Origin of the sequence: Campylobacter sp. IFREMER_LSEM_CL292 (assembly GCF_025771615.1) — a bacterium.
GTDB classification, from domain to species: domain Bacteria; phylum Campylobacterota; class Campylobacteria; order Campylobacterales; family Campylobacteraceae; genus Campylobacter_D; species Campylobacter_D lari_D.
Genome location: NZ_JAKMQP010000011.1, coordinates 1 through 44682, shown reverse-complemented (window position 1 = coordinate 44682; position 44682 = coordinate 1). Strand labels below are relative to the sequence as shown.

At 28.9% G+C, this 44682-nt stretch carries 44 protein-coding genes; 17 read left to right on the top strand and 27 right to left on the bottom strand.

What is annotated here, in order from left to right:
• Positions 1–109: 109 nt before the first annotated feature.
• From L8T82_RS06790 to L8T82_RS06765, 6 genes are all read right to left on the bottom strand, one after another.
• Complete coding sequence (locus tag L8T82_RS06790) at positions 110–2218, bottom strand: polyribonucleotide nucleotidyltransferase (protein WP_263726169.1); 2109 nt, start codon at positions 2216–2218, stop codon at positions 110–112.
• 135 nt (positions 2219–2353) lie between these two features.
• Positions 2354–3013, bottom strand: coding sequence for a phosphoribosyltransferase (locus L8T82_RS06785; RefSeq protein WP_263726168.1), 660 nt, complete (start codon positions 3011–3013; stop codon positions 2354–2356).
• On the bottom strand, positions 3010–5046 hold the full coding sequence (locus L8T82_RS06780) for an LPS-assembly protein LptD (protein WP_263726170.1): 2037 nt from the start codon (positions 5044–5046) through the stop codon (positions 3010–3012). The genes L8T82_RS06785 and L8T82_RS06780 overlap by 4 nt, the downstream gene beginning before the upstream one ends.
• Positions 5036–5494, bottom strand: coding sequence for an RDD family protein (locus L8T82_RS06775; RefSeq protein WP_133319881.1), 459 nt, complete (start codon positions 5492–5494; stop codon positions 5036–5038). The genes L8T82_RS06780 and L8T82_RS06775 overlap by 11 nt, the downstream gene beginning before the upstream one ends.
• On the bottom strand, positions 5491–6741 hold the full coding sequence (gene purD / locus L8T82_RS06770) for a phosphoribosylamine--glycine ligase (RefSeq protein WP_263659811.1): 1251 nt from the start codon (positions 6739–6741) through the stop codon (positions 5491–5493). The genes L8T82_RS06775 and purD overlap by 4 nt, the downstream gene beginning before the upstream one ends.
• 259 nt (positions 6742–7000) lie before the next feature.
• Entirely contained in the window at positions 7001–8440 is a 1440-nt protein-coding gene (locus tag L8T82_RS06765; RefSeq protein WP_263726167.1) for a hypothetical protein, read from the bottom strand.
• Between the two features lie 112 nt (positions 8441–8552).
• On the opposite strand from L8T82_RS06765, the gene L8T82_RS06760 reads away from it, so the two are divergent.
• Complete coding sequence (locus L8T82_RS06760) at positions 8553–9104, top strand: class I SAM-dependent methyltransferase (RefSeq protein ID WP_133319878.1); 552 nt, start codon at positions 8553–8555, stop codon at positions 9102–9104.
• Here L8T82_RS06760 and guaA read toward each other — a convergent pair whose 3' ends face one another.
• Both guaA and nhaD read right to left on the bottom strand, forming a co-directional pair.
• Positions 9105–10640: a glutamine-hydrolyzing GMP synthase gene (gene guaA / locus L8T82_RS06755; protein WP_263726166.1), complete on the bottom strand. Its 1536-nt coding sequence runs from the start codon at positions 10638–10640 to the stop codon at positions 9105–9107.
• A gap of 9 nt (positions 10641–10649) precedes the next feature.
• Positions 10650–12008, bottom strand: coding sequence for a sodium:proton antiporter NhaD (nhaD, locus tag L8T82_RS06750; RefSeq protein ID WP_263726165.1), 1359 nt, complete (start codon positions 12006–12008; stop codon positions 10650–10652).
• A gap of 134 nt (positions 12009–12142) precedes the next feature.
• Here nhaD and L8T82_RS06745 point away from each other — a divergent pair, with 134 nt between their 5' ends.
• Genes L8T82_RS06745 through L8T82_RS06735 form a run of 3 tightly spaced genes read left to right on the top strand, consistent with a single transcriptional unit; the run spans position 12143 to position 15427 of the window.
• On the top strand, positions 12143–12616 hold the full coding sequence (locus tag L8T82_RS06745) for a hypothetical protein (protein ID WP_263709768.1): 474 nt from the start codon (positions 12143–12145) through the stop codon (positions 12614–12616).
• Complete coding sequence (uvrC, locus tag L8T82_RS06740; protein ID WP_263673250.1) at positions 12609–14402, top strand: excinuclease ABC subunit UvrC; 1794 nt, start codon at positions 12609–12611, stop codon at positions 14400–14402. Before L8T82_RS06745 ends, uvrC begins: the two co-directional genes overlap by 8 nt.
• Positions 14399–15427 (top strand): hypothetical protein, encoded by a 1029-nt coding sequence (locus tag L8T82_RS06735; RefSeq protein ID WP_263726164.1) that lies wholly within the window; start codon positions 14399–14401, stop codon positions 15425–15427. The genes uvrC and L8T82_RS06735 overlap by 4 nt, the downstream gene beginning before the upstream one ends.
• On the opposite strand, the gene recR is transcribed toward L8T82_RS06735, so the two are convergent.
• The 3 genes from recR to L8T82_RS06720 are packed head-to-tail and all read right to left on the bottom strand — an operon-like array spanning position 15414 to position 17888.
• Positions 15414–15986, bottom strand: coding sequence for a recombination mediator RecR (gene recR / locus L8T82_RS06730; protein WP_263671696.1), 573 nt, complete (start codon positions 15984–15986; stop codon positions 15414–15416). The two genes, L8T82_RS06735 and recR, sit on opposite strands and share 14 nt — an antisense overlap.
• A gap of 1 nt (position 15987) precedes the next feature.
• Positions 15988–17220: an ArsS family sensor histidine kinase gene (locus L8T82_RS06725; RefSeq protein WP_220567174.1), complete on the bottom strand. Its 1233-nt coding sequence runs from the start codon at positions 17218–17220 to the stop codon at positions 15988–15990.
• The gene (locus L8T82_RS06720) at positions 17217–17888 is read right to left on the bottom strand and encodes a response regulator transcription factor (RefSeq protein ID WP_066006696.1); all 672 of its coding nucleotides are present in this window, start codon (positions 17886–17888) and stop codon (positions 17217–17219) included. The genes L8T82_RS06725 and L8T82_RS06720 overlap by 4 nt, the downstream gene beginning before the upstream one ends.
• 115 nt (positions 17889–18003) lie before the next feature.
• Between L8T82_RS06720 and dnaJ the strand changes: the two genes are divergently transcribed.
• A complete protein-coding gene (dnaJ, locus tag L8T82_RS06715) occupies positions 18004–19125 on the top strand; it encodes a molecular chaperone DnaJ (protein WP_263726163.1) in 1122 nt (373 codons plus the stop codon).
• Here dnaJ and L8T82_RS06710 read toward each other — a convergent pair.
• Genes L8T82_RS06710 through gatC form a run of 8 tightly spaced genes read right to left on the bottom strand, consistent with a single transcriptional unit; the run spans position 19122 to position 25347 of the window.
• Positions 19122–19904 (bottom strand): shikimate dehydrogenase, encoded by a 783-nt coding sequence (locus tag L8T82_RS06710; RefSeq protein ID WP_263726162.1) that lies wholly within the window; start codon positions 19902–19904, stop codon positions 19122–19124. The genes dnaJ and L8T82_RS06710 overlap by 4 nt on opposite strands.
• Positions 19901–20707, bottom strand: a complete 807-nt coding sequence (locus L8T82_RS06705) for an SPOR domain-containing protein (protein WP_263673258.1) — start codon at positions 20705–20707, stop codon at positions 19901–19903. Before L8T82_RS06705 ends, L8T82_RS06710 begins: the two co-directional genes overlap by 4 nt.
• 18 nt (positions 20708–20725) lie before the next feature.
• Positions 20726–21271, bottom strand: a complete 546-nt coding sequence (locus L8T82_RS06700) for a DUF1882 domain-containing protein (protein ID WP_133319866.1) — start codon at positions 21269–21271, stop codon at positions 20726–20728.
• Complete coding sequence (locus L8T82_RS06695) at positions 21268–22509, bottom strand: serine hydroxymethyltransferase (RefSeq protein WP_263673260.1); 1242 nt, start codon at positions 22507–22509, stop codon at positions 21268–21270. Before L8T82_RS06695 ends, L8T82_RS06700 begins: the two co-directional genes overlap by 4 nt.
• A complete protein-coding gene (gene lysS, locus L8T82_RS06690; protein WP_263726161.1) occupies positions 22510–24012 on the bottom strand; it encodes a lysine--tRNA ligase in 1503 nt (500 codons plus the stop codon). It lies immediately after the preceding gene.
• 11 nt (positions 24013–24023) lie between these two features.
• Positions 24024–24479, bottom strand: coding sequence for a Fur family transcriptional regulator (locus L8T82_RS06685; RefSeq protein ID WP_043019516.1), 456 nt, complete (start codon positions 24477–24479; stop codon positions 24024–24026).
• Entirely contained in the window at positions 24469–25038 is a 570-nt protein-coding gene (locus tag L8T82_RS06680) for a CvpA family protein (RefSeq protein WP_263675348.1), read from the bottom strand. The genes L8T82_RS06685 and L8T82_RS06680 overlap by 11 nt, the downstream gene beginning before the upstream one ends.
• 21 nt (positions 25039–25059) lie before the next feature.
• On the bottom strand, positions 25060–25347 hold the full coding sequence (gene gatC, locus L8T82_RS06675) for an Asp-tRNA(Asn)/Glu-tRNA(Gln) amidotransferase subunit GatC (protein WP_263726160.1): 288 nt from the start codon (positions 25345–25347) through the stop codon (positions 25060–25062).
• Positions 25348–25497: 150 nt separating this feature from the next.
• On the opposite strand from gatC, the gene L8T82_RS06670 reads away from it, so the two are divergent.
• The 6 genes from L8T82_RS06670 to pyk all read left to right on the top strand — a co-directional run bounded on the left by L8T82_RS06670 (position 25498) and on the right by pyk (position 30900).
• A complete protein-coding gene (locus L8T82_RS06670; RefSeq protein WP_263726159.1) occupies positions 25498–26043 on the top strand; it encodes a hypothetical protein in 546 nt (181 codons plus the stop codon).
• Positions 26040–27035: a hypothetical protein gene (locus L8T82_RS06665; protein WP_263726158.1), complete on the top strand. Its 996-nt coding sequence runs from the start codon at positions 26040–26042 to the stop codon at positions 27033–27035. Before L8T82_RS06670 ends, L8T82_RS06665 begins: the two co-directional genes overlap by 4 nt.
• A 1-nt stretch (position 27036) precedes the next feature.
• Positions 27037–27369, top strand: coding sequence for a hypothetical protein (locus L8T82_RS06660; protein ID WP_263659799.1), 333 nt, complete (start codon positions 27037–27039; stop codon positions 27367–27369).
• Positions 27356–27979: a type III pantothenate kinase gene (locus L8T82_RS06655; protein WP_133319858.1), complete on the top strand. Its 624-nt coding sequence runs from the start codon at positions 27356–27358 to the stop codon at positions 27977–27979. Before L8T82_RS06660 ends, L8T82_RS06655 begins: the two co-directional genes overlap by 14 nt.
• A gap of 110 nt (positions 27980–28089) precedes the next feature.
• Entirely contained in the window at positions 28090–29436 is a 1347-nt protein-coding gene (locus L8T82_RS06650) for an FAD-dependent oxidoreductase (RefSeq protein ID WP_263726157.1), read from the top strand.
• 12 nt (positions 29437–29448) lie between these two features.
• Entirely contained in the window at positions 29449–30900 is a 1452-nt protein-coding gene (gene pyk, locus L8T82_RS06645) for a pyruvate kinase (protein ID WP_263726156.1), read from the top strand.
• Between the two features lie 7 nt (positions 30901–30907).
• Here the strand turns inward: pyk and gmhA are convergent, their stop codons facing one another.
• Genes gmhA through L8T82_RS06625 form a run of 4 tightly spaced genes read right to left on the bottom strand, consistent with a single transcriptional unit; the run spans position 30908 to position 34289 of the window.
• Entirely contained in the window at positions 30908–31468 is a 561-nt protein-coding gene (gene gmhA, locus L8T82_RS06640; RefSeq protein WP_263726155.1) for a D-sedoheptulose 7-phosphate isomerase, read from the bottom strand.
• Positions 31458–32831, bottom strand: coding sequence for a D-glycero-beta-D-manno-heptose-7-phosphate kinase (gene rfaE1, locus L8T82_RS06635; RefSeq protein WP_263726154.1), 1374 nt, complete (start codon positions 32829–32831; stop codon positions 31458–31460). Before rfaE1 ends, gmhA begins: the two co-directional genes overlap by 11 nt.
• Positions 32824–33777 carry an ADP-glyceromanno-heptose 6-epimerase gene (rfaD, locus tag L8T82_RS06630; RefSeq protein ID WP_263666816.1) on the bottom strand — a complete coding sequence of 318 codons (954 nt, stop codon included), beginning with the start codon at positions 33775–33777 and terminating at the stop codon, positions 32824–32826. The genes rfaE1 and rfaD overlap by 8 nt, the downstream gene beginning before the upstream one ends.
• Positions 33774–34289, bottom strand: coding sequence for a D-glycero-alpha-D-manno-heptose-1,7-bisphosphate 7-phosphatase (locus tag L8T82_RS06625; RefSeq protein WP_263726153.1), 516 nt, complete (start codon positions 34287–34289; stop codon positions 33774–33776). Before L8T82_RS06625 ends, rfaD begins: the two co-directional genes overlap by 4 nt.
• A 129-nt stretch (positions 34290–34418) precedes the next feature.
• Here L8T82_RS06625 and L8T82_RS06620 point away from each other — a divergent pair, with 129 nt between their 5' ends.
• Positions 34419–34724 (top strand): c-type cytochrome, encoded by a 306-nt coding sequence (locus tag L8T82_RS06620; protein WP_133319851.1) that lies wholly within the window; start codon positions 34419–34421, stop codon positions 34722–34724.
• Between the two features lie 11 nt (positions 34725–34735).
• On the opposite strand, the gene L8T82_RS06615 is transcribed toward L8T82_RS06620, so the two are convergent.
• A complete protein-coding gene (locus L8T82_RS06615; RefSeq protein WP_263665894.1) occupies positions 34736–34951 on the bottom strand; it encodes a cbb3-type cytochrome oxidase assembly protein in 216 nt (71 codons plus the stop codon).
• Positions 34948–37293: a heavy metal translocating P-type ATPase gene (locus L8T82_RS06610; RefSeq protein WP_263726152.1), complete on the bottom strand. Its 2346-nt coding sequence runs from the start codon at positions 37291–37293 to the stop codon at positions 34948–34950. Before L8T82_RS06610 ends, L8T82_RS06615 begins: the two co-directional genes overlap by 4 nt.
• A 181-nt stretch (positions 37294–37474) precedes the next feature.
• Between L8T82_RS06610 and rho the strand changes: the two genes are divergently transcribed.
• Together rho and L8T82_RS06600 are read left to right on the top strand one after the other, a co-directional pair.
• Complete coding sequence (rho, locus tag L8T82_RS06605; RefSeq protein WP_039617780.1) at positions 37475–38779, top strand: transcription termination factor Rho; 1305 nt, start codon at positions 37475–37477, stop codon at positions 38777–38779.
• A 2-nt stretch (positions 38780–38781) separates the two neighbouring features.
• Positions 38782–40317: a DNA polymerase III subunit gamma/tau gene (locus L8T82_RS06600; RefSeq protein WP_263665896.1), complete on the top strand. Its 1536-nt coding sequence runs from the start codon at positions 38782–38784 to the stop codon at positions 40315–40317.
• Here L8T82_RS06600 and L8T82_RS06595 read toward each other — a convergent pair.
• Complete coding sequence (locus tag L8T82_RS06595) at positions 40314–42404, bottom strand: TonB-dependent receptor domain-containing protein (RefSeq protein ID WP_263726151.1); 2091 nt, start codon at positions 42402–42404, stop codon at positions 40314–40316. The genes L8T82_RS06600 and L8T82_RS06595 overlap by 4 nt on opposite strands.
• A 158-nt stretch (positions 42405–42562) precedes the next feature.
• On the opposite strand from L8T82_RS06595, the gene exbB reads away from it, so the two are divergent.
• Genes exbB through L8T82_RS06580 form a run of 3 tightly spaced genes read left to right on the top strand, consistent with a single transcriptional unit; the run spans position 42563 to position 44026 of the window.
• Positions 42563–42994 carry a TonB-system energizer ExbB gene (gene exbB / locus L8T82_RS06590; protein ID WP_133319846.1) on the top strand — a complete coding sequence of 144 codons (432 nt, stop codon included), beginning with the start codon at positions 42563–42565 and terminating at the stop codon, positions 42992–42994.
• Positions 42987–43376 (top strand): TonB system transport protein ExbD, encoded by a 390-nt coding sequence (exbD, locus tag L8T82_RS06585; protein ID WP_220567154.1) that lies wholly within the window; start codon positions 42987–42989, stop codon positions 43374–43376. Before exbB ends, exbD begins: the two co-directional genes overlap by 8 nt.
• Positions 43373–44026, top strand: a complete 654-nt coding sequence (locus tag L8T82_RS06580) for an energy transducer TonB (RefSeq protein ID WP_263726150.1) — start codon at positions 43373–43375, stop codon at positions 44024–44026. The genes exbD and L8T82_RS06580 overlap by 4 nt, the downstream gene beginning before the upstream one ends.
• A gap of 10 nt (positions 44027–44036) precedes the next feature.
• On the opposite strand, the gene L8T82_RS06575 is transcribed toward L8T82_RS06580, so the two are convergent.
• Positions 44037–44489 (bottom strand): DUF411 domain-containing protein, encoded by a 453-nt coding sequence (locus tag L8T82_RS06575; protein ID WP_263726149.1) that lies wholly within the window; start codon positions 44487–44489, stop codon positions 44037–44039.
• Positions 44490–44682 lie beyond the last annotated feature (193 nt).

Here is a 44682-nt window from a genome sequence, read left to right as displayed (position 1 = left end):
TGAGCTAACGAGACAATCAAAAAATGAAATTATGCCAAAAGAATATTTTTTTGTCAAGATCTAAAATAAAAATTTAAGCATATTCTTAAATATGCTTAAATTTAAACAATTAAGCTAAGTCCAACGACACTTTTCCATTTTTAATTTCTGCCACCTTAACCTTAACCTCGTTACCAATTTCTAACTTTTCCTTGAATTTAGAATTATGTAATAAACCATCTACGCCATCTCTAAGTTCTACAAAAACTCCAAATTCTACAACTTTTTGAACTTTTCCTATAAATTCTTCTCCGATATCAAATTTAGGCACTTCTTTTCTATCGCGCTTTTTATTAGAACCTTTAGAATGAACTAAATTTAATATATATTCTTTGCTTTGAGAAATAAAATCATGATTAATTCCTGCTATTTTAACCTCACCTTTATCTCTATCTAAGTCAATATTAACTTCAAATTTTTCTATAATCTCTTTTATAGTTTTACCACCTTGGCCAATAATATCAGGGATTTTATTTGGATCTACATTAAAAATTTCAATCTTTGGTAAAATTGCTTCATTAACAACTATGTTTTGATTGGCCTCTTCCATTAATTGTAAAATGTGCTCCCTGGCTTCTTTTGCTTGATATAAAGCCTCTTTTAAAACTTGTTGCTCTATACCGCCAAGTTTTATATCCATCTGCAAAGCAGTGATTCCCTCGTAACTTCCTGCTACTTTAAAATCCATATCTCCATCATGATCCTCAAGACCCATAATATCTGTTAAAATAGCATATTTTTCATCTTCAAAAACAAGTCCCATTGCCACACCTGCCACTAGTTTTTCACTTTTTACCCCTGCGGCTCTTAAAGCCAAAGCACCACCACAAACAGTAGCCATAGAACTAGAACCATTGCTTTCTAAAATTTCAGACACTAAACGAATAGTATGAATATAATCCGTATCAATACTAGGATGTAAAGCTCTTTTTGCTAAATTTCCATGCCCTAACTCTCTTCTACCTGGAGCTTTTATAGGAGTAGCCTCACCTACGGAAAAACCTGGAAAATTATAATTTACCATAAATTTTTCGCATATTGGATTTTTTTCTGTTAGCAAATCTGACATTTGCGCATCATTATCACTTCCCAAGGTAGCTATAACTAAAGCTTGAGTTTGCCCTCTAGTAAAAAGACACGATCCATGTGCATTTGGCAGAATATTTGTCTCTATATCTATCTTTCTAACATCTTTCAAGCCTCTACCATCTGCCCTTTTATTTTCATTAAGAATTTGACTTCTAACAAGCTCTCTTTTGCACAAATATAAAGCTTTCTCAATATCTTCAATTTTCCATTCATTTTCAATAGCACTAGCTTCATTTTCAATCTCTTTTGCTATTTGTGAGATTTCACTTGCTCTTTCACTTTTCGCCATTTGGTTAATTGCAATTTTAAGCTTTGAGATATAAGAATTTTTAATAAAATCAACAATTTTACCACCATCTGTTTCTATTTTAAATTCAAGTTTGGAATTTTTTCTATAAGCAGCAAAAACTCTTTCATATTCATTAGAGCCACGCAAAATCGCATTGCCTGCAAATTCTAAAGCCTTTAAAACATCATCTTCATTAAGCTCATTCATACAATGTTGACCATTTTGTTTATTTGCTAAAGCTCTCATTTCTATCATTAAAAGCTCATCTTTAACACCCGCCACATAAAGGTCTAGGGTGCTATTTTTTAATTCACTATTGCTTGGATTTAAAACAAATTCATTATTCATACGACCTATTCTTACACCACAAACTGGCGCTTTTATAGGAATATCACTTAAATATAAAGCAATGCTTGCGGCATTTAAACTCATCACTTGCAGATCTACTTCAGGATCAGCAGAAAGAACCATTACTACAATTTGAGTTGGATAGGCATAGCCTTTTGGGAAAAGAGGTCTTAAACTTCTATCTATAATCCTTGCACTTAAAGTTTCATTATCACCTGGTTTAGTTTCTCTTTTTACATAACCACCTGGAATTCTTCCTGCTGCATAAGCTTTTTCTATATATTGTACCGTAAGAGGTAAAAAATCCTCTTCTACCATTTTTTCTTCTCTAGCAACAGTTGCCAAAACTACAGCATTTTTTTCTTGCATTAAAACTGCACCTGCTGCTTGTTTTGCAACCTTATTAGTCTCAAATATTTCAAGATGATTATTAATATTTATTTCATGTCGCATGATTTTTCCTTTAATATTTTCATCATAGGCAAAAACCAAATAAGCTTTTTAAATTTTAAAAATTAAAACTTAAAAAGCCTGTTTTTGTTTTGCCTATAAATTTATATCTAAACAACCTATTGTTTAGATATAAATTTATCTCTTTAATGGAAGATAATATTTACTTTCTTCTAAAATATCTAAAATTTCATGAGCTTGCAAAATCGTTTTATTTTTAAAATAAAACTCAATATTCACAAAATGATCAATTTTTTGCACACAATAAACCTCATCTACAAAAACACCGATATATTCATATACATCACTTGGCATTAAAGCAGTAGCATAAACAATACTATTTACTTCTTCTTTTAACAAACTTTTAATACATGAAGAAGCAGTAATTCCACTTTCGCAACCTTCATGCAATATTAAAATATTTCTTCCTTTTAAATCCTTTAAAAGATTTCCTTTTCTATAACGATACACATTTTTTAAAATTTTTTCTTCGTAGGTTCTATTGGCTTCACCATAAATATAATCTAAACTTATATCAAAAGCTTTAACTAAAGCCTCATTATAAACCAACTCCTTTGTTTCACTAATCATAGCTATTTGACATTCATCATTATTAGGAGCTTTAATTTGTTCTGTAAATAAAAAATCATATGGAATTTCTAATTTTTGTGCTAGTGCATCAACAAAAACTATCGATTTTAAAGAAGGTGTAATAATAATATAATCTTTTAGTTTGTTTAATGGTAATATATCATATAATTTCTCAAGTACATCTTTTTCATCTTCAAAAAATATCATATCGACCTTTCATTTTCCTCTAAAGAAAAATCATAAGATACCCCGCCTAATGGATAAAAATTAAACATAAAATATACACCACTTTGATCTTTAGCACTAATACCACCACTTGTAAGTTTAGGTGAAATATCTTTGCGATACATCAAAGAATAATTCCAACATTTTCTTTGATAAGTATAACCTATCTCCCATTTTTCAGGATCTTTGTTCAAATCAAACCACAATCCGCCAAAAATTTGATAATTAGTATTTATATCATATTGGGCTTTAGTTCCTATAAAATTATATTTTTCATTTTCATACATTCTATAAGCATGGTTTAAACTAATCTTCCATTTACCATAATCAAACAAAGCTTCACTAAAAACCTTATCAAAACGATTATCAGCTCCAGAATATTCAGCTTCATTTCTTAAACTTATATAATCATTGTAAAAATATTCTACAACATTATCAAAAGCACCAAAGCTACCTTCTTTAGTAAAGTATTTAACCTTCAAGTTATGATATAATTTTTTTTTGCCTAAAGTATTATAAAAATACTGATACATTGAAAAATTAAGTTGCTCAGGATCATTTTTTAACTCTACAAAATCTTCAGTGATTTCACCTGATTTAGCTCCAGGTAGAAAATAATTAACCCCTAAATATAGAGTATGATAAAAATTTTCATATGGCTTTGAAAGATCTGTATATAGAGAAAAATTATGAGAATTTCTAAATAAATGTTCTTGATTTTTAACATCTGTATTAGAATAATCTACAAAATTTGCATATATCCTTTCTGTGAAAGCAAAATTTAAAAAATCATCAAAAAAACTCGTATGATAAATTAAAGGTAAATCAAAATCTAAAGTTTTAGCATAAATACCCGTATGTCTATAATACCTATGAAAAGAAGCATCCAAGCTATATTGTATATAATTATCAAAAAATCCATTTAAATATCTATGATATTGAAAAGATGGATATTCTTGTAAAGTATCTTTATTGCTAATTTTAGAAGTGTCTATATAATACTTTGCATAAGCACCATAATAATTATCATCATCTGATAAAAAATAATTTATTTTAGAAGTAACTAAAGAAGCTTCGGTTTTTGCGCTAGAACTTAAATTCATATAATCAACATCATTTAAATAAGTAGCATCAACCCATAAACCCTCTTGAAATTCTTCACCTAAAAGACTTTTAAATAAAGATTCATTGGAATATTTAACCCCTAAACCATAGTGTTCTTTATTTTTTAAATTTTCTTCTCTTTTATAACTTGATTTTTCACCAAAAATACCACCGCTAATTTCACCTTGAGAATAAGGGGTATCAATAAATCTTAAAGTTGAGTATAAGCCATAACCTCTTTTTGTTCTAATCTGAGGTTCAAATTGAATGTCCGCATTATCATCAATAACATAATAAATTGGCTGATTATAATATAGCCCCTCACTTTGTTTTAAAACTACTTGGGGAATTAACAATCCGCTTTTTCTTTTAGTATCTACACTAAAACCAAAATAAGGTAAATACATTACCGGAACATTTTTTACATATAATCTTGCATTATAAAGATGTAAAAAATTACTCTCTTTGTTTAATTTGCCTTCATCAAAACGAATTTCCCAATCAGGATTTTCAACATTACAACTAGATACAACAGACTTTTTACTCATTACAAATTTGTCATCAATTTTAGCTTGATGACATTGTAGCCAAACCTCCAAATCATTATTTGAAAAAAATAAATTTTTAAAAGCTGTAGTGTTATCTTTTAAGTTAATCTTCGTATAAGTAGAATTAGTTCTTTCTTTTTGCCCCCTTAAGATATTAACATCTCCAAAAAGCTCCAAATCTTTTGTTGTTTCATTAAATTTAGCCTCGCTTGCAGTTATCAAATAAAAATCAGATACCACAACTACATTATTTTTTGCCTCTATAATATCATTTTTTTTGACAACATCCAAAGCATAAATATCTACTTTGGAAGCATATAAACTTCCTATGCAAGCCAAAGAAAGTAATATTTTACGCAAGATCTATCACCACTGTTTTGGCCGCATAATCATGCCAAGTTTTTAAAACGATATTGCTTAAAGCCCAAGCAAAACCCAAACCATACAACATATCACTAATTTGCCTTACACCTGCTCTTAAAGCACTTTGAATGAAATTTGGTTTATCTAATAAGTTTTGATCAATAACCATAATCTTCAAAAGCATTTTTCCTAAAGTTGCACCATATAAATATGTAAATAAACTATGATATGTAAATTGCAAAATTAAAGTTCCACCAGCAAAACGTATTAAAAGATTGTGAATTTCATCATAAGTTTGCATAGAACTAATCTTATCAAATAAAATAATACTTACAATAGCTAAAATCACAAAACTATCAACAATATAAGCTAAAAATCTTTTTTTAAAACTTGCTATTTTTAGCTCTTCTTTTTCTAGTTTGTCAAATAATTCTTGATTTGCACTCATTTAAGAACCTGAAAAGCAATATCTTTTCTATGTTGTTTTCCTTTAAAATGAACATTATCACAAAGCATATAAGCGTTTTTTTGCGCTTCTTCAATACTTTTTCCAGTTCCTACACAAACTAATACACGACCACCACTAGCATATAGTTTGTTATTTTCTAAAATTACTCCAGCATAAGAAATATGAGAATTTTGCGGAATTTCTCCTATATCAATTAATGCTTTTGGAGAATCTTTATAAGGATAGTTTTTACTTGCACAAACCACACCTACTGCAAATTCATCTTTGATTTTTATACGAGTATTTGCAAGATTTTTATTCACACATGCTAAAAATAAGTCCAAAGGATTTTCTATCAAAGGCATCAAAACTTCGCACTCAGGATCACCAAAACGCACATTGTATTCTAAAACATAAGGTTTATTATTTACAACCATCAAACCTATAAACAACACTCCAACAAATTCAGCACCCTCTTCTTTCATACCTTTAAGAGTTGGTACTACTATATCTTTTTTTACTTGCTCTAATAAATTTTCACTTGCTAAAATACTTGGAGCATATGCACCCATTCCTCCTGTGTTTGGTCCCTTATCATTATCCAGTAATCTTTTATGATCTTGTGCAGCAGGTAACAATATAAAATCATCTCCATCACAAACTGCAAATACACTTAATTCAAATCCGTTGAGATATTCTTCTATAACAACAATCTTACCAGCTTCACCAAAACTCTCTCCGCTAAGCATATTTTTAGTAGCCTCTAAAGCTTCTTCATGGCTTTGAGCAATAATCACACCTTTGCCCGCACACAAACCATCTGCTTTTACCACTATAGGAGGAGTTAAACTCATAATAAATTTCTTAGCTTTCTCATAATCTGTTGTATTTAAAAATTTAGCTGTTTTAATTTTATATTTTTTTAAAAAACTCTTCATATAAGATTTTGAAGCTTCAAGCATAGCAGCAGCTTTAGTAGGACCAAAAATAGCAATATTATTTTCTTTAAAAAGATCTACTATACCCTCTGCTAGAAAATTTTCACTTCCAACTATACAAAGATCAATCTCAGATGCCTTTGCATAAGCTGTAATAACCTTAGGATCTTTCATATTAAGATTTGTTCCTATTTTAGCGGTAGCACCATTTCCTGGTGCAAAATAAAATTCCAAATTATCATTTGTTTTTTGAAGAGCCAAAGCGATAGAATATTCCCTAGCACCGCTTCCTAATATTAAAATTTTCATTATTTTCCTTAAGATATCAAAACCCAAATGGCCGGAGTATAAGTGTCTGACCCTCAAAAAGTCAAAGTATGCCATTAGGTGATTTTTAAAGGCTGCAGCTTCTCGCTTTTTTTCAAAACTCAAACGAAGTCACAGAACACGGTAAATCACACATCACAGCTTATAATTAATGTGTTGGATCCTCTTTAATACCATATCGAACCATTTAGGCATTCTAATTATAACTAAGAAAACTTAAAAATAGGGTTTAAAAGGATTTTTATAAAATTTTGAATTTAGTTTTGGAGTCCTTTTTTAAAAAATACTTTCCTTCTAAAATAACATCAGCAACAGATGCCCAAATAGTTTTTTCATCTACATAAACTATATCAAATTCAGTATTTTTCATCAATCCTTGATAATTTACTTTTTTAGGTGCATGCTTAACAACATAATAAGGATTCATTGCAAAAATTTGGATTTTCATATTAACATATAAATCAGGATTAGAAGTAACTATTAAAAAACTTTTTTCACATTCTTTTCTTACTTTTTTAACATAAGAAAGCAATAATTGATCATTTGGATTTAGTGCATGTTTATTTAATCTATTTAAATAAAGTTCAGCAAAAGAAAGAGTGCAGAAAGAAATTTCGCTTGCAGTTTTAAAATAAGAATTTTTTATACTTGTTGATTTTAAAGATTTTTTCCAAATTTCTATATCTAATTTTGTAGCACATATATTTAAACCTTGTTTAATTTTCTCAAAAAGTTTCTCTCTAGCCATATTAAAACTATTATTAAAAATAGTAAGATTTTTTTCATAGAAAGACTTTCTCATTGCCTCTAATTTTTCAATGCTTTTTGTAAAATAATCTACTTCATTTTTTATTTCAACAAGCTTTTGTTTTTTACTTTGTATCATTTCTTCAAATTCTTGTCGTTTTTTGCCACTTTCTATTTCTATTCTCGCTTGTTTTGATTTAATATCTGTAATCAAAGTACTCATTTGGCGATCAAGTGCTAATTTTCTATTTTTCCTATTGTCAATCGAAGCAAGAAGTGCTTGATAATGACATTGATGAGACAAAAAGACCTCATCATACAAACGCTCCATGTTGATATGTTTTTGCTTATCTTTCATATCTTTATAAGCCATTTCAAGATGTACTATAATATTTTTCATAGCAGAAAAGTCAGCTTGGTTAATGGTATTATCTGAAAAAAGCAAAGTATCCAAAGCTTTATGTAAAAAACGCTTCATAGCAAAAAAATCTATAATATATGGCACCTCATCTGTATTAATATCTTTCACAGCATTGATTGATAGTGTTTCATTATAAAAATACCTTTGAATGGCTTGTGGGATAGTCAAATTTAGAGTAATCTTATCAAGATTATCATAATCGGTTTCTCTATAAAGCTCTTGAACATAAGCATCACGCCTTGTTAGTCTTAAATCCTCCAATTCATCATCACTATCTGTTTTCCAAAAATCTCTTTCTTTGATAAAATCATTATCTCCAAATTCTTGAAATTTAGAAGGTCTTAAATCTGTAATATGCTTTCCATCGGATCTAAACTCAACAAACATACCAACCGTTGGCATGCTTCTTTTATCGTGCCAAGCATGTTTATTAAATTCAAAAAATGTTTTTGCAAGATTAATTACTGTTCCTCTTCCAGTACCATCCACATAAACCATTATTTTTCCATGCATATCCAAATCCTTGATCTAAAGAAAAATTAAATTCTTATTTTAACTTTGTTTTCATAAATTTACAATAATATTTTAAAATTTATTAAAAATAACTATCTTAGGTATTTAATCTATGTTTTTATATCAATACTTTAAAAATCCAAAGCAAACAGGAGCATTTTGTGCAAGCTCAAAAAAACTAAGCAAACTCATAACCTCTCATGTCCAACATGCAAAAAATATTATTGAAATAGGACCTGGAACAGGAAGTTTTACCAAATATATCCTTAAGCAAAAAAATCATGATGCAAGATTTTTTGCAGTTGAAATTAATCCACATATGGCAAAAAAACTACAACAAAATATAAAAAATATAGATTTAGAAATTAGATCAGCGGAATTTCTACCTGATATGTTAGAAAAAAGAGCAATCAACAACGCAGACTTAATTATTTCTGGAATTCCTTGGGCTTTATTAAATTCCAAAGAACAAGATTTATTATTAAAGTCCATTCATGAGGTTTTAGAGGAAAATGGTTGCTTTGCAACATTTGCATATATACTGCCCACGCCAAAAGGAAGAGCTTTTAAGAAAAAACTTTTTACTACTTTTAGCAAGGTAGAAATTTCACCTATCATTTGGCAAAATCTCCCTCCTGCTTTTGTTTATTTTTGCACTAAATAACTATTCCCATTCAATAGTCGCTGGCGGCTTACTAGAAATATCATACACCACACGATTAATTCCTTCTACTTCATTAATAATACGGCGTGAAATATTTTCTAGTAACTCATAAGGTAAATGAGAAAAAGTAGCTGTCATACCATCACTTGCATTCACCACACGCACACAAACTGCATTATCATAAGTCCTATTATCTCCCATTACGCCAACACTTTGCACATTTAAAAGCACGCAAAAAGCCTGCCATGTTTTATCATACCAACCACTGCTTTTTAATTCTTCAATCAAAATCACATCAGCTTTTCTCAAAAGCTCCAAACTAGGCTCATTTACTTCACCCATAATGCGTATAGCAAGCCCTGGTCCCGGAAAAGGATGACGATAAACTACATCTTTACTCAAGCCAAGTTCTATTCCTAAAGCTCTTACCTCATCTTTAAAAATTTCTTTTAGAGGTTCAATAAGTTTTAAATTCATCTTTTCAGGTAACCCACCCACATTATGATGAGATTTTATGGTTTTACTAGCTCCTACAACCGAACTTTCAATAATATCAGTATATAAAGTTCCTTGTGCTAAATATTTTACATCTTTATGTTTTTTAGCTTCTTCTTCAAAAACTTCTATAAAGGTATTTCCTATAATTTTTCTCTTTTGTTCAGGATCCCTAACACCTGCTAAGCGACTTAAGAAAATCTCCCTAGCATCAATACTAATTAGATCAATACCTAAAGTATGTCTAAACATATATTCAACTTGCTCTTTTTCACCGCTTCTTAAAAGACCATTATCAACAAATACTACTACCACTTGATCTTTTATCGCACTTGCTAGTAATGCAGCCACTACACTGCTATCAACCCCACCACTAACAGCACATAATACCTTATCATTACCCACTTCTTCTTTAATTTTTTGCGCTTGAGTTTTTGCAAAAGATCCCATATTCCATATACTATCACAATTACATGCATACTTAGCGAAATTTTTTAAGATACTTTTTCCAAACTCACTATGTTGAACTTCAGGGTGAAATTGTAAAGCAAAAAATTTACGCTTTTCATCTCCAAATACACAAAAAGGACTATTTTCGCTTGTTGCTAAAACTTCAAAACCTTGTGGTAAATTTTCTACCTTATCAGAATGACTCATCCATACCGTTTGTTTTTTAGGTAAATTTTTAAACAAGTCACTATCATTTTGAATATCTATAGTTGCTTTGCCATATTCTTTATGACCTGCTGGAGCTACATTTGCACCAAAATGATATGCCATAAGTTGCATACCATAACAAATTCCTAAAACTGGTATATTTAAATCAAAAACACCTTTATCACAAAAATAAGCATCATTTGCATATACACTAGCCGGTCCACCGCTTAAAATAATACCCTTAGGCTCTTTAATTTTAATTTCATCTAAACTTACATTAAAAGGTAAAATTTCTGCATATACGCCCTGCTCTCTTAATCTTCTTGCAATGAGCTGTGTATATTGCGAACCAAAGTCCAAAACCAAAATATCTGCTTTTTTCATCTAACTCCTTTATAAATTTAACAATTGAAATTGTACATACCAAACTATAATAGATACTATATATCCAACTAAAATCGTCCATACATATTTTAAATGAGAATTAAAAGTATAAATTCCCTTCATTTTTCCCATTACCCCCACACCAGCTGCTGAGCCAAAGCTTATTAATGATCCTCCAATTCCTGCTGTAAGAGTTACTAAAAGCCATTGAGTATCATCCATACTTGGATTAGCTTTTAATACCGCACTCATAACCGGAACATTATCTACAATAGCAGATAAAAATCCTACGCCTATATTAATACTAGTAGCTCCAAATTTTGTATAAAGATCGGAAGCATAAGCAAGCCATCCAACAAAATGTAAAGCGCCCACAGCAGATAAAATTCCAAAGAAAAATAATAAAGTATCCATTTCAATACGCGTCATATAATGAAAAATATTTAAATCTTTTTTACCTTGTTTTCTATTGAAAAAATACATATATAAGCTGAGCAAAGAAAGACCAAAAATCATACCCCACATTGCAGGCAAATCGCAAATACTATGGATAAAAACTGCTAAAGCGATAGTTAAAAAACCAAGCACAATAAATACTTTACCACCTGGCTTAATTTCAACTTTTTCTAAATTATCTTTATGAAAATTTGGCTCAATATCAGGCACATAACGCGATAGCAAATAAGCCGTAAGAAACCATCCAATAAAAGAAGCAGGAAAAAGAGCAAAAAATTCAAAAAAGGTAGCTTTTTTTGCCGTCCAAACCATCAAAGTAGTAATATCACCAAATGGCGACCAAGCTCCGCCAGCATTAGCTGCTACTACAATATTTATAGCGCCTGGGATTAAAAATTCTTTATTATGTTTATCTATAGTTAAAAGCACAGTAGATAAAATCAAAGCCGTTGTAAGATTATCTGCAATCGGAGAGATAAAAAAAGCCAAAATTCCTGTTAGCCAAAATAATTTTCTATAAGTATAACCCTTGCTTACAAGTTTGTATTTTAAAGTTTCAAAAACCGATCTTTCTATTAATGCTTCTATAAAAGTCATTGCTGCTATTAAGAAAAACACAATTTGTGCGATTTCCAAGATAAGATGATTAACACTTTCTTCAAGTATTTGCGTGTCTAAATCATTTACTAGCATATATATACCAATGACAATAAAAGAAAATGTTCCTATAAATAAAGCAGGTTTAGTTTTATTGATATGATATTTTTCTTCCGCTGCTATAAAATAATACCCCAATACAAAAATTATTAAAACACTTACACCTAAAACACTAAAAGCTAAATTTAATTCATGATTTTGATTTGCTAGTAAAAAACTAGCACCAAAACAAAGTAAAAAAAATATTCTGTTCATATTTCACTCTCCAAAGATTGAAATTTTTTTATTTCCTTTACGCTGCCATTATTATCTTTTATTTCATAAAATGGAGCAGCTTTATAACCACATGCACTTAAAAATATTAATAAAAAAAATGTTACAATAATTAAATGGAAGTTAAAAATGATATTAAAACAAGTCGTGATGTTATTGATATATTTGCTAATTCTGAAAAATATAAACATTATAGACCTTTAAAAGCACTTTTGCAATATAAAGAGTTTTTAAAACTGTTTAACCATAATCACCAACAAATGATTACTAAACTCTTTATAAAAAATAATACTTTGATTATTTTAGTTAAACACCACATTGCATATATGGAGCTTAATCACGATAATACCAAAAAAATGATTAAAAGTCTCATAAAAAACTATATTTTAGCTAAGCCAATGAGTAATTTTGCTAAAGTGGAAAATATAAAAATACTTAGCGACAAAAACTTTATATCCAAAAACAATACTTTTAACGCACATAAAAAAACTCATCTAGAACTTTCTAATGGAAATTTTAAAAACCATTTTGAAAATCCTATTTTATATAATAAATTTGAAGAACTACGAAAGCTTATAAAAAATGCTTGAAAATGAACTCAAAACCTTGCCTAATTTACCTGGCGTGTATCAGTATTTTGATATACAAGGTAAGCTTTTATATGTAGGTAAAGCCAAGAATTTAAAAAACCGCGTTAGAAGTTATTTTAATTTCACTCCAAATCTTTGCCCAAATCCTAGCAATAGTTTAAGAATTCAAAAGATGATTAGTCAGACCCATCATTTAGAATTTATTACCACAAAAAGCGAGGCCGATGCTTTAATACTAGAAAATTCTTTTATAAAACAATTACACCCAAAATACAATATATTATTAAGAGATGATAAAACCTACCCTTATATTTATATAGACTTAAATGAAGATTTTCCAAGATTTGAGATTACAAGAAAAATCATCAAAAAAAATAAAATAAAATATTTTGGTCCCTTTTTTAAAGGTGCAAAAGAGCTTTTAAATGCTTTATATTTATCTTTTGAGCTAAGACAAAAGAAATCTTGCAAAGAACTTTGTCTTTTTTATCAGATTAAGCGTTGCAAAGGTCCGTGCGAGCAAAAAATTTCTAAACAAGAATATGAAAAAATTATCCAAAAAGCCACGCAAGCTCTTTTAAATCCCTTATCTTTAACAAAAAATTTAGAAAATAAAATGCTTGAATACGCAAAGAGTGAAAACTACGAAGAAGCAGCTCTTATAAGGGATCAAATTAAAACAATTGAAGATTTAAGTGTAAAAATACAAATAGACCTTGCAAAATTAGAAGATTTTGATATTTATGCTATTTATTGCGAAGAAAACATACTCTCCATGGTGCGTTTTGTAATAAATAATGGTAAAATCATTAGTTCAAATCATAAAATACTAGCTCTTAATAATCAAAACGAATTTGACTTAAATGCAATTTATAAACAATATATTCTAGAAAATTACACACAAGAATCTCCAATAAAATCAACTCGTATTTATACACACAAAGATTTTGAAGACATGAAGCTACTGCAAGATCTACTCAGCGAGAGATTTTCTAGAAGATTTTACCTTAAATCGCCAAAACTTGGTGAAAAAAAATCCCTGTGTGAGCTTGCTCTAGAAAATGCAAAAATAAACATACAAAAGCATTTAAAAAATGAAAATTATTTATTTTTAAAAGAATTAAAAGATTTTTTCAATCTGCAAAATTATCCCAATCATATAGAAATTTTTGATAATTCTCATATGCAAGGTGATGCAATTGTAGGTGCTTTAGTAACCTTCAAAGATGGGAAATTTGATAAAAGCTCTTATAGACACTATCATTTATCTTATAAAAATGATTATGATCAAATGCTTCAAATCCTTAGTAAAAGAGCTTTATCCTTTGATAAAAATCCACCGCCTGATTTATGGCTGATTGATGGTGGGAATGCCTTATTGAAACTAGCAAATGATATTATTAAAAGTTCTGGAGCAAATGTGGATATTTTAGCTATATCTAAAGAAAAAATAGATGCTAAAGCTTATAGAGCAAAAGGAAGTGCAAAAGATAAAATTTATACTCAAGAAGGAAAAATTCAACTTTCTACCGATGATAAAAAATTGCAATTTTTACAAAAATTACGCGATGAGGCACATCGCTTCGCAATTAGTTTTCACCAAAAAACAAAAAGAAAACAGGACCTACAAAGCTCTAAGCTGATACAACTTGGAATCTCTCAAGGTTATATTAAAAAATTTTTAGATTATTATGGTAGTTTTGATAAAATCAGTAAAGCCGATTTTAATGAATTAAAATCACTTTCTAATATAAAAATAGCCAAAATAATTAAGGAAAATTTATGATATTTTTTATTAGTTCTTTAACTTTGATTTTATGTTTTTTCAATTATTATTTTTTATATCCAATTGATCAAAAATTATTCTATATTTATACCTCTATTAGTATTTTAATATTTATCGCTACATGTATTTATTTAATCATAAAAAATCAAAAACTTAAAAAAGATAATATCATTATTCAAGAAATAGAAAAATTTTTAAAAATATCAAGTTCAACCTCTTTAATAGATCTAAAAGAAAAATTAAAAACATCATTTGAGCTAACGCAAAAACAATTGCAAGATCAAAAAATACAAAACAAACTTTTACAAAAAAACTTGCAATATCTTATTCAAAGTTTTAACTATATGGGATTAGAAAATTCCATTGCACTAAAACCGATTTTAAAAAAATATCAAATAAATACAAAAACAAAAAATATTATTTTTAAGAATATCCACGCATGCATTGTAAATGATGATATGATTGAAAATTTTTTATTACAATGTATTTTATTAGATATAGGCATTAGTAGTGAAATTTTTGATGATTTTCAAAAAGTAGAGAAAAAATATTCCTTTATTATTTCAAAGAAGAAAATAAAAAATACGCTAAACTACACATTTGTAGATGTCAATGTCAAAGATCTTATCAATTTTTTAAGTACAAATTTTAAAGAAGAAAGTTATCAAATAGCAAATTTATACAATGTATTGATTTTTAAATCTTCTAGTTTTGAAAATAATCTAATTTTAAATATAACCAATCAATTTTGCTCAAATAATCAAATCGTAGATAGTCTAAGTGATTTTAAGAACGCTTTAAAATTAAATTTTAGATTAATTTTGGTTGATTATGAAGTCATAAAGTTCGATATTTTACATTTTAGTCAAATACTACATGAATATAAAATACAAAATTCACAAAATAAAATTTTACTTTTTACCAAAAATAGAGTTAAAAATTGCGATTTTGCCGATGAAATTATAAATGACATTAGCAAAAATGAATGGATAATTTTACTTAAAAAATATATCAATCAAGTTTAGTTCTATGATTAATAGCCTTATGTAAAGATATAAAATCGACATTTTCCAAACTAACACCGCTTGGAATACCTTGGGCTATTTGGGAAAAACTCAAATTTAAATCCTTTAATTTTTCCTCTATAAAAAAAACTACAGCATCTGAATTTAAGCCTTGAGTAAAAGCGAAAAAAATTTCTTTAGTATTTTTGTTTTCAATCATTACTCTTAATTTAGTAATATTTTCTTCGTTGGTATTTTCTAGTACAAAATAAAGCCCATCATAGCTTTTACTATCTTCTAAAATTAATACATCTTTAGGATCTTGCACTATACAAATAATATTATTATTTCTTTCTATATCAGAACAAACTTCACATAATTCATTTTCACTTAAAGCCCCGCATTGTATACATTTTTTAATTCCTCTAATGGATTCTTCAATACTATAAGCAAGTTTAGAACCTAACAAAGGATCTTTTATACAAACATGATAAGCAAGTCTTAATGCGGACTTTTTACCGATAGTAGGCAATGCAGAAAATGCATTTACTAATTCATTAAATTTTTCTAAATCTTTCAAGTCATTTTAACCTTGAAAAAACAATCTTAAAAATATGATAACCATCTTCATAACTATAAGTTAAATTATAACCATGAAGATTGCAAATATTATTGATAATATAAAGCCCCAATCCCATACCTTCAACTTGAGTATTTTGTTCTCTTACAAAAGGTTTCAAATAATAATCAAAAGTTTTTTTAAGTTGAACCCCTTTATTTCTAACAATTACATAGTCCCCTGAACATATAATCTCACAAGCTTTATCGTCAGAATATTTAATAGCATTATCAATCAAATTTTTAAGCATTAAGGAAAAAAGTTCTAAATCAGCAACAATCATAGTATCTTCTTTGTAAGAAATCTTAACTTTTTGATAAAAATCATCTCTCATGAGATAATCTTCAGCCTGCTCTAAAATTAGGCTCAAATGATAAGTTTGCAAATTTAGTTGGCAATTTCTAGATAAAACTTTTTCAATTTTACCAAATTCATCAATCAATAATTCAAGTCTTTCAAAAATCGCTACTAAGCGGTCTTTTTGTTTTTGATTGTCTAGCATCTCACAAACTATCCTACCTTTTCCAATAGGTGTTTTAAGTTCATGCATAATCATTCTTAAAAAAAATTGTCTTGATTTTACTAATTCTTGTATTTTATTAATAGCATGGTCAAATTCAAAAGAAATTTCTGAAATCTCATCATTAATTTGTGAATATTCGGATAAAGGTTCTATTTTTCCAGCACTAATATTTTTAATTTTCTTTTTTAAAATTTTTAAAGGCATTAAAGATCTTAAAACAGAAAAATATAAAAATATAATCAAAATCAAACTAAAAAAGAAACTTAGTAAAAACAAATACTCTAAACGCGTAGATGCATTTAGCTCATAAAGCTGCTTTAAATTAACTTGTTCAACATAAAAAAAAATTTGATTATGGTAAATAATAGAAGAAAAACTACCGTAAGCAGAATTAACCTTAAGCACCTTTTCACCTTTTGCAACTATATGTTTTGCACTGCGTTCATTTTCAACTATTTTAAAAGACTTAGAAAGAAGATAATCATGAATTGAAAAACCTTCTTTTCTTTCTAAATTATATATAATTTTTTCTACAATTTCTTTTTGTCTATTTTGCTCATTGGTTAAATAAGAATCAACCTGAACCTTACCCAAGAGCACAAACAAAGCACAAACAAACAAAAAAGCCGTTGCAAAAAGAACGGTAATCTTAAGATTAATAGTTACTTTCATCCTATTAATTTATATCCTATCCCTCTAACTGAAAAAATATGCTTTGGTGCCTTCGAACTATCGCCGATCTTAGTTCTAAGCCTACCAATAATTACATCTAAACTTTTAGAATCTTTATCTTTTAAGCTTTTGCAGTGATACACAAGCTGCTCTCTGCTAACTGAAAATCCATGTTGTCTTATCATATAACTTAAAATTTCATATTCAGCAGGAGTTAAAATTAAAACCTCTTCATTGTAACTAATCTCATGTCTTTTTTCATCAATTTTAAAAGCTGAATTGATTATTTTTTCAGGAGTTTCATTTACGCGTTTTGAACGACGGATTAAACTCATAATTCTTGCATGCATTTCTTTAGGATCGTAAGGCTTTGGTAGATAATCATCCGCACCTATTTGAAGTCCTACAATTTTATCACTTAAATCGCTTCTAGCTGAAGAAATAATAATAGGAATACTATATTTTTCTCTTATTTCGCGACAAACTTCAAGACCATCAAGTCCAGGTAAAGTTAAATCAAGAATTAAACAATCATAATTTTTTATACCAGCACTCATTCCCAAATACGGATCTTCATAATTAGTAACTTTGATATTAAATTGGGCCAAATATTCTGCTAAAAACTCTGCAAAATCTGGATCATCTTCGATCATTAAAACATTAATCATCTCTACCCCTTATTAGTGAAAATATGTTACAAACTTAATATTATAACACATAATTTAACTATTCATTTATTTTTTTGCTAAAATTATAATATTAATTTTTCAAGAGAGGAAAAAAGTGGAACTTAATTATTATGAAATATTAGAAATTTCTCAAACTTCAGATAAAGAAACTATAAAAAAAGCTTATAGAAAAATGGCATTAAAATATCATCCTGATAGAAATCAAGGAGATAAAGAAGCTGAAGAAAAATTTAAACTTGTCAATGAAGCTTATGAAGTACTTAGCAATGATGAAAAGCGAAGTATATATGATAGATACGGCAAAGAAGGATTAAAAGGACAAGCCGGTGGTTTTGGTGGTTTTGGAGATGTTGATTTAGGGGATATATTTTCAAGTTTTTTTGGAGATGGATTTGGTTTTGGAAACTCAACGCGTAAAAAAGAAAGAGGAGATAAATATCCACATGATTTAAAAATAGCGGTAAAGATTAGCTTCAAAGAGGCTGTTTTTGGCTGCAAAAAAGAAATTGATTTTACCTATAAAACATTTTGTAAAATATGCAATGGTAGTGGATCAGAAAATGGAAAAGAAGATATTTGTTCTCATTGTGGAGGAAAAGGACAAGTTGGTGTTAGACAAGGTTTTATGACTTTTGTACAAACTTGTGATCATTGTAAGGGCAGTGGGAAAATAATAAAAAATAAGTGTAAGACATGCCATGGAAATGGTTATGAAGAAATAAAAGATCATATAGAACTTGATATACCAGAAGGTATTGATAGTGGTATGAGTCTTAGAGTGCAAAACAAAGCAAATGAGCTTCCAAATTCTTCTCAAAGAGGCGATTTGTATATCAAAATCGTTGTAGAAGATGATAATAAATTTATTAGACATGATGATGATATATATACCATAGTACCTGTATTTTTTACCCAAGCTGCTCTTGGAAAGACAATTAAAATTTCCACCATAAGAGGAGAAGCTGATCTTAAACTTCCAGTGGGTGCAAAAGATAAACAAAAATTTGAATTAGCTAATGAAGGTGTTAAAAATATTCACAATGGAAAACTTGGTTCGCATATTGTACAAATTGAAATAAAATTTCCAAAAACACTTACTGATGAACAAAAAAATCTACTATTGCAACTTGAAAAAAGCTTTGGCTTAGAAAATGAGGAAGCTTTTATAGAACAAGAAAGCTTGTTTGACAAAATCAAATCTTGGTTTAGTCACTAAGGAAGTTTTAAAGCCATCTCCATGGCTTTATAAATTTCTTCTGTTTTTTGACACTCTAAAAATAGCTCAAAAGCAAAAACACCTTGCCATAAAAGCATTTGCGTGCCATCTTTTATTTTTAATCCATTTTCTCGTGCCAACTTTAAAAAAGATGTTTCTCTACTATAAATAACGTCAAAAGCATACTTAGTTTTTTGAAAAATATTTTTTAAAATCCTTTCTTCGCAAGGTAAACTTTCATCATGTAAACCTGCACTAGTCGTATTTATTATCAAATCAAATTGTGTATTTAAATCAAGTTGATCATATAAAAAACATGGATAATTATTTAAATTTTTAAATCTAACACTAGAGCGATTTGCTATTGCAACTTCAACATTTATAGATTTTAAAGCATAAGCTAAAGCTTTAGCGGTGCCACCAGCACCTAAAATCAAAGCATTTTTAATAGAAAAAAAATTTTCAATTGCTTTTAAAAATCCTAGATAATCTGTATTATAAGCATAAATTTTGTTATTTTTATTTAACAAAGTATTAGCAGAGCCTATATGCATAACACTTTCATCACAAAAATCTGCAATTTTATACGCTTCTTCTTTAAAAGGTATAGTAATATTTGCTCCATCAAATTTTTGAACAATTTCTTTTAATTTTGCTTTATTTTTTAAATGGTATCTTGTATATATTGCGTCTTTTTTAAGAACCTGTAAAGCATTATTGTGCATTCTTGGGGATTTAGAATGCACAATAGGATCACCTATAACTGTGAAAATTTTCATTTTACTCTAAAAGTAAAAGCACCTTTTGCGATTTTAGAACGCACCTTTTCCAATTCAGCCTTTAATTCACTTTCTTTATAAGGTCCAACTAAAACTTTTGTAAGTTCTTTGCCATTTACTATTGTTTTGTAAATTTTATAATCATATCCATTTTCTTTAAGTATATTTAATTCTTTTGATTTAGGATCTAAACTATTTAAAGAAAAAACTTGAATATAAGCACCTGCAGGAAGTTGTGTTTGAATACTTGGGGTTTTTATACTCTCAAACAATTCATTTGCATTGCTTTGCTCTGGGGTTTTTGGCTTTTCAACAACATTAGTTTTTGATTTTTCAGAAGGTTTTTGAATTGGTTTTTCTATAGATTTTTCTACAGGCTTAATCTCTTCTTGTTTTTCTTCCACCTTAGCTGGCTCTTCTTTTGGTTCTGTTGATGTAATTTGATCTAATACACTATTGCTTGGAATTTCCTGTTTTTCCTCTATGGTATTATTTGCATCAGCCAATGAACTTTCTTCTTTCAATTTTCTAGCTAAAGCTTCAAATTCATCCTCTTCTTTAGTATTATCCGTAATAGGCAAAGAATTAAAATTATTTTCATAAGAAGCTTGCTCTTGTGGCTCTGATGGCATTTGTAGTGATTTTTCCTCGCCTGGATCATTAATTAACTTCATTGCTATCATTACTACCAAAAACACAATAATTAAAATAATCGATCTGAGTAAAATTTTTTTAAGTTTTTCACTTTTATTGCTTTTTTGCAAGATAATATCATCAAATTCATTTTTGTTGTTTTCTTCCATTTTTCATCCTTTCAAAAATTACATATGTTTAGACCAAGAAGCGCCACGCTCTTTTTGATAAACCTCATAAGGTAAAGTTAAAATATTAAATTCCTTAGGTATATCCATACTAGGAAAAACTTTCCACTCTACAGGCATTTTTTGAGAAAAAAGCAAAGATAATTTTGATCCCAAAGAGCATGCTTCATTAAAAGTAGTATGTCCTTTATGGATATACAAATGCAAATGATTGTTAGTTCTTGTTTTATAGGCAGTAAAATTTATAAAACCTTCTTCCCTTAAAACAAGCTGTGCTCTATGCCAAAAACGCTCTGCGTTAAAACCATTGTAATCAAATACAATATTTTCAACCTTATCAAAACTATTAATCAAAGAGTGTGCTACAATAATTTTTTTTTCCATATGTTCCTGTATAACATTAGCTGTCAAAGGAGCATTTACTTTTTCGAATTTATCAAAAAAAATTCTACCTTTATGCTCATATTTGTTAATTATAGCATTACGCTTAATATAATAATGGCTTGTAACCATTTTAATTAAAGCCAAATCCATAGTTGTAATCAAAATAAAGCCCTTTCATAAATAATAAAATTACTTGCCAAATTTTTCAGTTTAACTTTAATCTCTTCTTGTAGTTTTGTATTTTGTATATCATCCAAAATATCAGCTATATAATTTGCAACAATAGTAATTTGCTCCTCTTTAAAACCTCTTGCTGTTAAAGCTGCTGTTCCAAGTCTTAAACCACTCGTTACAAATGGACTTCTAGTTTCCCCTGGAACCGTATTTTTATTTGCTGTAATACCTGCTCTTTCTAAAGCTAAATCCGCATCTTTACCACTAAAATCTTTATTTAAAAAGCTTAATAAAATTAAATGATTATCAGTACCACCGCTAACTAAATCATATTTTCTATCTATTAGAACTTGAGCCAGGGTAGCAGTATTTTTAATGATTTGCTTAGCATAAATTTTCCACTCATCACTTAAGTTATATTTAAATCCAACAGCTTTGGCGGCAATTACATGCATTAATGGACCACCTTGAATGCCCGGAAAAATTGCAGAATTGATTTTTTTGGCAATTTCTTCATCGTTACTCATAATAATCCCACCTCTTGGACCTCTTAAAGTTTTATGTGTTGTAGAGCTTACAACATGAGCATAGGGAAACGGGCTAGGATGCTCACCTGCTACAACCAATCCTGCAATATGCGCAACATCAGCAAATAAATATGCGCCAACCTCATCTGCTATTTCTCTAAATTTAGCAAAATCAATCACCCTAGGATAAGCACTAGCACCACAAACAATAAGTTTTGGCTTAACTTCTTTTGCTATCTCTCTAACTTTATCATAATTAATTCTCCCATCAAGCTCTACCCCATAAAAAAAACTTTCATAAACTTTTCCAGAAGAACTTACTTTAGAACCGTGAGTTAAATGTCCTCCGTGACTTAAATCCATACCCAAAATTCTATCACCAGGATTTAACAATGCCATGTATACACCTTGATTTGCTTGAGAACCTGAATTAGGCTGTACATTGGCAAAATTACAATTAAAAAGTTTTTTACATCTTTCTATAGCAATTGTCTCAATTTCATCAACAAATTCGCATCCACCATAATATCTTTTACCAGGATAGCCTTCTGCATATTTATTTGTTAAAATACTCCCCATTACTTCCATTACTTCTGGTATAGTGAAATTCTCACTCGCTATCATTTCAAGACCATCACATTGTCTTGCTAGCTCCTTTTGGGTTAAATCAAAAATTTCTTTATCAAAATTTTCCAACATTTACTCTCCTTTTACCTCATTTTTAAGTGGCCTCATAGCTGGGAAAAGCACTACATCACGAATTGATTTTTTATTAATTAAAAGCATAACTAGCCTATCTATTCCTATGCCTTGACCTGCAGTTGGTGCCATAGCATAGCCCAATGCATTAACAAAATCTTCATCCATTTCACATGCTTCCTCATCACCTGCATTTTTAGCTTCAATTTGCTTTAAGAATCTCTCATATTGATCTAGCGGATCATTAAGTTCATTAAATCCATTAGCAATCTCTCTACCCGCGATAAACAATTCAAATCTTTCAGCAATATCCTTATCCTTATCACTCCTTCTAGACAAAGGACTTATAGAAATAGGAAAATCTATTACAAAAGTGGGATTAATCAACTTATCTTCAACATAATTATCAAAAAGCTCAGCTTGCAAATGACCTAATTCTAATTTTTCATTGGCTTCAAAACCATCTTTTTTTAATTTTTCTAAGATTAATTCTTTATTATTAATAAGCTCATCATCTAAACCGCCATATTTTTTCAAAGCATCTTTATAAGTAATTCTTTCAAATGGTTTGGAAAAATCAATTATTTTTTCATCAAATTCGAGCTTTTTACCTAAATTTAATTTATCCAAAAGCATAGCAAAAAGCTCTTCTGTTAAATCCATTAAATCATGATAATTGTGATAAGCCCAATAAAACTCAATTGTAGTAAATTCAGGATTGTGCGTTAAATCCATTCCTTCATTTCTAAAACATCTATTAATCTCATAAACTGCCTCAAAACCACCTACAATCAAACGTTTTAGATATAATTCTGGAGCTATTCTTAAAAATCTTTCCACACCCAAAGCATTGTGATAAGTCACAAAAGGCTTTGCATTTGCTCCCCCTGCTATAGGATGCATCATTGGTGTTTCAACTTCCAAAAATCCTTTATTATCAAAAAAAGATCTAATATAAGAAACAATTTTAGAACGCAAAATAAAATCTTTTCTTACCTCACTATTCATGATCATATCAAGGTATCTTTTTCTATATCTTTGCTCAATATCTGTCAGTCCATGATATTTTTCCGGTAAAGGCACTATGGCTTTTGTAGCTATTTGAATTTGCTCCACATGAAGACTAAATTCTCCTGTTTTAGTCATAAAAGGAAAACCTTTAACCAAAACAATATCCCCTACTTCAAGATATTTTTTAAAAATAGCAAAGTATTCTTCCCCTAAAATATTTTGATTAAAATAAATTTGTAAATTATCTTGCTCATCTTCTATATTAGCAAATACTGATTTACCAGCTATCCTAAGAAGCTTTAATCTTCCTGCTAACACCCCATGAGCATTTTCATCGCGCTGATTTTCCATATCTTTAATGTAGGCAAATTTACTTTTATATTCATTTATACTCATTTCTTTTTTTAAAAAATGCGGATAAGGGTTGATTCCTAGTTCTTTTAATTCTTGTGCTTTTTGAATTTTTTGTTGTTCTAAAATATTATCAAACATTAAATATACCTTTATTTTTTACTACATTGCGGACACAAACCATAAAGTTGCATTAAATGCCCTGTTAATTTAAAATTATATTCTTTTGCTATTAACATTTGTTGTTGCTCAATAATAGAATTTTCAAATTCTACAATCTCTCCACAACTTTTACAAATTAAATGATCATGATGAGGCTTATTTGCAAGTTCAAATTTCTTTCCTGAGGCACCAAAAGATATAGAAGTAGCCATACCCGATTCTTCTAATAAATTTAAAGTTCTATAAACTGTTGCAATACCTACATTTAGCTCAGGATTTTTTTGCTTAATTTCCACATATAAGCTTTCTGGAGTATAATGCATATCGCTATTATATAAGGTTTTTAAAAGCACTTCTCTTTGTTTAGTATATTTTAGACCATTATCTTTAAGTGTTTTTTTAAAACGCTCAAGTAAAACATCGTATTCTATATTTTCAATTTGCATTATTTACCTCCGAATTTAGACTTAAATTAGAATCTATAATTTGTTCTTGTATTTTATCTAAACCATTTTGAGTAAAATCCGTATTCATTATAAAATCACCTGTTTGTCTAAGCAATTCTAATGTATAGCTATTTTTAGCATATTTTTCCAAGCTTGAATTTAAAAATTCTATATTATTAATACAAGCTACCAAAATAGCAAAAATCAAAAATATTTTAGCACTACCAAATAAAAATCCACCAATACGATCTATAAAACCAAGACCACTCATACTAAACATTTTTGATAGTATGTTTCCCAAAGCCATACAAGCTATCCATATCACGATCAATAAAACTAAAAATCCCGCAAAAATTGCAAGATTTTCATTTTCAATTGCATAAAAATTATTATTAATAATTTCTGCTACTTCTTTAGCATATCTTGAAGCAAGTAAAACCCCACCAACTATACCCAGCAAACCAAAAATTTCTTTAAATAAACCACTTACCAAGCCTTTTAAGCCCAAAATCACAGTTAAGCCCAAAACAAATACATCAAACCACGAAAAATTTTCCATCTACACTAAACTCCAAATATTTTATTCAATTATTTTAGGGACTATAAAAAATCCATCTTGAGAATTTGGAGCATGCTTGCTAATTACATCAAATACTTCAGATTTTCTACTTTCATCTAGTCTAAATGGCGTTCCACCTTTTGTGGTGCTTGTCATAGCATCCACATCATCAAGTTTTAATTCATCTAATTTTTCTACAAAATTAACAATTTGACTTAATTGTTCTTCTAATTCTTGTCTTTTCTCATCAGCAATTTTTAAAGCACTTAGCTTTTCAAGTTTAGTCAATAATTTATCATCAATTTGCATGATTTACCTTAATTTTAATTTATATCCAAGAAAACTCTTTTTTTAGATTAAAAATTATAACATAAAATCATTTATTTTTTCATTTTTATATGTTACAATTATAGACTTAAAACAATAAATAATGTTTATTCTTGCTAAAAAAGGGAAAATATGGCTTTAAAAGAAAACTTAAAAGCAGTCCAAGAAGAATTAAGCTCTCAAGAGCAAATGATGGAAAATTTTATTAAATCTGAGCGCTTTATAAAAAAATACAAATACTACTTCATTGCGATTATCGTGCTTTTAATTGCATATTTTGGTGGAAGTTATTTTTATAATCTAAAACAAGAAAGTAATATTCAAGAAAGTAATATAATTTTTAATAATTTATTAAAAAATCCTTCAGATCAAAAATTACTTGAAGAATTAAGGCAAAAAAATGCAAATTTATATACCATATTCATGATGAATCAAAACAATCAAGATCTTAATCAAACTTTAAGTCTTAATATAGATCCTTTGTTGAAACAAATAGTACTTGCTCAAAATAATCAAAAGTCAGAATTTTTAAAAGATTATAATACCTTACTAGCAGGTTTTGAATTTCTAAAGCAAAATGATTTTAAAAATGCAGATATAGAATTTAATAAAATACCTATAAATTCTCCTTTATGGCAGATTATTACAAGCTTAAAACATTACCAAGGAATAAAATGAAACACTTTTATTTATTTATTATAACTTTAATATTTTTTAGCGCTTGTGGCACGAAAAGGGAGTATTATCAACCAACACAAACAGAACAACTTCCTTATAGCTCACATAATATTAATGGTAAGATTATCAATTTCAATAACAATATAGCACAATTAAATAGCAATTCCTTTATAGATTCCACGGGGAATATTATTAATTTTAAACTAGATAAAAATTATCATATTTTAAATATGCAACAAGAAGAAGTTCTTATTGGCGATGATAATGGAAATTTTAAGATTTTAAATTTACAAGGAGATGAATTATTTTCTCATAAATTTAATGAAAGCGTAGTAAATGCAAGTATAGATGGAGATGATATAGCCTTGGTTTTAGCTAGCAATACCTTAGTATATGCAAATAAAAATCTTGGTATTAAAATGCTTCAAAATCTTGGTACAGCTTATGCTCAAGATAGTCGTTATGCTAATCCTTATTTTTTAAATACTATTATCATATATCCTATGCTTAATGGAAAATTAGCCATACTTAATAAAAGCACATTAAAAGTTAGTAAAGAAATTTTGGTAAGTAGTGAAGAATTTTTTAACAATATCATCTACCTTCATGTAAAAAATGATACAATGGTTGCTGCAACTGCACAAAAAATCATCGTTGTTACTCCAAATAGAACTTTATATCTAAATGAAAATATTAAAGAAGTAAATATCAATGATAATGAAATTTTCATACTTACAAAAGATGGAAGAGTTATCAAAAATGATTATAATCTTAGAAAAATTGATGAAATAAAATTTCAATTTGCTTTATTTTCCAAAAGCACATTATATAATGATTCTTTGTATATATTTGAAAAAACTGGCTATTTAATTAAATTAAATACAAATCTGAAAGATTTTACCGTATATAAATTAAATGAAGCTATTGATAAAAAAAGTTTTATGGCTAATGGTAAATTTTTCTATCACAATAAAGTTTTACAATTAAATTAAAATGAATCAAGAACTAAGCGATATTCTTATTAAGCATGGAATTATTTTAAAAAATATTAATTCTTTGGATATCCATGCTTTTAGCAAAAAGAAAAAACTAATTTGCTTTTATGGAGAAAATACAAAAAAACAATATTGTTTATTTTTATTTTCTTTTGCAAAAAGTAAGATTTTAAAAAAAGAGGGTTTAGAATTTGAAAATATTTTTCAAAATATAAGTCAAATTTTAAATTTAAAATTTAAAAATCATTTTATTTTTCATCAATCTCTAATTTGCTCAAAAGCAAAAGAATATTTATTCACCAAAGGAATTCAAAGTTATGCTTTTGTGTGATATTGGTAATACAACTGCAAGTTTTTTAAATGAGCAAAAATTTCATTCTATGAGCATAGAACAATTTTTACAGTATGAGCCGACACAAAAAGTGTTTTACATCAATGTTAATCCAAATTTAGAGCAAAGATTAAAGCAAAATCCTTTATTTATTAACCTTGCTCCATATTTTAATTTTGATACTATTTATAAGAATTTAGGAGTTGATAGAATAGCAGCTTGCTATACCATAGAAGATGGGGTAGTAGTTGATGCAGGCTCTGCAATAACTGTTGATATTGTTTCAAATTCAATCCATCTTGGAGGATTTATCCTGCCTGGTATTGAAAGCTATAAAAAATCTTTTGCCAGTATTTCTTCTCGCTTAAAACACGAACTTAACACTCAAATAAACTTTGATGCCTTTCCCCAAAGAACTATTGATGCTTTAAGTTATGGAGTTTTTAAAAGTATATATTTACTTATAAAAGATAGTGCATATGATAAAAAGTTATATTTTACAGGTGGCGATGGGCAATTTCTTGCAAATTTTTTTGATTATGCAATTTATGATAAATTTTTGATTTTTAGAGGTATGAAAAAAGCTGTTTGTGAAAATTTTATACTTTAAAAGATTAACCATATCTTTGGCTTTTCAATTATAAGCTTTATTTAAACTCAAAACAACTATATTTTGATATTATTAGCAAAATCAAACATACACAAAAGGAATTGATGATAATGGATCGAAAACACTTTGATGCCGTGGTAATTGGTGGTGGGATTTCTGGTGCTGCAGCATTTTACGAATTAGCAAGATATACTGATATTAAAAGTATTGCATTATTAGAAAAATACAATAACGCTGCAACATTAAATAGTCACAGCACAAGTAATTCACAAACCATCCACTGTGGTGATATAGAAACTAACTATACCTTGGAAAAAGCAAAAAAAGTTAAAAAAACAGCAGATATGATTGTAAAATATGGGCTCTTGCAAAATGCACAAAATAAATTCATGTATTCACACCAAAAACTTGCACTTGCAGTTGGGGAAAAAGAATGTGAATATATGAAAAATAGATATGAAGAATTTAAAGAATTATATCCTTATATTAAATTTTACACAAAAAATGAAATCAAACAAATAGAACCAAATGTTATTTTAGGTGAAGATGGTGTCAATGATAGGGCGGATAATATAGTAGCTATGGGTGTAGAAGAAGGTGAAATTTATACCACAGTAGATTTTGGACTTATGAGTCAAAATCTCATAGAGCAAGCTTGCAAACAAGGTAAAGATACTCATGTTGCTTACAATCAAGAAGTTGTGTTTATAGAAAAAAAAGATGATATTTTTTATATAAAAACAAGAGATTTTAAAGAATATAGTGCGAAATCTATTATTGTCAATGCAGGCGCACACTCGTTATTTTTAGCACATAAAATGGGTATAGGTTTAGACAAATCTTGCTTTCCTGTTGCAGGAAGTTTTTACATGGCAAAAAGAAAAATTTTAAATGGTAAGGTTTATATGGTGCAAAATCCAAAACTCCCATTTGCTGCATTACATGGCGATCCTGATTTACTAGCTAACATGAACACCCGTTTTGGTCCTACTGCTTTAGTTATTCCTATGCTAGAAAGATACCATGGCTTTAAATCTTTACCTGAATTTTTCAAAACACTTAATCTTGATATGAATGTAATTAAAATTTGTTTTAATCTTTTTAAAGATTCTACTATCAGAAATTATATTCTTTATAATTATTTATTTGAAATTCCTTATATCAACAAAAAACTTTTTGTAAAAGATGCTAAAAAAATAGTTCCTAGTTTAAAAACAGATGATATTTACTATGCTAAAAACTTTGGCGGGGTACGCCCTCAAGTGCTTGATAAAAAAGCAGGAGAATTAATGCTTGGAGAGGCTAGCATCACTGAAATTCCAGGTATAATTTTTAATATGACACCAAGCCCAGGTGCTACGAGTTGTCTTGGTAATGGTTATAGAGATGCAAAACTTATTTGTCAATACTTGGGTGCTAATTTTAATGAAGATTTATTTACTAGCGAACTGCTATAAAAAGGATAGGAAATGTTAAAAAAAACAAAAATAGTCGCAACAATTGGACCAGCAAGTGAAAATGAAACTACAATAAGACAAATGATTATTAATGGAGTGAATGTTTTTCGCTTAAATTTCTCACATGGAACTCATGAATATCATAGTCAAAACCTAGCCACCATTAGAAAAGTAGCAGCTGAACTTAATACAAGGATTGGAATTTTACAAGATATTAGCGGGCCAAAAATTAGAACCTTAAAAATTCCAGAAGCTTTTGAGCTAAAAAGTGGAGATAGACTAGACTTCTACAAAGATACTTTTGAAGGCGAAAAACTTTCTAATGAACATTATAAAGTCTGTATTAATCATCCCGAAATTCTTTCTATGCTAAAAGTGGGAGAATACATCTATCTTTGTGATGGCTCTATTAAAACTAAAGTTATACAAGTTGAAAAAGATTTTATCCAAACCCAAGTAGAAAATAGCGGGGTGTTTAGTTCAAATAAAGGAATTAACTTTCCAAATACAAAAATCAATATCGATGTTATAACTCAAAAAGATAAAGACGATCTTGCATGGGGTATTAAAAACGATGTTGATTTTTTAGCTATATCTTTTGTGCAAAATGCTCATGATATTGATGAAGTTAAAAAAATACTTGATGAAAATAATGCCAAAATTGCTATTTTTGCAAAAATAGAAAAATTTGATGCTGTTGAAAATATCGATGAAATTATAAATAGCAGCGATGGTATAATGGTAGCAAGAGGAGATTTAGGCATTGAAGTGCCTTATTATAGAGTGCCAAATATACAAAAACTCATCATTAAAAAAGCTAATGAGGCTAATAAGCCTGTAATCACTGCTACTCAAATGCTTTTTTCGCTTGCAAAATCAAAAACTGCCACAAGAGCTGAAATTTCAGATGTTGCTAATGCTGTACTTGATGGCACTGATGCGGTTATGCTTAGCGAAGAAAGTGCAGTGGGGATTGATCCGGCAAATGCGGTTGATATTATGACTCAAACCATTATAGAAACAGAAAAAAACTATCCTTATGAAAAATTTGAAAATTTTAAATGTTTTAACGAAACTGATATCATTGCCAAATCAAGCACACAACTAGCAACTGATTTAAATGCAAATGCAATTTTTACCATTACAAGCAGTGGTGCTTCTGCAGTTAAAACAGCAAGGTATCGTCCAAAAATGGATATCATAGCTATTACTCATTCTAAAAAAGCTTTAAATTTTTTAAGTATAGTTTGGGGAGTTCAACCTGCTATATTGATAGAAAAGCATGAAAATTTAACAGAACTTTTAAGCAATTCTGTAAAACTTGGAGTTGAAAAAGGCCTTATGAAAAAAGATGGGGTTTATACCCTTACTGCAGGATTTCCAGTAGGTGTTGCAGGAAGTACAAATTTAATTAGAATTTTACAAAAAGATCAAATTGAATATTATTTAAGTTTGGGAAAATAACCCAAACTTAATATTCTTCTTCTATCAAATCACATAAGCAGTGTATGATTAAAATATGCATTTCTTGAATTCTGGCCGTATCATCACTTGGGATGATTATATTATGCTCACATAATGCATTCATCGCTCCACCACCTTTTCCACTAAGCCCTATACATTTAGTGCCAATTTCTTTGGCCTTTTCAAAAGCTTTGATCACATTTGGGCTTTTTCCACTAGTAGAAATTCCAATCAATACATCATTATTGCTAGCTAAAGCTTCAACTTGTCTTGAAAAAACAAATTCAAAACCATAGTCATTTCCTATAGCACTTAAAGCAGAAGTATCAGTGCTTAGAGCAATAGCAGCTAAAGCCTTTCTTTCTTTTTTATATCTTCCACTAAGTTCAGCTGCAAAATGTTGGCTATCTGCAGCACTTCCACCATTTCCACAAATTAAAATTTTCCCACCACTTTTCAAGCACACTTTTAATTCTTGAGCAACCGTAGCAATTTGCTCTTTTAAATTCAAACTTTGCTCTAAAGTTTTTTGATGTTGAATAAATTCCTTTTCAATTTTATTTATCATTTGCAATCCTATTAATTATATTAGTAGTACTAAATCCATCTTCAAAGTCAATTAATTCTACTTTTTTTACTAAATTTGAACCCACTATTTCTTTGCCTTTATAATCAGCTCCTTTAACTAGCACATCAGGCTTTAAAAACTCTATCAGTTCATAAGGAGTATCATCATTAAAAATCACTACATAATCTACAAAATACATACTCGCAAGCATACATGCGCGTTGGAATTCTAAATTTATAGGTCTTGAGTTTCCTTTTAGTCTTTTTACGCTTTCATCTGAATTTAAACCTACAACTAAGATATCTCCTAGTTTTTTAGCTTTTTCAAGGTATTTTATATGACCATAATGCACAATATCAAAACATCCATTGGTAAAAACTACTTTTTGATTTTGTATCAACTTCACAAGCTCTTCTTTGCTTTTAATTTTATCTTCAAAAGAAGCTTTTTTTAGATTTTTAATCTCTTCTAAACTTACACTCACACTTCCTACTTTTGCTACCACAACAGCTGCTGCATCATTTGCTAACTCACATGCTTTTACAATATCAACTTTTAAGGCTAAAGCATAAGCAAGCATAGCTATAACACTATCTCCAGCTCCTGTTACATCATAAACTTCCAAAGCTTTTGCGGGAATAATATGTAATTTTTCATCAAAAAGTGCTATTCCTTCTTCGGATAAAGTTATAATAGAATAAGCTAAATTCAAATTATCTTTTAATTTTTTTAAAGCTTTTTCCAAATTATCAATTTTTTCTACACCCAAAGCTTGAATAGCTTCTTTTTTATTTGGGGTTAGTAAGGTTGCATTTTGATATTTGCTAAAATCACTTCCTTTTGGGTCAATCAAAATAGGTAAATTTAAAGTATTTGCATGCTCTATCAAAGCTTTTGTTACTTTTGAAGTTAAAACTCCTTTAGCATAATCGCTCAAAATAATTGCATCATAATCTTTTGCGATTGTTTTATACTCTTGGATAATTTCATCTTCTAATTTAGTATCAAAATCATTCTCATCATCAAGTCTTAAAACTTGCTGAGAATGTGATAAAACTCTACTCTTAAGAGGGGTTTTTCTATCTTTTTCTACTAATAATTTTGCATTTAAATTCTCTTTTAAAAACCTCCCACTCTCATCATCACCCACAAGCCCTAGAGCAAAAACCTCAGCACCAAGACTTTTTAAATTTGCATATACATTACCAGCTCCACCTAGTCTTTTATCTTCTTTTTGTGATTTCATCACCATTACAGGAGCTTCTGGAGAAATTCTAGTGCAATCACACCATATATAATGATCCACCATAAAATCCCCGACAATTAAAATTTTTGGCTTTTTAGAACTTAAAAAATCAAACATTTACTTCCTTTTCATAAAGCCTTTTGATCTCATCTAAATAATCTTTTACACCCTCTTCAAGACTAAATTTAGCTTTATATGAAAAACTCTCATCTAATTTTGCTTGAGTATGGAATTGATAAGCATTTTTGTAAGGATTAGGAATATACTCACAAGGATAATTAGTGTTTAATTCTTTTTGCAAAATATCTACTATATCTTGAAAAGTTCTTGCTTTACCCGTAGCTACATTATAAATTCCACTTTTTGCTTCTAAAGCTTGTAAATTTGCACTCACAACATCTTTAATATACACAAAATCACGATAAATTTGATCACTTCCTTCAAACAAACGCGGACTTTTACCCGCTAAAATTTGATGTCCAAATTGCAAAATCATAGAAGCAGTGCTATTTTTAAAAAATTCTCCCTTGCCATATACATTAAAATATCTAAGCCCAACTATATGCATTTTATCAAAATATTTTTTTGCTAATTTATCCATCATTAATTTTGAAAATGCATAAGGGTTTTTAGGGGCTTCACTTAAATTTACAGTTTGCGGGCTTGGAGCATCTCCATAAACTGAGGCTGAACTTGCATAGATTAGTTTTGCATTAAGTTCTAAAGCAAGTTCTATAAAATCTTTAAAAGTGTTTAAATTGGTCTTTAAAACTTTGTTTTGATCATAAACAGTTGTATCTGAAATTGCAGCCTTATGAAAGATCACATCAGGTTTAAAAGCTTTTATAACTTTTAAAGTTTTTTCATCATTAATATCGCCCACATAAAGCTCACCTTCAAAATCTAAAATATTCTTAAAATGACCAAAACTTTCTAAATTTCCATTTTCAAAAGTAGCACTTGATCGCATTTTATCCACAATCAAAACCTCATGTTTATCCTGAAGTTCTAGAGCAAGAGCAGAGCCTATAAAACCTGCTCCACCTGTTATCACAATTTTCATTGCCTATCCTTTAAATAATACAAAAGTTCTTTTAAATTTTTAAAGACCTTATAGTTTTTATCATCATTATAATTTTCATTAATCAAAAATAAATTTTTTATACTAGCATTAACTCCAGCTTGCATGTCACTTAAATTATCTCCTATAAAAAAAGATTGTGAAAAATCTATATAAAATTCTTTTTGTGCTTTTAAAAGCATGCCAGGTTTTGGCTTACGACATTCACAATTTTCTAAATGTGGGCAGTGATAAATTTTTTCTATTTTAATGCCTTTTTTCAAAAACTCACCTAGCATATACGAGCTTAAAATTTCAAAATCTTTTTCACTATAATAAGCCCTTGCAATACCTGATTGATTAGTAGCTACAAAAATTAAAAAATTTTGCTTTTGAAAAAATTCACAAAGTTCAAAAATACCATCACAAAATTCAAAATCACTAATCTTATGAACATATTTTTTATCTATATTAATAATCCCATCTCTATCTAAAAATAACGCCTTTGTTTTCATGAAAAAATTATAATGAATTTTTTTTAAGATTTTATAATTTATCAAGTAAAAAAGTTTTTTAAGCGACTTTAAATAAAAAAAGCATATAATTAAAAACATTTTATTTTCAATTTATATAGGAGTGATACAATGAAAAAGCTACTTGTTTTATCAGCTTTGGCATGTCTTAGTGTTTCAGCTTTTGCTGCGGATGGTGCTACACTTTATAAAAAATGTGCAGTATGTCATGGTGCTAAAGCAGATAAAGTTTATCTTAACAAAGTTCCTGCTTTAAATACTTTAACTGCAGCTGAAAGATTACAATACATGAAAGATTATGCAGCAGGTAAAAGAAATGCTTATGGCCAAGGTGCAATCATGAAGATTAACCTTAAAGGTTTAACAGAAGCAGATTTTAAAGCAATTGAAGAATACATCGAGAGCTTAAAAAAATAATTTGACAGCCTTTATGGCTGTTTTTCTTGATTTTTCTTTTCCAAAGCTTCTTTTTTTCTTTTTTCCAAAATCGCTGCATCATTTAAAGCTTCTTCGCTATCATTTAAAATAGTAAATTTATAATCATCGTCAAATTGCTTATTTTTGATCCCCCAAAGTAAAGCACAAATTGCCAAAAATAAAGCAACCATAGAAACACCTATCATCATCATTAAAACACCATTCATTTTTTAATCCTTAAAGCATTTAAAATCACTATTATACTACTAAAAGACATCGATAAAGCTGCAATTAAAGGATTAATCAAACCAAAAAAAGCTAAAGGCATGCTCAAGGCATTATAAAATAAAGAAAAAGCTAAATTTTGTTTAATAATTTGATAAGTTTTTTTAGCTATTTGTATAGCCTTTTGCAAGCTTTTTAAGTCGTTTTTTAACAATATAATATCACTATTTTCCATAGCAAGCTCAGAACCTTCTTTTAAAGAAACTCCAACACCTGCATAAGAAAGTGCTAAAGCATCATTTACTCCATCTCCTACCATTAAAACTTTACCTATTTGATTTAACCTAGCTATTGTTTGCATCTTATCTTCTGGCATACATGAAGCTTTGAAATTATTTATTTTTAATTTTTCAGCCACCTTACTTACAGCATTTAAATTATCGCCACTTAATATATAAATTTGCATTTTACATTCTTTCATAAATTCAATCAACTCTTCAGAGCTTTCTCTCATGCTATCTTCTAATTCAAAAACTGCTAATATAGTTTTATTTTTAGCAAATATAAAATGCGTAGTTTGAAATTCTTGTACTTGCATATGATTTTCTTTGAAAAATTTCTCATTCCCTCCCAAAAATTCATCTTTGTCTAAAAAGGCTTTATAGCCTCTTGCTTGAAAATTTTGAACTTTTTCAAATTCTATTCTACTATCTATTTTTCTATCTAAAAATTTTAAAATACTTTTAGCCACTGGGTGGTTAGTTAAATGTAAGAAATTTAATAATTCATTTTTATCCAACCTTTCATCTAAAAAGCTTTTTTTAACTTCCAAACTAGCCTTTGTTAAAACCCCTGTTTTATCAAATACAGTCACATTACACTTGCTCAAATCCTCCACAACACCTGCTTCTTTAAATAAAATTTTTTCCTTCAAACCAGCACTAATTGCTACTAAAGAACTCACCGGTGTAGCTAAAGCCAAAGCGCATGGACAAGCTATGATTAGCACAGAAACCATGCGTATCATGGCTTCTTCAAAACCTAAATTTAGTACAAAAAAAGTAAAAACAAAACACAACAAAGCACAAATTAAAATAATAGGCGAAAAATACTTACTTACTTGCTGTACCATTTTTTCTATTTTGGCTTTTTTAGCACTTGAATTTTCAAGTAAATTAATAATCCTAGCTAATTTAGAATCCTTATAAAGCGCATTTGCCTTATATAAAGCATTCCCGCTTAAAACTAAAGAAGCAGAATAAATCATATCATCTTTTTGCACATCAAGTGGTAAGCTCTCTCCGTTTAAACTAGACATATCTAAACTAATATTACCGCTAATACACACTCCATCTATTAAAACCCTATCGCCTTCTTTTAACTCTATAACATCTCCTATTTGCACCTCTTCTATATCAATATTTTCTATTTTTTCATTTTTTAATACCCTTACTTCATCACCTAAAAACGATCTCAAATGATCGAGCGTATCAAGGGCTTTTTTCTTACTTAAAAGCTCTAAATACTTTCCTATAAAAACAAAACAAATAATCATCGCCACAGAGTCAAAATATACCTGTGAAGCTCTTGAAAACATTGCCCACACTGAATATATATAAGCTAAACTTGCTCCACTAATTACCAAAGTATCCATATTAACATTTTTAAATTTCAAAGCATAATAGGCATTTTTATAAAAAATCGAGCCTGTGTAAAAAAGTACAGGAGTGCAAAGTAAAAATTCAGCAAAATGTAAAATATCTTTAATATCAGCTTCCATACCACTAAAAAACCCAGCATATTTAGCTACAGATATCCACATAATATTCATTACGCAAGCTATAGCAACTATTAATTTCGCATAAAAATCTCTTTTGGTTTGAGTTGCTCTTTGTTCATTTTTTGTAGGTAAATACACACTAGCTTTATAGCCTATGCTTTCTATATTTTGGATAATTTTTGCTAAATTTATGCTTTTTTCATCAAAAACAATTCTAGCTTTATGGGTAATAGAATTAATATCAACCTCTATCACTCCTTCGCTTTTAATGAGAATTTTTTCATTAAGCCAAACACAGGCTACACAATGAATTTCTTCTATCAGTAAAAAAACCTCGCTAAAGCCTTCTTTTGTTTTTTGTATGTATTTTTCATAGTCTTTAATACTATATTCTATTGTTACTGGGGTTAAAGTTTGATTACCAAGTTTTTCATAAAATTCCTCCAAATTATTCTCTTGTAAAATTTCATATACACTTTCACAGCCTTTACAACAAAAATAATTTCCATTTTTTTCTATCATTTGTTCTTGTTTAAAGCTTAATTGGCAATGCTTACATCTCATTTTATACTTTCTTTATAAGTTTTTACAATATTTTATCATTTTTTCAAACTTTCAATTTTAAAAATTATTTACAAAGCTATATTATAATTTCCAAAATTTGACAAAAAAGTATTTTTTTTAATAAAATCTTTTTTGAATAAACTAAAACAAAAACTACATTTTCTACATTTTATGAGGATATATGGAAAATACAAAAGAAAAGAAACAACACCAAAGAACACACATTCCTGTTGAAGGTTATAAAATAGAAGATTTAAAGTTGCTTGATTTAGAAAGCTTAGTAAAAATAGCAAATGAAGCAGAAATAGAAAATCCAAGAGAATTTAGAAGACAAGATCTTATTTTTGAAATTCTAAAAGCACAAACCAAAAAAGGTGGCTTTATACTCTTTACAGGAATTTTAGAAATTTCGCCTGAAGGTTATGGATTCTTGCGTGGAATGGACTCAAATTTAAGCGATAGTGTAAATGATGCTTATGTATCAAACTCACAAATTCGCAAATTTGCTCTGCGTGTAGGAGATATAGTTACTGGTCAAGTTAGAGAGCCAAAAGATCAAGAAAAATACTATGCTTTATTAAAAATTGAAGCAATCAACTATCTTCCATTAAAAGAAGCTAGAGAAAGACCTTTATTTGACAATCTTACTCCAATTTTTCCAACTGAAAAAATCAAATTAGAATATGATCCTTTAAAATTAACAGGTAGAATGCTTGATCTGTTTGCTCCTATTGGAAAAGGTCAAAGAAGCTTAATAGTAGCACCTCCAAGAACTGGTAAAACTGAGTTAATGAAAGAACTAGCTACCGCTATTGCTAAAAATCATCCGGAGGCTCATTTGATTGTACTTTTAGTAGATGAGCGTCCTGAAGAAGTTACAGATATGCAAAGATGTGTTAAAGGCGAGGTTTTTAGCTCTACTTTTGACTTACCTGCCTATAATCATGTTAGAGTGGCTGAACTTGTTATAGAAAAAGCAAAAAGGATGGTAGAAACAGGTAAAGATGTCATTATATTACTTGATTCTATTACAAGATTAGCAAGAGCTTATAATACTGCCACACCAAGCAGTGGTAAAGTTTTAAGTGGCGGGGTTGATGCAAATGCCTTGCATAAGCCAAAGCGCTTTTTTGGTGCAGCTAGAAATATAGAACATGGTGGCTCATTAACCATCATAGCAACTGCTTTGATAGAAACAGGCTCAAGAATGGATGAAGTGATTTTTGAAGAATTTAAAGGAACAGGAAATAGCGAAATCGTTCTTGATAGAAATATTTCAGACAGAAGAATTTACCCTGCAATTAACATCATAAAATCAGGCACTAGAAAAGAAGAATTACTCCAAGGTGTTGAAAAACTTCAAAAAATTTGGGCAATTAGATCAGCTATTTCACAAATGGATGATATAGAAGCTTTAAAATTCTTATACTCTAAAATGCTAAAAACCAAAAGCAATGAAGAGTTGTTATCCATCATGAATGAGTAGTAATGCTCCAAGCTCTTGCTGTTAAATACAGACCAAAAAATTTCAATGAGCTTGTAGGGCAAAATACTGTTTCTACAAGCTTAAAATATGCTCTTGAAAATAATCGCTTAGCACATGCTTATTTATTTTCAGGATTACGCGGAAGTGGAAAAACTTCAAGTGCAAGAATTTTTTCAAGAGCCCTAGTATGTGAAAAAGGACCAAGTGCTAACCCTTGTGGAGAATGTTCTCAATGCTTATCTTCACTCAGTGGCTCTAATATAGACATTATAGAAATGGATGCTGCAAGCCATAGAAGCTTAGAAGACATTCAAGAGCTTATCGAGCAAGTTAAATACGCTCCATCTTTAGCTAGGTTTAAAATTTTTATTATCGATGAAGTGCATATGCTTACCCCACAAGCAGCAAATGCCTTGCTTAAAACCTTGGAAGAACCACCAAGCTATGTAAAATTTATACTAGCAACAACTGACCCTTTAAAACTTCCTGCTACGGTTCTTTCAAGAACGCAGCATTTTAGATTTAAGCAAATTTCTATTCACGATATCTTAAATCATCTTGAGTGGATTTTAGAAAAAGAAAATATCAATTATGAAAAAGAAGCTTTAAAACTCATAGCAAGAAGTGGAAACGGTTCTTTAAGAGATACTCTAACTTTATTAGATCAAGCCATAGTATATTGTCAAAATCATATACAAACACAAAAAATTACTGCGATGCTAGGCTTTTTAGATCCATCTAAAATTGAAGAATTTTATCAAGCCATTTTAGCTAGCGATAAAGATAAAGTTCTTGAGTTTTTAAAAGAATTTGAAGATTACGAGGCAAGCAATGTCATTGATGAGATGATATTTTTTTTAAAAGAAGCATTTTTTGCCAAAAACAATCTTTTTTCTATGTTAATTTACGAAAGATTTTTTAGAATTCTTTCGCGTGCTAAGACTATGTTAAATTCTAGCGATGATGATAGTTTTGTACTTTGTGTTATGGCTTTCATGCTTATAGAAGCAACTTATCTAAAAAGTATTGATGAGGCTATTTACAGTAAAAGTCCAAAACAAGATAACACACCAAGCCCAAAACAACAAGAAATTCTTTCTACACAAACAATTAAAGAAGAAAAACTTAATCCTTATGAAAGTTTGTTAAAAGCTATTTACAAAAGAGATTATGATTTAGCTGAAGTTTTCAAAAAAACTACGCAGTTTATTTCTTTTGAAGATGATATTTTAAGTATTAGCTCACATGCTAAAGATGATGATAGAAAAACCCTAAACAATGGCTTTAAATTAATCAAAGTCTTGCTTCATGAGCTTTTTGGAGAAAAAACACAAATTAAAATTCAAAAAATAGAAACTATAGATACCCAAAAATTACAAGATATATTCAAAACTCCTATAAAACAAGAAATAAAAAGTACTCCGAATTTAAATGAACATTTTGAAAATTTTAAAAAAGATGCTAAAAAATACGATCCTAAAGACGAAACCAAAGAAGCTCTCAATAAGCTCTTTGGCTCCCCAACTATACAAAATTAAAAACTGCCGTTGATTGAAATATAAATTCTTCTTCCTTCTTCTATGCGATTATAAGTATTTACCCAAGTATCCTCACCTTTGTTTTTATAAGACTCCCAATCATTTGTAAAACTTTTATCAAAAAGATTATAAATTGCCGCATTAATATTCCATTTTTTATTGATATCATAACGCACACCCATAGAAGCTAAAAAGACATCTTGATAATACTCTCTATTAATATTTGTATCACCCATATAACGATCTATTTGCCATTCGCCTTTTATCCATGGAGTGAATTTGCTAAAGATATTATAACTTGCTTTTAACATGATATTATGTTTTAGACTATCAATTTCTGGTTTTCCTATCATAGTTTTATCTTGCGCATCTTTAATTTCACTATCAAGATAAGTATAAGCTAAATCTAAATTTAAATGCTCTACAGGAGTAATCCCGGCTCCAAGTTCTATGCCTCTATACTCAACCTTGCCATGATTAATCGCCTGATAGCATGTATCAGCTTCACATTTTCCAATACCCAAAATCATATTGCTATTACTAAATTTTTGACTAGAAATTTTATCTTTAAAATTTGTTAAAAAGCCAGTTGCTGAAATATAAAACAAATCATTATTATAAACAGCGGCTAGTTCATAATTAAGCGATGTTTCTTCTTTTAAATTCGGATTTCCATACATAGGGTACTTACCTTGTCCACTATAATTATAAGCACCAGCTATCAATCTATTAGCATATGGAGTTCTAAAGCCTGTTGAAACACCGCCTTTTAAAGTAAGCTCACTAGTGGGATTATAAACCAAATAAGCTCTTGGAGAAATATTATTTCCAAAAATTTCATGATGATTATACCTCGCGCCAAAAGTAAATCTCAAATCATCTCTTATGCTATATTCATCTTCTGCAAAAAAAGCTAATAAATATTGATCAAAATTCGTAGGATTAGCGATTTTATCTTGCATTTTTTCAAGTCTATACTCACCACCCACGCTTAAAATATGACTTTGGCCTAAAGGAATAACTGATCTTGTATCTACAATAATATCTTCAGCAACTATATCTCTATTTTGCCCTAAAAATGGCTGATTTGCTTGGCCAACTACCTCACGCCCATCGTTACTTACACGGTTATACTGCAAGGTAGAAGTAATTGAAAAATCTTCGTACACACCCTCATGACTTAGATAAGTTACCAACTTATCTACTTGCATGGTATCTGTATAACCACCTGTTAAAGCCCCATTATTACCAGATGGTTTAGTCAGTGTTCCTAGTTGTCCTTTTTTATTATCATAATGATTTCTTGAAAAATCAATATCAAATATCAAAGTATTATAATCATCTACTAAATAATTTAACCGAGTTCCTAAATTAAAATTATTAGCTTTTGTAGGACTTTGAGCCTGATCACCTTGCACTCTTTGTCCACTCCCATTACTAAATTCAACATTAGATTGCTCTCTATAAAATTCTCTAAAACGCAAAGTAAGTCCCAAACGATCATTCATCAATGGGCCACTAGAATATATACTTGCGCCATAAGTATTACCCCATTCTTTATGTGCATTAAAAATACTATCCAAACTAAATGATGTTTCCCACTCGTTACTTACTTTTTTTGTGATGATATTTACAACACCACCCAAAGCTTCAGAACCATATAAAGTGCTCATTGGCCCTTTTATTACTTCTATTCTTTCTATACTAGAAATTGGTGGTAAGAATGAATTTGAAATTTCATTAAAACCATTAGGTCCTACTTCTCCACCTATTCCTTGACGACGCCCATCAATCAAAACTAAAGTATATCCAGTAATACCTCTCATGGTAATATTATAAGAGCCTGTTTTTCCTTTACTAGCAAATAAATCTACACCAGGAATATCAGCAATAGCTTCAGCAACATCTCTATAAGGCTTACTCTCTAAATCTTTTTTACCAATCACATTTATAGTAGCAGGAGCTTCTTTAATATCTTGAGAAAATCCCGAAGCACTCACTATAGAACTATCTAATAAAACTTCTTGTGATAAAGCATTACAGACCAAAAGACTAGCAACACAAACTGACAAGCAATAATTTTTCATTATTTCCTTTCTTAAATAAACAAAATTTTCAAAGTTGGAATATTATGATAATAATTATTAATTTAAAATAAATTTATTATATCAATTATGATAATTGTTATTAATAAATAATTTAATTTTCAGTAATATAATCACAAAAATTTTTAAAGCGAGGATGTATGGAATTTTTAAAAACTTATATTGACTTAATTATATTTATTGTTTTAGGGTTAATGGCATTTATTGCTATATGGTGCACTATAGAACGCATCTTATTTTTTAGAAAAATTAAACTAAATGATTATCAATGCCAAGAAAAATTTGATGATGCAATTAGTGAAAATATCACCATGCTTTATATTATTTACACTAACGCTCCTTATGTAGGACTTTTAGGAACTGTAGTAGGGATTATGATTACATTTTACGACATGGGAGCAAGTGGAAATATTGATGTAAAATCTATTGTTATTGGCTTATCGCTGGCTTTAAAGGCTACTGCTTTGGGAATTTTAGTTGCCATCCCTTCTTTGATGGCTTATAATGGGTTGCTTAGAAAAATATCAACTTTGAGTAATGCATATCGTATTTTTAAGGATAAAAATGCTTAAATTACCAAAAAATGAAAGTTTAAATATTATTCCTTTTATAGATATAATGCTTGTTTTACTAGCCATTGTTTTAAGTATATCCACTTTTATCGCACATGGTGAAATCAAAATCAATCTACCTCAAAGTGAAAATTCAAATTCCATAAGTGAAAATAAAGACAAAATAAGCATCTTAATCGATAAAGAAAATAAATTTTATATCGATGGAAAAACAGTTTCCATAGAAGAAATAAAAGAAAAATTTGACACTATAAATTCTAAAACCTTAGTAGAGTTAAAAAGCGATAAAGAAGCAAAATTTGAAAGCTTTGTAAAAATTATTGATATTTTAAAAAATAAAAATCATGAAAATTTTCAAATTTTAACAGAGCAAAAAAGATGAAGACTTTTATAAGTAATCATAAAAATCAATCATTTTTCATTACTTTATTTATCTTTTTACCTTTACTTTTTGTTTTTCTTTATACTAAGAATTTTTTACATATACAACATAACACTACAAAGGAAGAAAAATTTAATATAGCTGTAAAACAATTTTTACAAGATTCTCCTAAAGTAAAAAACGAACAATCTAAACAAGAAAAAATAAAAAAAATAGAACAAGTAAAAGAAAAACCTATCGTTCAACCTAAAAAAATAAATACTTCAACCGATACTAAAGCAACAAATCGATTAAAAGAGGAAATAAAATCTCAAAAAATAACATCTCAAGAAAAAAACATCCTGATAAATTCTCAAGAAAGTATATCTTTAACTAATAACAATGAACTTTTAAAAGAAGTTAAGCAAGCTATAGATAAAGCTTTAATTTATCCTAGGCAAGCTCGAAAAATGCGGATGAGTGGTGAAATTTTAGTAGAATTCACATGGACTAAGGATAAAAGCTTATTAAACTTAAAAATATTAAAACCATCAAAATATAAACTATTAAATGATAGTGCCTTAGAAACTATACGCATAGCATCTAAGAATTTTCCACAATATGAAAAAACTTTTCATATAAGAATACCTTTAATATACAAAATAAACTAAGCAATTTTACTTAGTTTATTTTGATTAAATTATGTCCTTTATAGATCCCATAAATTTTATAATCTCCATTTTTAAGCATCAAAACTACAGGATATTCTTCTTCATAACCTTGTTCCATTCCAGGACTTCCTTGAGGCATACCAGGAGCAGAAATACCTATAACATCCTCAGGTTTATTTTCCAAAAGCCAAGCAACTGCATCTTCAGGAACATGCCCTTCTATAGCATAGTCATCAATCACGCCAGTATGACAGCTTTGATACATAAGCTGAATATTCATTTTTTCTTTTATTTTTAAAAAATCTTCACTTTTGTGTATTTGTACTTTATAGCCTTTATCTTTCATATAATTAGCCCAAAGATCGCAACATCCACAAGTGGGACTTTCGTAAATATTTAATATTTTTTCATTAGCCAATAAGCTTGTAAAACCAAGCGTTAAAGTTAAAAATAATTTTTTCATATATCCTCCAAAAATAAAAAAGATACAATACATTATAAAAATTAATATTTTATATCAAAAACCAAAAATATCAACTATGGTTAATTAAAAATATTAAATTAAAGTATTACTACTAAATAAAATTTCTAAATAACTTTTCTGATTTTCTACCACTTAACAAGTACTATAACCTTCTTTTTATTTTGTAAACTAA

Bases quoted from the DNA above. Each gene is read 5' to 3' on its own strand.
- L8T82_RS06790 (WP_263726169.1), bottom strand. From the start codon at position 2,218: ATGCGACATGAAATAAATATTAATAATCATCTTGAAATATTTGAGACT.
- L8T82_RS06785 (WP_263726168.1), bottom strand. From the start codon at position 3,013: ATGATATTTTTTGAAGATGAAAAAGATGTACTTGAGAAATTATATGAT.
- L8T82_RS06775 (WP_133319881.1), bottom strand. From the start codon at position 5,494: ATGAGTGCAAATCAAGAATTATTTGACAAACTAGAAAAAGAAGAGCTA.
- purD (WP_263659811.1), bottom strand. From the start codon at position 6,741: ATGAAAATTTTAATATTAGGAAGCGGTGCTAGGGAATATTCTATCGCT.
- L8T82_RS06765 (WP_263726167.1), bottom strand. From the start codon at position 8,440: ATGCATGGAAAAATAATGGTTTATGTGGATGGTACTGGAAGAGGAACA.
- L8T82_RS06760 (WP_133319878.1), top strand. From the start codon at position 8,553: ATGTTTTTATATCAATACTTTAAAAATCCAAAGCAAACAGGAGCATTT.
- guaA (WP_263726166.1), bottom strand. From the start codon at position 10,640: ATGAAAAAAGCAGATATTTTGGTTTTGGACTTTGGTTCGCAATATACA.
- nhaD (WP_263726165.1), bottom strand. From the start codon at position 12,008: ATGAACAGAATATTTTTTTTACTTTGTTTTGGTGCTAGTTTTTTACTA.
- L8T82_RS06745 (WP_263709768.1), top strand. From the start codon at position 12,143: ATGGAAGTTAAAAATGATATTAAAACAAGTCGTGATGTTATTGATATA.
- uvrC (WP_263673250.1), top strand. From the start codon at position 12,609: ATGCTTGAAAATGAACTCAAAACCTTGCCTAATTTACCTGGCGTGTAT.
- L8T82_RS06735 (WP_263726164.1), top strand. From the start codon at position 14,399: ATGATATTTTTTATTAGTTCTTTAACTTTGATTTTATGTTTTTTCAAT.
- L8T82_RS06725 (WP_220567174.1), bottom strand. From the start codon at position 17,220: ATGAAAGTAACTATTAATCTTAAGATTACCGTTCTTTTTGCAACGGCT.
- L8T82_RS06720 (WP_066006696.1), bottom strand. From the start codon at position 17,888: ATGATTAATGTTTTAATGATCGAAGATGATCCAGATTTTGCAGAGTTT.
- L8T82_RS06710 (WP_263726162.1), bottom strand. From the start codon at position 19,904: ATGAAAATTTTCACAGTTATAGGTGATCCTATTGTGCATTCTAAATCC.
- L8T82_RS06705 (WP_263673258.1), bottom strand. From the start codon at position 20,707: ATGGAAGAAAACAACAAAAATGAATTTGATGATATTATCTTGCAAAAA.
- L8T82_RS06695 (WP_263673260.1), bottom strand. From the start codon at position 22,509: ATGTTGGAAAATTTTGATAAAGAAATTTTTGATTTAACCCAAAAGGAG.
- lysS (WP_263726161.1), bottom strand. From the start codon at position 24,012: ATGTTTGATAATATTTTAGAACAACAAAAAATTCAAAAAGCACAAGAA.
- L8T82_RS06685 (WP_043019516.1), bottom strand. From the start codon at position 24,479: ATGCAAATTGAAAATATAGAATACGATGTTTTACTTGAGCGTTTTAAA.
- L8T82_RS06680 (WP_263675348.1), bottom strand. From the start codon at position 25,038: ATGGAAAATTTTTCGTGGTTTGATGTATTTGTTTTGGGCTTAACTGTG.
- gatC (WP_263726160.1), bottom strand. From the start codon at position 25,347: ATGCAAATTGATGATAAATTATTGACTAAACTTGAAAAGCTAAGTGCT.
- L8T82_RS06670 (WP_263726159.1), top strand. From the start codon at position 25,498: ATGGCTTTAAAAGAAAACTTAAAAGCAGTCCAAGAAGAATTAAGCTCT.
- L8T82_RS06665 (WP_263726158.1), top strand. From the start codon at position 26,040: ATGAAACACTTTTATTTATTTATTATAACTTTAATATTTTTTAGCGCT.
- L8T82_RS06660 (WP_263659799.1), top strand. From the start codon at position 27,037: ATGAATCAAGAACTAAGCGATATTCTTATTAAGCATGGAATTATTTTA.
- L8T82_RS06655 (WP_133319858.1), top strand. From the start codon at position 27,356: ATGCTTTTGTGTGATATTGGTAATACAACTGCAAGTTTTTTAAATGAG.
- L8T82_RS06650 (WP_263726157.1), top strand. From the start codon at position 28,090: ATGGATCGAAAACACTTTGATGCCGTGGTAATTGGTGGTGGGATTTCT.
- pyk (WP_263726156.1), top strand. From the start codon at position 29,449: ATGTTAAAAAAAACAAAAATAGTCGCAACAATTGGACCAGCAAGTGAA.
- gmhA (WP_263726155.1), bottom strand. From the start codon at position 31,468: ATGATAAATAAAATTGAAAAGGAATTTATTCAACATCAAAAAACTTTA.
- rfaE1 (WP_263726154.1), bottom strand. From the start codon at position 32,831: ATGTTTGATTTTTTAAGTTCTAAAAAGCCAAAAATTTTAATTGTCGGG.
- rfaD (WP_263666816.1), bottom strand. From the start codon at position 33,777: ATGAAAATTGTGATAACAGGTGGAGCAGGTTTTATAGGCTCTGCTCTT.
- L8T82_RS06625 (WP_263726153.1), bottom strand. From the start codon at position 34,289: ATGAAAACAAAGGCGTTATTTTTAGATAGAGATGGGATTATTAATATA.
- L8T82_RS06620 (WP_133319851.1), top strand. From the start codon at position 34,419: ATGAAAAAGCTACTTGTTTTATCAGCTTTGGCATGTCTTAGTGTTTCA.
- L8T82_RS06615 (WP_263665894.1), bottom strand. From the start codon at position 34,951: ATGAATGGTGTTTTAATGATGATGATAGGTGTTTCTATGGTTGCTTTA.
- L8T82_RS06610 (WP_263726152.1), bottom strand. From the start codon at position 37,293: ATGAGATGTAAGCATTGCCAATTAAGCTTTAAACAAGAACAAATGATA.
- rho (WP_039617780.1), top strand. From the start codon at position 37,475: ATGGAAAATACAAAAGAAAAGAAACAACACCAAAGAACACACATTCCT.
- L8T82_RS06600 (WP_263665896.1), top strand. From the start codon at position 38,782: ATGCTCCAAGCTCTTGCTGTTAAATACAGACCAAAAAATTTCAATGAG.
- L8T82_RS06595 (WP_263726151.1), bottom strand. From the start codon at position 42,404: ATGAAAAATTATTGCTTGTCAGTTTGTGTTGCTAGTCTTTTGGTCTGT.
- exbB (WP_133319846.1), top strand. From the start codon at position 42,563: ATGGAATTTTTAAAAACTTATATTGACTTAATTATATTTATTGTTTTA.
- exbD (WP_220567154.1), top strand. From the start codon at position 42,987: ATGCTTAAATTACCAAAAAATGAAAGTTTAAATATTATTCCTTTTATA.
- L8T82_RS06580 (WP_263726150.1), top strand. From the start codon at position 43,373: ATGAAGACTTTTATAAGTAATCATAAAAATCAATCATTTTTCATTACT.
- L8T82_RS06575 (WP_263726149.1), bottom strand. From the start codon at position 44,489: ATGAAAAAATTATTTTTAACTTTAACGCTTGGTTTTACAAGCTTATTG.